Below are 57671 nucleotides of genomic sequence, written 5' to 3'. Positions count from 1 at the left end.
GCTTAACACCGTTGGAGCCAATTGCCAAATTGGCAACGCCCATATCCAACCCAACCGATTGGTGAGTCTTCGGTAAGTCATGAACTTCAGTTTCGACCTGCAAAGAAAGATAGTAGCGACCCGTGGCATCATGACTGATCGTGTAACGCTTAATTTTAGCGTCTCTTAATTGGCTGGTCTTGCTGGTCCGAATACTCCCAATTTTCGGTAATCTTAAACGCCGCTTCGCCTCCACGACGCAAGTTGAGCGCCCAGTATAAGCCTGCTTAGCATTATGCCGGGACTTAAACCGCGGATGACCACCCCGTTGTTGGAATAAGTTCTTAAAAGCGAGCGCCAGGTTATGATTAACCACCAATAAGCTGGTAGCATCACTCGCTTTTAGGAATGGGTACTCTTGCTTAAGCGGTTTAAGCAGGTAATTCATATCGTATTCGTTAGCAAACTGACTTTTCGGGTTATTCTCATAGCGTTTCTGAGCCATCGCTAACATTTGATTCCAAACAAACCGATCGTTGCCAAATAGTTGCCACAACTGACCGGTTTGTTTTTGGTTTGGGTATAACCGCAGCTTAACCCCTTTAACCACCGTGGTCATCCGAGACCTCCTCTTGTTATTTTTCGTGCTGGCGTTGATCGTCAATATATTTAGCCACTGCCGGTTCATTGACAGCCCCGATGCTTTCAACATAGTAACCAGGTGACCACAAGTGACGATTCTTTTGTTGCCCATCACTGGTCTGTAACTCTGGGCACTGACGGAATAGCTGAAAAGCAGTAGTGCCCTTTAACCAGCGGACAATGTTTGTGACTGATAATTTAGGTGGTGCGCTAACTAGTAGGTCGACCTGATCATCTTGACCGATTTCCAGATGGGTGATTTCAAAACCGTATTCAGCGGCAATTTCGGCAACCAAGCGTTTGAAAACCTCCTCAACGTGTCCAGCTAAAACCTGATTGCGGTACTTAGTTCCCCATATGAGATGGTAATTCAGATTGTACACCGACGTTCGACCATACGTTAATCTGTTTGTATTTTTCATACCAACCATTGTATCATATCCAAAGTGTCACCATGCGCACAAATTTAGAAAGGGGGTGTTTTTTGACAATTAATCAGGATAAGCATCTGTTGGACGCCAAGAAGGGGGGCAAGGAAACACGTCCTTAAAAGAACGTGTTTCCTTGCCCCCATATCAAAAAAGCCATTAATAAAACTTACCCATAATCGGTTTTATTAATGGCTAAACTGTCATCACTAAACGATAAACAGCTTTAATCAGCTATCTAATTTTTGTAGGTTATTCAAATTGGGCTTCATATAATTGCTTATAGTAGCCATCTTGTGCCATCAAACTGGTATGAGTTCCCTGTTCAACGATCTTACCATCATCAACTACCAGAATTTGATTAGCATTATGAATGGTCGACAGTCGGTGAGCAATTACCAACGATGTCCGTTGTTCCATTAAGTTTTCCAGTGCATGCTGAATGGTCTTTTCAGATTCGTTGTCTAATGATGCCGTCGCCTCATCTAGAACAACGATTTGGGCATCTTTTAGGAGGGCTCTGGCGATTGCAATCCGCTGCTTTTGACCACCTGAAAGCTTGATCCCACGTTCACCAACCTGGGTTTTCATTTGATCGGGTAATCCTTTAATAAATATATCGATATCAGCTAACTTGGCAACTTCCCACAGCTGGTCCTGAGTTGCGCCGGGAGTCCCGTATTTAATATTATCACCAATCGTCCCATCAATAATGAAAATGTCTTGGGAAACAATCGCAATATTTTGTCGAAGTGATCTTAACTTAATATCTTTAATTGAAACGCCGTCAAATGTAATTTTACCACTGTCAATATCATATAATCGGTCCAGCAATTCCGTCAGTGTTGACTTACCAGCTCCCGAATGGCCAACTAACGCAGTTTGTTCTCCAAACGGAATCCGGAAACTCACATCGCGAATTGCTGGCTTTTGAGATGCTTCTGGGCTGTCAACGTCGTAAGTAAACGTAACGTGATCAAACTGAACCCCATCTTTAATTTTAGGGAAATTCACTGCGGAAGGCGTATCAACAATTTGTGGTTTTAACGCCATAATGTCCATAATTCGTCCATAAGAAACCAGTGATTGTTGGAACTGGTTTAACAATCTCGAAAACGAACTTATTGGGCTCTGAAGAATCCCAACATAGCTTAAGTAAGCAACTAATTCTCCTAAGGTTAACTGCTTTTTAAAAACAAATAGGGTTCCTAAAAGCAACACAATCGCAGTTCCCAAATACTCAATGAAATTAATTAACGGTGAAAAGATCGCTTGATTTCGAGTTGCTTCGATAATATTATCTTTGTTCATGTTCGCTAACTTACTAAAACGGTTGGTTTCCAAATCTTCAGTCGTGTAGCTCTTAATCAATTGAATCTCCGTGAGTGTATTTTGCAGCTGATTGGTCATCAGTGCCTGAGATTGACGCGCTTTTCGGTAGGAATTCCGAATTCGGGTTCTAAAAATGCGAACTACCAGGAAAATAAATGGAAACGTCAAACTAACAGCCAATGCCATTTCCCAGTTTACAAAATAAACAAAGAACAGGACACCAACAAAAGTAAATAAGCTGCCAATTAGTGACAACATATTGGGCGAAATCAGGTTTTGCAGGTTATTAATATCAGAAGTTAATCGAACCATTAGATCGCCTGTTTTACTTGATTCAAAGAAGTGGGTATCTAATCGAATGAGATAGCGATACAATTGATTTCGCAAATTTGTAATCGCCCCTTGACTCATAATCCCCATCCAATAAGTCGATAAATAGGTAAAAACGCCAGAAATCGTAACCGTCAGAAGCAATAAACCAACAACCACCACCAACTGGGAAACACTTTTATTTGGGATCACATGATCAATGATGTATTGATTAAATTGCGGTAGTAAAAAGTCCATTAACGACAAAACTGTCAGAACAACGACATTTAAGACTAGCACCCAAGGTCGTTTCAGCACGGTTCCGAACACGAACTTGAACATCCCCGTCATCGTCACTTTGCTTTGGGTTTCATCAGCGTTGGTTGTTTTCGATTTACGATCCTCCTGTGTTTGTTGCATCGCAGTCCCCTCCCTTTGCGAATATGCCTGTTTTTAGAATTCAATAACTAATTATTTAGGTACCTAACGATAGTCAGTATATACGTCTCTTTAACATCCTTCAACTATCTTGACTTCGCTTTGCAGTCGTAGCGTTGCATTGATCATTAAGTATTAAATTTTTTAAACTCGAAGTCAAAGAAAAAGGCTTACGGAAGTCACCATAAACCTTTTTCTTTCTACTGTTAATTTGGATCCTCTTAACTAGCAATCAGATATGAAGAAAGCAATTACGCCATCATGCTTCGACATGATCCAATCGCCAAAGGCTACTTATTAATGATTGTTTTCTCGAGCAATAAATCAGCTAATGTTTCCGGTGAAATATCACCCAAATTATTTTTAATATCGATTCCGCTCAGCGTTTGAACTAATGAATTTCGGTTGAGCTCTGCACCTCTTAAAGCTTTTTCAATAACCGTGATGTCACCGCCAGTAATGAAATCGCCATAAATTTTAATGTCGGAGATTTTATTATCGATTAGTGAAAAATTAAAACTAACGGTTCCAATATCGTAATGTTTAGAGACATAATAATCAAAGCCCGGATTTTTGCCATAATTCCACTCATCCGTATCGTACTTGCCTTTAAGTCGATCATCAATAATCGACCAATCATGGTCGTTTAAGTGATACGTTTCAATATCATCAAGCGAATCAGCTTTAAATAACCGTAACAACAGTTGTTTCTTAAAGCCCTCAATGTCCAGCTTTTGAAATTCAGGTTTGAGATATGGTTTAACGTTTGTTACTCGGCTTTCAACTGATTTAACACCTTTGGATGCCAGCTTGTCCTTTTCTGGTGTCAACACCTTGGTTGCAACATCCATATCCAAATCAAACATTAGTGTCCCACCAGCGGCGTATGACTTGCCAACTTTGAACATTGTCATGCCAGAAAATTTACTCTTGCCAATGACCATATCATTTCGACCACGCACTTGTGCATCCGTGGCACCCATGTCATGTAAGGCGTCAATGATTGGCTGCGCAAAATAATGAAAGTCGCCAAAATGAGTGTCATCATTAATCACAATATTCTCAAAAATAATGTTGCCATAATCATGATAAACGGCACCACCACCGGATGTTCGCCGCACTAGCTTAATCCCTTTTTTCTTTAAATAGGGCATATTAACTTCAGCATATGCATTTTGGTTTACCCCGACAATCACTGCCGGCTGATTGACATACACGATCAAGCCGTGACCAGGCAACTTTAAATCATTAACTAAATAATTGTCTAATGACTGATTCACAATTGGATCATAAACCGGTTTTCCATTACGTGATGTATCAATAAAGAACATAACAAGGCCTCCTTGAAGCACTTACTGTATCTGTAACCGCTAACACCATGATAAATCTCTTTAATACTCACAACAAGTTGATTTTCATGAAACAAACCCGGCATCATTAGCTGAATGAGCCTTCGCCGTCATTTTCTTCACGTTAATTTTAATAACACCGACATACTGAAGCGCCTTATCAGTAATCTTGACTGTCTCCCACTGATCACCTATCTCGTGCTTTAGAATCTGAACCAGCGCGTGTTTCTTAGCATCAAGATCGTCAATTAATTCGGCATCCCCATACCCCATCACGCTTTGATAGGCCATACTGGGCGTATTCTTGGAAGGATCTTTGGGCATCATTAATTTTCCTGCGTCATGAATTGCAAACCCCATTCGTGAATCTGCCGCAATTAGTTTCCGCTTATAGCCAACGGGTGCACCATGAATATATAACACTAACTGTTCATCATTAAACTCATACCCATAATTTGTGGGGACAACATAGGGATAGTCACCAGTTCGAAAACCACTATTGATAATATGGCACTCTCGCAAAATTGACTTAATTTCATCGATATCAGTTACTTCCCGATCTGTTCTTCGCATTCAAACCACTTCCTATTTTATCTTTTAGTAAAGTATACGCAGACTCAACCCATTAAGCTACATGTTTCGTAATCGGAATGAAAAAGTCAGCCAAATTCTTTGCGTGGACTACCGTGAGAAGAGTAGTCTTAAGGCAGTAAACGTCTCAGACACATTCTAATGGAGGGATAAACTTTATGGCAAACACAGAATACGATTATGATGTCTTATACATTGGTAGTGGCCATGGTACCTTTGATGGCGCAATTCCATTGGCTGCACGCGGCGTCAAAGTTGGCGTTATTGAATCTGGACTGATCGGCGGTACGTGTCCCAATCGAGGCTGCAACGCCAAAATCACGCTAGATGCACCGGTTGCACTTACCCGGCTCGCCGAAAACTTAAACGGCGTTGTAAATGGAAATTTGTCAATTGACTGGAAAGCCAATGAGCAGCATAAACACGCTGTGATCGATGGGTTACCCAACATGATTGGCGGTCTAATGAAATCAGTTAACATTGATCTCATATCAGGTCATGGTGTTCTTAAAGATCGTCACACCGTAACGGTTGGTAATGATTCAAAGACCGCCGAAAAGATTGTTATCTCAACTGGTCAACACCCACACCGATTAGATATTCCGGGAACTGACTTAGCTCATGACAGTGAAGACTTCATGAACCTAACCACATTACCTAAAAATATCACGATTATCGGTGCCGGCTATATTAGCTTGGAGTTTGCGACAATCGCAAATGCGGCTGGATCCAACGTTACCGTATTGACGCATGGCGATCATGTTTTGCGAAAATTCTATCAACCATTTGTCAAACAAGTTGTCGCTGATTTGGAAAAACGCGGCGTTGTATTCATTAACAATGCTAAAGTTACCAAATTTGGTCAAACTGATCGTCATTACAATATTGAATACAATGACAATCAAACAATCACAACGGATTGGATTTTAGATGCAACCGGTAGGATTCCAAATACTCAAGGAATTGGTTTGGATGAAATTGGCATTAACTACAATGCCCGTGGGATTGAGGTAAATGATCATCTCCAAACCAGTATTGATAATATTTATGCTTCAGGTGACGTGCTTGATAAAGACCAGCCCAAGTTAACCCCAACGGCTATTTTTGAATCAACCTACTTAATGCATCAATTTGCAGGCGATAGTGCCGATCCAATTAACTACCCTGTCATCCCATCCGTGGTTTTCACATCACCTCGAATCGCAAAAGCAGGTGTTTCAATTGAAGACGCACAGCAAAACGGACAATATGAAGTTAAAACCAACCATTTACCAGACGACTGGTATCGACAGGTCACCAAAGAAGGCCTGGGTGATAACGCACTGGTTTATGATAAAAACCATCATTTAGTTGGCGCGACCGAAATGAGTGATCAGGCCGAAGATGCCATTAACACCTTACTTCCCGCCATTGAGTTCAAATTTGGTCCAGCCGAATTAGAACGACTTGTCCCGCTGTTCCCAACCATTGGTGCTGATACATTAGGCCAACTGTAATTTTGATATTAATTGATTCTAACCAATAAATTGATCATCCAAACTTTAAATAGAGTGAGACAAAAGGCAGTTAACTTCCAGAGTTATAACTGGATTATCCGAATATGCTCCGGGTAGAATAATGGGATAATTCGGTTGTACTCTGGAAGTTGCCTTTTATCTCACATTTCCACTTGGTAATAATCGTGATTACACAAATAGGGACTGGGACAAAATTACTTTTGTCCCAGCCTCTTTGTATACATGGCTTTGTTTTTAATCGGGGTATTTAATCAAATCGAAATGTGCTGAACTGTATCTTAAGGAGGGAACTCACAAGGACTCAACTATTTTCTATAAAAATAGCCATTATCCAGTTTTGGTGTACTATATTCCTTATCAATATGATATTTATATAGTGCTGCCTTACCATTATGTTTAACGGGCTTGAAATACAAATTATCTCTGGAGTTTAGAAGTCTTAGCTTCCAGTAACCACGCTTATTTGTCTGCTTGGAGACTGTAAATAGCGAATACTTGCTATGACTAACAGTGGATTGAGCTGTTTTTACATAGAATGTCATTGGTTTGGATTTCCAGTGACCATTAACCGTTAAACCTGATTGCACTTTGTACTTGGTTAACTTGTACATAAATGGCCGATGCTGATATGTTCCGACCCAAGAACCTTGGAGAACCCGGGGGATTGGGTTAACTTTGGTTGCAGCATGGGTATTACTTGATGTCAAACAAACAACACCAACCCCCATCGTTGCGACTGCCAACAAAACAGATTTAGTCACTTTCATTAGAATTTACCTTCTTTTGCATTTGAATTACTTTCAAACTAGCGCAAATTCAAGCTCACAACAAGAAACGATCATTTTACGTAGGGTTACATTCGCTAAATTAATCAATAATTGATGATAATTGAGGGTTTGTGGTTTTCGATTTTATAAAATGAGGCAATCAGGACTACATTTATTTGTCCCAATCGCCTCATATTTACGATTCTTTAATTTTCTGTTTAAGCATTGCTACTAACTTGATGTGGGCTTTTCTTACCATGAAGAATCGCATCAACATCATTCAAAGTAATCTCAACCATATTTTGAACAGCGACTTCTGTGTAAAAACCAATATGTGGACTCACATTAACATTCGGCATTGCCAAAAGTTTCTCGAGATTTTCGTTATGCAGTGGTTTACCTGTTAAATCATGGTTAACGATTGACGTTTCACCTTCAAATGTGTCAATTGCCGCAGCCGCAATTTCTTTATCTTCCAGAGCTTTCACAAGATCACTGGTATTCACAACAGGTCCTCTGGAAGCATTGATAAAGATAGCCGATGACTTCATTTCTTTAAAGACCTGAGCGTTAATCATATGATGTGTTTCTTCAGTTAACGGGGTATGCATGGTGACAATATCTGCTGTTTTATAAACCGTTTCATGATTCACGTAAGTTAACGTATCATTCAAATCTGGTCGATGAATTGGATCCGCTGCAATGACGGTTGCACCCAAGGCTCTAAAAATCCGCGCAACCGCACTCCCAATTTTACCTGCGCCAATAATTCCAACAGTTAATGTGTGAATTTCCTTAGCTTCTGTATTGGTCCACGTAAAATCACCATGTTGTTCACGTTCGCGAACCTCGCCAAGATGCCGGAGTAACCACATAACATGAGCAAGCACCAATTCACTTACTGATCGAGGAGAATAGCCCGGTACGTTGGTAACGGCTAATCCATTTTGGGCTGCTTCCTTTAAGTCGATAATCTCATAGCCGGTACTTCTAAGGGAAATTTGTTTGATGCCAAACTCTTTGAGTGTTTTATAAACAATCGGCTCATCAACTGATGCATGTTGTAAAATCGCAATTCCGTCATACCCCTTGGCAAGATCAACAGTTTTCGCGTTCAATGGCAAGGAATTCGTATCGATTTGATATTCAGTATGTTGCTTATTCCAATCACTGATTGGTCCCTGTTCATCTGGTCGTACCGTGTACATTAAAATTTTCATGAGAATTAATTGCCTCGATTTTTAAATGTTTTTATTCAAGATTTATTGTGTTGGTTTGTTAGCCGTAGCCACTCTACCAAGCGCAAACTGGTTTCCAAATTAAACGCTTGCCTTTTCACCAACAAACTTTTGAATCCTTTCAACAGCTTTTTTAAGATCTGCTTCACTGGCCGCATAACTAATCCGAACGTATCCTTCACCACCAGGACCAAATGAAGCACCGGGAATAACAGCAACTTTAGCTTTTTCAGCTAATTCGTAACAAAATTCAACACTGTTTTGATTCAATTCTGCCGGAATCTTGGCGAAAATGTAGAAGGCACCATTGGGATTGGGACAAGTAAAGCCTGCTTTTTTCAGACCGGCAGTCAATAAATCGCGCCGCTTCAAGTATTCAGCTCTCATTGGGGCAGCATCATTTAATCCATTAGTGAAAGCTTCTTGTGCAGCAGCTTGCGCATTCGCCGTGCATGACGTAATTGTGAATTCACTTACCTTACCAATTTCAGTGATAACATCAGCTGGTCCGCAGATCATGCCAATCCGCCAGCCAGTCATCGCATGAGATTTGGAAACACCGTTCATCACTAATGTCTGCTCTGGCAGGATGGATCCCATCGATACATGCGTACCATCATAGGTCAATTCACTGTATATTTCATCACTGATGCAGAAAATATCATACTGCGAAATAACATCAGCTAATTTTTGCAAATCGTCCTTATGATATGTTACACCGGTTGGATTAGTTGGGAAGTTTAAAATAACTGCCTTGACGGTATCCTTATTTTCTTCAATCGCTGCCTGCAATTTTTCGGGAGATAGGATGAATCCGTTATCCGAAGTATCAACAAAGATTGGTTTGGCACCACCCAGCATCGCAATCGGGATGTATAGTGGAAAAATCGGAGTTGGAATAATGACGGTATCACCAGGATTAAGCATCGCTGTTAGTGCTGAATAAATAGCTCCAGTTGCTCCAGCAGTAATCAAAATTTGGGTTTCCGGATCATAATTCAATCCATATTTTTGCTTTAAAAAACCAGTCGCCGCTTTTCGGAGACCAATTGTTCCCCGTGAATTGGTATAATGACTTTCATTATTTTCAATGCTCGTAATTGCCGCCTGCTTAACATGTTCAGGCGTGTTAAAATCCGGTTCCCCCAACGTTAACTTCACAATGTCTGGAATTGTTGAGATCTTTTGATTAAACGTCAAAATTGATGACGGTGACAATGCTGCGACCCGCTTATTCATTCTTTCTGATAATTTACTCATACTTGGTAAATCTCCTCTCAAAAATAGGGTCCTCCCAGTCATTGATTGACTGAAAGGACCCACCATTGGTTTAATCCCGCACAGTCAATTGCTGATCTGCGCGGCCTTTTAATTTCCATTACGAAAACCTCTTGGCTTATCACAGATCAGATCTGGAAAAACCAAAAGTAATAACGACAACTATTCAACTGAGTTCGACAATTATTTTCCATAATTAAAAACTCCTAAGAATAAGTTACGTATATGATAACCGTTTTAATCTTGTGAAGCAAGACAAAATCTGAATAATCGCCATTCTCCTATGGTCTTAGCCGTTTTCCCAAATGCAGAGCAGCAGCACCAAACGTAAACGTCTGATAGGAAACATTTATTAATCCAGCTTTTTGGAACATCTTAACTAATTCTTTTGCCGAAACAAATTCATCGGTTGTTCGCTGTAAATAATCATATTCATGATATTTATTAACGACAATTTTTGCCATTAACGGTACCAGGCTAAAATAAGCCCGCCAACCCAGCTTAATGACTGGATTGGTCGGTTGTGATGTTTCAAGGCAGGCAACGGTTCCTCCAGGGATAACCACCCGCGCCATTTCATGAAGAACCTGATTGGCATCTGGAACGTTCCGTAATCCAAACCCGATTGTCGCAACGTTAAATATCCCATCATGATAAGGTAGCTGCATGGCATCCCCCTTCACCAAAGTGATTCGATCCTGCAAGCCTTGTTGATAAACTTTCTTTTGAGCAATTTTTAACATTTCGTCACTAAAGTCCAAGCCAACAACCTGTCCAGCCGGACCAACAGCTTTCGCCAATGCAATCGTCCAATCTCCGGTTCCACAACACACATCAATTGCGAAACTTCCCCGCTGAATGTTTAATTCTTTCATCGTAATTTTGCGCCAGTGACGATGTCCACCAAGACTAATCAACGAATTCATGGCATCATAGTTAGGCGCAATTTTATCAAACATGGATGCGACTTTTTGTTCCGGGGTACGATTTGTCAGGCCCATAAGCCAACTCCTTTGGTATAATTTATTTAGCAACAAACTGTGAGCTGAACTGCCAATTTTTAGAATCATTCAGCTTCACATATATATGATAATTATGGAGGCTTTACATGAGTTTATCAACTTTCTTAGAATTAGTTGAATTTAAGGCCAAATCTGCCAGCGTCTTTCCGTTTATTGTTGGGCTTTTTTTCAGCTGGTATTTCCTAAATTCAACCAATCCGATTTATGCCATTTTATTCTTTATAGCGATGTTCCTGTTCAATATGTTCGTTGATATTTGGGATAATTATAACGACTATCAACACTCTGATCAGGAAGATTTTAAAAAAGGGACAAACGTTATCGGCCGCAAGCATATCTCGTTAAACCTGCTTCGAACAATCATGTCATTAATGTTTATCCCCTCAGCACTAATTGGCATTTACCTTACCTACGAAGTTGGCTTGCCACTATTATGGATGGGACTTTTTTGCTTTCTAATTGGTTTATTATACGCCGCCGGTCCATTGCCGATATCCAACACGCCTTTCGGTGAACTGGCTTCCGGCTTCACAATGGGTGTCATGATTGTCGTTATTTCGGTTTATATCAACTCGTATCAAATCTTCACTTGGACCCCACATTTATTATGGCATATTTTTTTAGCCGCTTCGCCTGAGTTCGTTTGGATTGGTAATATTATGTTTGCTAATAACATCTGTGATGCTCAAGAAGATGAGAAAAATCATCGGCACACCATTGTTCACTATCTTGGTGTAAAGCATTCCGTTCTCTTATGGAACATCGCCAATATTCTAGCAATTTTATTAGTCTTCTTGGCAATTTACATCAACGTTTATCCAATCACGCTAATTTCAATTCTGTTGCCTTTACCGTTTATCATTAAACAGATGAAATTATTTACTCACGAACAAATTAAAGTTAAAACATTTGTTTGCTCTGTTAAAATCCTAATTAGTGGTTCATTAGGACTATGCCTTGGGTTTCTGATTTACTGGATCTATTCATTTTTTGCCTAACTTTGAATCATTTTTTCCTGATGTTTAACCTATCTACCACCCACTAAATAAACAGAGCGGACCAGCAAGTGATTAGGCCCCAGAATAGAAGCCCCCCTAACTTGATATTCCCAATTTTGGAATGTTAAGTTAGGGGGCTTCTATGACCGGGGTCCGTTTGCCGGTCCACGTTTTTTAACTAAGTAACAAGTTCAGTGAGATATCCTAAATTTGAATATTTGGATAATTCGGTTACACGGCCGGAAGTTGCCTCTTGTCCCGCGTTTTTGCTTAGTAACAATCGTGTTGACACTAACAGAGACTGTGAAAAAAGACTATTGCCCCATCCTGCCGTTTTGTGTAATCACGATTATTACCGAGTGGAAATGTGCGCCCAAAGACAACTTTTGGTGCACTCTGATTTGTTGCATTTTGAGAAAATAAATCGCCATTTATTTATTTGAATAATAAAAACAAACTACCTTAATAAATAACCGCCATCCACAGGCAACATCACACCAGTCACATAGTCTGAGGCCGAACTTGCCAGGAACACCATGGGTCCCATCAATTCTTCGGGAACGCCCCATTCACCTGATGGAATGTGCGCCTTAATTTCTGGCCCTCTAACCGGATCGGTTTGAAGTGCTTTGGTCATATCAGTCGTAATGTATCCGGGAGCTAACCCGTTAACTTGAATATGATAAGGCGCTAAAGCATCAGCATATGCTCTCGTCAAGCCCAAAATACCGTGCTTACTTGCTGCATATGGAAAAATGCGTTTGCCAGCCCGATATGATTGCATGGAGCCAATATTGATAATCTTACCAGACTTTTGTTCAGCCATTACCTTTGCGGCAGCATGTGCCAAAAAATAACTGGCGTTTAAATTTAAATCAATTACTTTCAGCCAATCGTCATCTTTGAAATCCAAGACATCATTTCGGAGCTGCATCCCGGCGTTATTTACCAAGATATCCAACTTACCAAATCGCTCAATAACCGCTTGAATAACTTTTTCTGCTGCTCCTGATACAGTAATATCTTGGCTCAGAAAGTCAATTTGTTGACCATTCTTCTCAACGATTTGTTTCAACTCAGCCCAACCATCCTGTTTTCGGCTGACAACGAACACATTCGCACCATACATCGACAACGCAATTGAATAATATTTTCCTAATCCACGAGCGCCGCCGGTAACTAATGCCACTTTGCCTTTTAGCGAAAAACTATTACGATCAAATTTTGCCATTATAAATCCCTCCGTTACATTTCAATGAGTACTTTAGCGGATTGCTTTGCGTCCTTGGCAACCTCAAAGGCTTTCCGATAGTTGCCAGCCTTAAATATTTGTGTGATAACGGTGCTGATTACCGGATTTTTACTAAGAATCTGCAATGCCTGATCAATTTCATTTTTGAACCTGAAACTTCCTCGATAGGTTAATTCTTTGCCATTAATTGATGAAATATTTAAAGGGATACTCTGATCAATCATCATTCCCACTTGCATAATTGTCGCACCTAAAGCCGCCGCCTTAAATGATGCACTGATAGCCGGTGCCGCACCAGAACATTCAAGAATCAAATCAAACTCATTAGTTGGTAATGATTCCTTGGCAACATTAATTCTTCTTTGAACGCCTAATTTTTTAGCCCGGGCTAAAGGTTCATCCAAAACATCCGAAACGGTGACACTATTTGCTCCAAGCGTAACAGCACCACCCGCGGCGAGTAGTCCAATCGGCCCCGCACCTGAAACCAAAACTTTTTTACCTTTTACGCCACCTGCTAGTTGAATTGCATGTAAACCCACTGATAACGGTTCAGCTAATGCAGCAGACTCCAATGAAACGTTATCAGGAACAACTCGAACTTGATCTGGTCGTACAGCCATTTGTTCAACCATTCCGCCTTGAGTATGTGGTAAGTATTGCGCGGATCCTAAATAACGACCGTTTGGCCAAATTTCTGGATACGCAGCAATCCTATCCTGCTTATCACCAAATGTTGCTGGATGAACCGTAATTTTAGTTCCCTGGGGAATTGTCTTACCATCAATGACAACCGATTCATCCAATGTCCCACTGACTTCATGCCCCGGAATTAAGGGCTCTCGAATCACCGATTGGCCAACCGACCCATCTGCTAGATAGTGAAGATCAGAACCGCAAATACCAACAAATTTCGGACTAAAAATTACTTGGTTGGCTTGCTTAACAAGATCAGTAACATTCGTTAAATCAATCTTTCCTTTACCAGAAATAACAATCGCTTTCATAGCTCATTCTCCTTAGATGAAATCGCTTACTAAAAATGGTGTATCGATACACCAAAAATATACCCCCTCTCTTTAACCTTGTCAACATATTCAATCTGAGACACCTTCATTGAGGTTTATCAGCTAATTGTATTAGGTCACGTTTTGCCCTAAAATTAGCTTATCTAATAATAAGAGGTTTCCAAATGAAAAATATAACCATATCAGACGTCGCAAAAGCTGCGGGTGTGTCCGTTACAACCGTTTCACGATTTATTAATCAGAATTACGGCAAGATGAGTGATGTCACAAAGGAAAAAATTGAAACTGTTATTAAGCAGCTTAATTATCGACCGTCTGCTTCTGCTCGGCGAATGCGAACGCATGAATCAAAAATGATTGGTGTTATCGTTGGGGATATTTCTAATGTCTTTTCCTCGTTGTTATTTAGCGGCATTTATGAAATTCTCCAACCACTTAATTACAGCGTGCTCCTATTAAACGCAAACAACTCCTCAGACGAAGAACACAAAGGAATTAACCGCCTGCTGGAACAACAAATTGATGGTTTGATTATTCAACCAAGCCAGAATTATTTTCAAAATTACCAGTTTGTTCTTGACGCTAACGTCCCGTTTGTAACCGTGGATCGTTATATTAAAGATCAACCAAAATTTATTGGCAAAGTAACCACTAATAATGGTCAAGCAAGTGAGGCCATGGCAACAGAACTAATTAAGTTGGGTTATCAAAAAATGATTCTGATTAGCAGCTCAACGGTAGAAACCTCTGCTCAAATTCCAAGAATCGACGGATTTACAAAAGTTGCCCATCACAACGCAATTCCTATCATTAACGTTAATGTGACCAATCACACAAACGAATGGATCGCAAACCAAATCCGCAAACATGTTACTAAAAAGCCTCAAAAGACCGCCTTAGTCTCATTAATGGGGCCGTTACTATTCAAAACATTGTCGGCCATCAATATGCTACATTTAAGTTTTCCTGACGATATTGGATTAACCAGCTTTGATGACTGGAATTGGGCCCAATTTGTTGGCAATGGAATTGATTTAATCCAGCAAGATCCACTTAAAATGGGGCAAAATGCCGCTAGTTTGTTATTAGAAGCGATAAAAGCCAATCAGCCGCGCATTCAGTTGCCACCGATTATTATTCCAGCAAAAAGAATTAGTGGCCATTCTCTATAGCCAATGAAATCAAAATAAAGAGTGAGGTAAAAAACGCTTAGTTTCCTCACATTTCCACTCGGTAATAATCATGATGACACAAATGGGCTGGGACAAAAGTCATTTATCCCAGCCTCTATTCATGTAAACACGATTGTTATCGAGCGAAAACGCGGGACAAAAGGCAACTTCCAGAGTGTAACCGAATTATCCAAATATTCAAGTTCAGAATATTCGGATAATCCAATTACACTCTGGAAGTTAACCGCCTTTTGTCCCGCTCTGGCTTCCTTTGATTTCACTATTCAGATATTTAAATGAGCTGACTTCCTATCAACTAACCTTTTTAACGATCTTGTTGATGTTACTTAACGGTTGCGTATTTGTAATTCCACTGCGTACCAGCAGTATTATGAATGACACCCTTCAAGCCTGGTTTCTGCAAATACGAAGTAACTTGTTGGTACAGTGGTGTCATTCCCTGATCCTTACTAAATAATCGACTTGCTTGAACCAAATCATCCCAGCGTTTCTCTGGATTATTGGCATCTTGATTTTGAGCACGCTTTACCAACGAATCAAATTTCGCATTACTATATTTTCCGCTATTATACGATGTTCCCGTCAACGGAATCTGTAGGAATGAAATTGGATCATTAAAGTCAGCGCCCCATCCCGACAAACTAATATCAAAATCGCCCTTTAATTCTTGTTCATTAGAGGCCTTAGAGGGAATATTTCTAATATTTAACGTAAATCCTGGCAACACCTTGGCAAATTGAGCTTTTAAATATTGTGAAATTGGGCTGGTTGTTGGATCATCATTGGCACCCAAAATTGTTAGATTTACTTTCTTAATCCCAAGTTGTTTTAATCCCCTTTTCCAATATTGCCGTGCTAACTTCTCATTGTGATCGACCGCATTAGGAACCGCCTGTTCTTTTGAAAAGTCTTCACCGGTTTTAGGATTCTTAGCAAGATCAGAAGCAACAAATCCAGTTGGGGTTGCTGACCCATCACCGAGAACTTTCTGAGTTAACTGTTTCCGATTAATCGATAACGACATTGCGAGTCGGATGTTACGGTTATTTAATATCTTCCGCTTCGTTGGATTGGCATCCTTAAAATTATATTTCAAGTAACCGACAACTGAATATGGATATTGCTTAAATTGCGAATTGTTTTTATAATTTTTAATTTGGGTATTTGAAAGTGGTGTTAAATCAAGTTTGCCCTGCTGATAGAGTTCTAAGCCGGTGGTTGGGCTTTCAACCACGGTATAATTAATTTTCTTCAGCTTAACAACAGACTTATCCCAATACTGGTTGTTCTTAACAAACTGCCATTTATTACCAGTCCCATTCCAGTTCTGGATTTTGAATGGGCCGGAGTAAACCATATATTTTGAACGAGTCCCATACTTTTTACCGTATTTATCAACCACTTTTTGATTCTGGGGTCCAAATAGTGGGTAAGCCATTAAAACCTTAAAGTAAGCGATTGGTTTATCCAGTTGAATTTGAACAGTCTTGTTATTCAAGGCTTTAATTCCAATCTTGCTTGGTGAAACCTTCCCAGCTGCAATTTGATCGGCGTTTTTAATCCCACTGAATAAATATGCATAAGTTGATTTAGTCTTTGGTGTTACTGTTCGTCGCCATGAATAAACAAAATCTTGAGCAGTAATTTTATCGCCGTTGCTCCACTTAGCGTTACGCAACGTGAATGTCCACGTTTTACCATCTTTGGAAACCTGACTGCTTTTTGCTAAACCGGCCGTTGGTTTGCCATTCTTACCTAATCGATAAAAGCTCTCAAACACATTTCCGGTTTGACCATAACCAGTCGCCTTAGAAATATCAATTGTATCAAGTGGTGCGGTGGTGCTAAGATTCAAAACAGCTTTGTCACTTGAAGTCGACTTTTTAGCCGGTGATTTTTGGCAAGCCGCAAGTCCAATTACAACTAACCCAAGAACGGCCACTAATAGAATCGATCTAAACTTTCGCATTTTAAATTCCTCCAGAATAATTGCTTAATTTTTTCACTTCACTTTGCATCGGACAACAAGAATCCAAATCCACCGCCACCTTATTCAAAAATTTAAACAAAGAAAAAGTGCCGCAGCTTCAGTGTTAACACTGAAACTGCGACACTTTTGGGTCATCATTAGTTTGCTAAACTCACCCGAGTCCATTTAAATGCCCAACTAAATGATGGTTTTACCAAAGAAGCCACGATCAGTGCTAACCTGAACTTGACACATTGAGCAACACATAAGTTGAGCAGCTGATAATTGCATTGGTGGCTTCCTCCTTCGTTATTTACTGAGTCAAACTATAACGGATGGTGAATTATTTGTCAAATTAAAATTCCGAATTAACCATTCGATTGAAATATCTTAAGTAGTAGGTTCCCGAATTAATATCCTTTGTAATTTTAGTAACGCTGGTATTATCAGGCTCTTCTACAGCCATCTTTTTATCTGGATCTCCCAATGCAGTTAATACTGCCGCTTTGACTGTAAAACCATGAGTCACAACAATAATCCTGTCTTGGGGATATTGCTGAGCAGTATCAACCATAAACTGACCTGCTCGCGAGATAACATCCTCAAATGTTTCACCATTAGCTAATGGTGCGTATGTCGGTAAAACATCATGTAAAACATGATCAAATACATCTGGATAAACAGCTTCCAAGTCTTTATTTTTCTGACCATCCCATTTTCCGTAGGAGATTTCCAACAATCGTTTATCATAAGTTACCGGTAAGTTTGCGGTTTGATTAAGAATCTTCGTCGTCTCTTTAGTCCGCTGCAGTGGGCTTGAAATGATTCGATCGGCAAATGAAATATCAAAGTGTTCGTGTAGCGTTTGCGCTTGCTTCCTGCCGGTTTCCGAAAGATAAGTTTCAGTGGTATTAATAGTTCCCTGCTTGATTCCGTCTGCATTTGCTGGCGTCTTGCCATGTCGAATAAAGTAAAAATCGGTCATTAACGTTCCTCCATTGTTCATCTTAAAATGAATGTGTTAGGAATTATTATGCACTCTTTGACCTAATTTGGCTACATATTTCACCTGACAAAAAATAATATTCAATAATTCTGGTTGCTTTTCTCTGAGAGTTCTGTTAGATTTTAGTTATAAGAAATGGAGGTCAGAATGATGAACGTTAATTTAATCAAGCTAACAACTACATCTTCCTCCTGGTCTACGGTGACATCTGTGTAGGCCATCTTTTGGTGTGAATTATTAAACAAAAGGCCTGACATGGATGAACTTTTCATCACTGTGAGACCGCTAATAACGTAGCGAACAAGCTCTCATGGTGATTATTAAATCCGTGAGAGCTTTTAATTTTTGATAAGGGAGTTTTTATTTATGACAGTTTATAATTTTGCAGCTGGTCCGGCAACCCTTCCTGATCCGGTCATCAAACAGATCCAAGAAGAACTACCATCGCTTGATGGCACGGGAATGGGCATTCTGGAGATCTCACATCGGTCTTCACTTTTCGATAATATCATCAACACTGCTGAACAAGATCTGAGAGACCTTATGCATATTCCTGATAATTACCATATTCTCTTCTTCCAAGGTGGCGGTACCGGTCAGTTTGCAGCTGCTCCTCTAAATCTTGCCACCAATCACAAACGGATTGCACTCCTAGACAGTGGTCATTGGGCAACCCGGGCTGGCGACGAAGCAGCCAACTTAGGCGTTCAAGTTGATGTTTTGGCTTCAACTAAAGATGACCATTATCAAGAATTGCCGCAGATGCCTAATCCCATTTCCAACAAGGATTACGATTACCTGCACATTACAACGAATAATACCATTGAAGGAACAGCTTACCATCAACTTCCAGAACATGGGAATGTCACGTTGGTCGGTGATCTATCCTCAAACTTTTTAGCTGAGGAATACAAGGTTACTGATTTTGGCCTTATTTTTGCGGGTGTTCAAAAAAATGTCGGCCCAGCCGGTGTCACAATTGCCATTATCCGGGATGATCTGGTTAAACCAGTTGAACACATCCCCAGCATTCTTAATTACAACTTATTTGTTAAAAAGAACTCGATGTTCAATACGCCACCTGTCTTCGCAATTTACGCATCAGGATTAGTCCTCAAGTGGTTAAAACAGCAAGGCGGTATCGCCGAAATTGAAAGAATCAATCGTCAAAAATCAGCATTACTATATGATTTCTTAGACGACTCCAAATTGTTTAGCAATCACATTAAGAAAACTGACCGTTCGCTTACAAACATCCCGTTCACAACTGGTGATGCCGATCTGGATAAACAAGTCATCCAAGCAACAACCGATGCCGGCTTAATGAACTTAAAGGGACATCGTAGTGTTGGTGGTCTGCGAGCCAGTTTATATAATGCAATGCCATTAGCAGGTGTTCAAGCACTGGTCGATTTCTTGCACAATTTTGAAAGACAACATTAGAGGGGGAAATAAGATGTATCAAGTAAAAACATATAACGCAATCGCTCAAGCCGGATTAGATCAATTTACTGATCAGTATCAAATTAACCAAACAGATGATGCTGATGCCTATCTGATTCGTTCCGTAAATTTACACAAGGAAACCTTACCGAAAACTTTGAAAGTCATTGCACGGGCTGGCGCTGGCTTCAACAATATTCCATTAGACCGGGCAACTGAAAATGGAACAGCCGTTTTCAACACCCCTGGGAGTAATGCCAACGCTGTTAAAGAATTAATCGTTTCACTCTTGGTTGCGTCGTCACGAAATCTATTTGCGGCGGCTGCTTATGCTGCTCAAAATAGCGGGGCAGATATTTCGTTACGAACAGAACATGATAAGACCAAATTTAAGGGCACCGAGCTAACGGGCCGAACCTTAGCAGTCATTGGCGTTGGTCACGTTGGTTCGCTTGTCGCCAATGCAGCTAGTGCACTTGGCATGAATGTTATTGGTTACGATCCCTATCTATCAGCTGATGCTGCCTGGCATATCTCAACAACAATTACCAGAGCGCGAACTTTGGCTGAAGCTATCAGCAACGCCGATTACGTTACTGTTCATGTCCCTAAGAACGAGGAAACAACCGGTCTAATTGGCAAAGAACAACTTGCGATTATGAAGGATGGCGTTCGGCTATTTAATTACTCGCGTGGCGGCATTGTTGACAACCAAGCCGTCATCAAAGCTTTAGACGCCCATCGTGTGCAAACCTATATGACTGACTTTGGCGATAACATCCTCCTCAATCGTGATGACGTTATTGTCACACCACACATTGGGGGTTCTACTCAAGAAGCTGAGGTCAATGGTGCGACTCAGGGTGCTCGGACAATTATGACCTATTTAGAAACTGGGAATATTACGAACTCAGTCAATTTACCCAATCTTCAAGTACCGTTTCAAACACCCTATCGTGTAACTTTAATTCATAAAAACATCCCTAATATGGTGGGTCAAATTGCGACTGCCCTTGCAAATGCCGGAATCAACATTGAGGGAATGAGTAACGCTGCTCGTGAAAACGTGGCTTATACCATTATTGACTTAGAGAATTTGAAAAATGAGGAAGACAATGCGTTGATCGCCCGATTAAGCAAAATCGATGCAGTATTCCGTGTGCGAGTTTTGAAAAAATAATTTTTATTTTATCCAACATTTGATAAAAAGGTGACTGAAGCAAAGAATAATTGCTAGAGGTCATCTTTTTTGTGCCAACCATCACCTATGAAAGGAAATTATTTTAACCACTTATCACAAATAACGACCACTTATCTCTTAGACATATCCTTTATTAATAAAAACCCATAAAATGAAAGTGAAGAGAGGAGGCCCGACCACATGAAGATTGAAGTTAAAATTATTCACACACTAGATGACAACACCCTTCTACTTGGAATAAACAAACGAACAACGCTGATTAACAAAATTATTGATTTCATTCGGGGACAAGACGAAGAAACCATTATTGCAAACCATAACCGGCGACACTACATGATCTCACTTGGAACCTGCATTACATTTTACACAGCTAAAAAGAAGGTTTACACGCTGACACAAGATCAAAAAGAACTATTAGTTAGTAAACGACTATACGAGTTGGAAGAAACATTGCCAGAAGCTTTTATCAGGATTTCCAACACTGAAATCATTAATCTCAACTTTGTTAAAGAATTTCAAATTAACAAGACCGGCATTATCATAATATATTTTAAGAATGGTTATCAAACCAGCTCTTCTAGAAGGTATCTCAAAAAAGTAAAGGAGCGATTGCAATGAAACGAATTAGCATTCAAGCACTAATTGGCATCATTCTTGGCACATTTATTGGATTAATTCTATCATTAGTATTTTCATACTTAAACGGTGCAAAGAATTACTACCCTTCTTCACCGGCATGGACAGCACAATTTAGCGGAACATTAAGTGCAACCTGTATTTCTGTGTTCATTTGGTCACTAATTGGGATTGTTTTCTCTGTAGGTGCCTTAGTCTTCACACGAACTGATTGGAGTATTGCCAAAATGACAATTGTTCATTTAACAATCTCATACTTTGGGTTTCTTCCCTTGGCAATCCTAAGCGGCTGGTTTCCACTAAATATCGGTCAAATTATCGGATTTACAGGAACATTTTTAGTCGTTTACGCTATTGTATTTTCAATTAACATGCTAATTGCCAAAAACGAAGTTAAATCAATTAATCGAAAATTAAAAAATCAATCTTAATGGTGCTTATGGACAGTCAAGCCTACCCCAATCAGTTCACACTAATTTGTTTTCTCTCCCAAATGTGCTATGATAAATTGAAATTAATACAACTGCCACCGGGTAGAAACTTTGAGTACTTTTGACAATTCCGTTAGGTCTTAGAAGGGATTGTTGGGGGTACTCTTTTTGCGTACTAGGAGGATTTTTTTATGAATTGGATATATTTAATTATTGCAGGATTATTTGAGGTTGTTTGGGCCATCGCCATGAAATTCAGTCATGGATTCACACAACCCAGCGCTACCATTGTCACAATTGTGGGCATGATCATTAGTTTCCTGTTGCTGGCCCATGCAACGAAAACTTTGCCAATTGGGATCGCGTACCCGGTTTGGACTGGCATTGGGGCTGTGGGAACAGTGATTGCCGGGATTATATTATTTGGTGATAAATTATCACTAGTAACTTGGCTATTCGTGATATTGCTTCTGGTAAGCATCGTCGGCATTAAAATGACAAGTTAACCATATACGAGACGGGAATTAAAGAGTTGTCCCAGTCTCGTTTTTTATTACAAACACTTGTAATCCACGCGTCTAATTATTAGACCCAATTTATTTACCTATGTTTCCGATTGCGGTTTCTGAAAATGTGGACTGGCATTTCAACCAGTATTGCAACTCCCGTAACAAAATCAACCATTCCGGCAATAAACGCAATAATATAGAAATAGGCATTGTTAAAAACATAGCCGATCGCTCCAGAAATGATGGCAACGGTAAGTAATGTCCAACTATTATTGATTTTCATGAACCGTTGAAACCACTTTGGATATTGGGTGATATCTTGATTGTTATTTGATTTCATTTGCTTTTAAGCTTCCTTTCAGGTCTGGTAGAATAGTTTGCGCCTCAAAAAAATAGTGGCTTTTGCCTAACCAGGAGAATCATCAACGAGCTTCAATTGAAAATAGTTTTTTCATGGTTATCGATCAGATCGCCAGCTTTTTACAATTAACCAGCCAAATACAACACTTGTAGTGAAAACCACAAATATTTGTAGTTTGCGGTACATCAATTCTTCTCGATCAATCCACAATAAATAACCGATAAGTAAGACTTCCCAGATGGTCAACAAGACAATCATTAACCAAAAGAACATCCTCGGCCTTTTCTTCAGCTTCTTCATTAGTTTCACCCACCACTCCAACAAAATATTAGCCGTTATAGAAATAAGCTGCTAATGCCACACAGCAACGAACCAATAACCAGCCACCAAATACAGGATGTTTTAAAATATTCGCCTTCGAAAAAGCCAACTGCCGTCATGCCAATTAGAAACTGATAACTCATTACCAACTGTCCCTGATACACACTAATGCCACCAATTATTAGAAACGCAATTAATAATGTAGCCAGTGCAGTCACAACACCAAATTTAATTGTCGCCAACTGCCCTTTGATCTCTAAACCATGGCTAACTTGTGTATCTCGCTTTTTCATCATGATTGCCCTCCCACATTTATCGATTTCAAAGCCATAGGGTTAATGTACCAATAAATTCGTTGGCAAAAAAGCAACGATTGTTTTACATTGGGTTACATTCTAAAAAAATTGCTAATTGGTTAATTTGTAACATCTCTGTAAATGATGACATTTTTTTGAAATTAAAAAATAATGAGAATAGTCAAAATTAGACATTTGATTTCTAGTGTTTTCGATAAAACTCAGTGATATCAGTATTTATTGTTGTAATAGTTGCAACTTTTCTGTCGCAACCATAGCATGTTATCTTCAAACACCTTGCGATGAGCCAATTAATATGAGAATTTAGTTGTGATACATCTATCAACCAACTCACTAATAAAGGCGTGTGATTAGTAATGGCATTAGGAGAAAAATTAAGGGACGCTCGAATTGAAAACAGCTTTTCACAAGAATATGTTGCCCGAAAGTTGAAAATTTCACGTCAAGCAATCAGTCGTTGGGAAAATAATAGAGGGTATCCAGATATTGATAACTTAGTTCTGCTTTGTGTTACTTATAAACGATCGATGGAGGATTTCTTGATGGATGATCCAGAACTAAAGAATCAGCTGGTCAAAGATCATATCACTCGAAAGCAACGGGTGGTAGAGTTCACCCAGCACCGGATTCAAGGTCAATCAGAAGATATTAATTTGCTGGTAATCCTAGTTCTCGTTGCTTACGTTAGTGCCGTCATACCACTAATTGGCTGTTTACTACCACTAATTATCTTGTTCAAATGCAACAAGTCGCACTGCGCCTATAAGTTAGTTGTGTTAACTTGTTTGGCTATTATTGCGATGAGCGGTTTTCAAAGTTATAAGATACTAAAGAAGTTTAGAAACCATCAATTTACCACATCGACAATCATTAAGGTTTCCGACTATGAAAAAGCACTTAGCAAACTTTCAGATAAACAGTCACCATTAAACATGAACCAAAAATCGCAAACTGAAAACAAGCGCTAACAAACAATCTCTTGTTTACACTATCCTTAACCTAATCCTTTAATTATTCAAAAAACAAAAGAGTGGCACGAAAGGCGGCTACGCTCTGAAAGTTGCCCTTTATCTCACGTTTTCGCTTGGTAACAATCTTGATTACACAAAAAACAGGACTGGGACAAAATTGCTTTTGTCCCAGCCCAGTCACTCGTTTTTCAAATAATTATTACTGATATAAGATCCACCACAGTAAGCACTATTTCATCAGGCTAAGCGTTACTAATCGATAATTGATTGGCGCATTGGTTGCTTTCTTAACCGGCTTTTTCCCCTTCTGTTCAACGGTTGTTACCGTGTGGACCGTTAAATGGACTTTTTGAATTTTGGTTACGATCAATTTTGTACCATGATGTAACAAATATTCCCTCTCGCCGACATTAGTTGAAATTGGATCAATATAAGCACCATAGCGGCCCTTAGGCAAATTAATCTTTAGGACGACATGTTGTTTTGATCTTGAGAATCCCAGTGCAATCATCTGACTCAACGTCGTTGATGAATAAGCGGGGTCATGATACTGACCGCCGACTTTTACAGACTGACTACCAAGTGATTTGGTTAACCCGAGCGGAGTTGTCCCTCGAAAAACAGTTAATGGTTGTTTAAGTTGATATTGGTCGATCGCCCGATTAATTTGTTTAATACTTGTTTTTACTTTACTAGTAGCCCTTTTATGAGGATTACGAAGTGTGTCATTAATCTTTCCATAACCATTGTTTGTATAGTAACGAATTGCCTTAATTTCCCGATTAGTTAGCTTTTTAGCCCACCTATCAGCGGATAATCGAAGTGCTTTCATTTCCTTAGAATTAAGTTTGGCTGTCTTAGTCGAATAAATTAATTTTGCCGGGTGACTAATCACCAGTTTTGCCTTCGAATGTGGCATCGAAACCAAATAGCCTTTATCTTCCGCCAACTTTTTTTGCACAATTAATGGTGTATTTTTAGGTACTGCTACAATTTTTTGTGGATCAGGTTCCTCGTTTGTAATAGCATGAAGTTTAACGGGTATCCGGGTTAAAAAGACCCGTTTGCCAACATTGGATGTATGAATGATATTACTGGTAACAATTGTTGTAGTTGTGTTGCCCTGAACTTCTTTTTTTATTGATTTGGCTTGAACTGGACTTGTTAGTGAAACAGCAACCAACAAAATTACGACGAAAACAAAATGTTTCACTTTAATTCTCAACGACAATCTATCCCTTCTAAAACTATTAATGGTATTTTACACTGATCAGCAACTTTTTCAAAGAAGGTTTAGTTATATAGACCCAAGCTTAAAACTACTTCGTCAGGATATGTACCAGTCCTCGGCCATATAAATCACCCTGGCTCATATTCCACAAAACTGAGAATGCAAATTTTCTTTTCTACCATGTAAAACGTGGCGCAACAAGCAGCCTTCCGCCATATAAATAACTTCAGCCGATATCCCTAAAAACAGGATAGGCGTTCCTTTCTACCATGCTAAAACGTGGCACAACAAGCAGCCTCCTGCCATATAAATAACTTCAGCCGATATCCCTAAAAACCAGGGATATCGGCTGAAGTTACTTATATTCTGGAGGCTAACCGCTTGTTGTGCCACTCTATTTTCTTTGATACACAATCTTTCCACTCACAAGTGTCATAACCGTATCCCCATAGACTGTTTCGCCAGTGAATGGAGAGTTCTTTCCCTTAGACAAATAATCACTTTCTTGGATCATATTTTGCTCATCAATATCAAAAATTGCGATGTCAGCGGGTTGCCCCGTCTCAAGAGAACCAGCATTCGACATATTAAAGACAGCAGCAGGTTTGCGAACCATCCAATTGATTAACTGATCCAAAGTAAAACGCCCAGTTTTGACGAACTTGGTATAGAGCATACTAAAGGCCGTTTCACTACCAGTAATCCCAAACGGTGCCGTCCGAATTGATTGATTTTTTTCTTCCTTTGTATGCGGTGCATGATCAGTTGCAATCATATCAATCGTCCCATCAAGCAATCCTTCGATTAAAGCCTGTTGGTCATCTTTCCCACGTAAAGGTGGGTTCATTTTATAGTAAGAATTGTCTTCCTTGATATCTTCATCTGACAATAATAAATGATGAGGCGTTACCTCAGCAGTCACGTGAATGCCGGCTTTTTTAGCAGCTCGGATCACATTAACCGTATGCTTGGATGAAACGTGGCAAACGTGATAGTGAACACCCGTTGCTTCTGCTAAGATAACATCCCGAGCAGCTTGAGCAGTTTCACTAACCCATGGCATTGCCTTCATGTTAAGTCGCTTAGCAGCCCCGTCATTAAGCACGCCATGATATGTAAGGTCATCATCTTGAACGTGTTCAACAATCGCCATGTCCAAGTCAGCAGCCTGATTCATTGCTTCATACATCGTACTACTTTTTTGGATACCGTTACCGTCATTACTAAATGCAAAGGCACCGGCGCTCTTTAAAGCAGGAAAATCAACTAATTGATCACCACCACGATTCGTTGTAATCGTGGCATATTGTTTAATATGAACAACTCCATTTTCTCGGTTTAATTTAATTAAACTTTCCATATTATGGGGGCTATCCGGTGCCGGGGTGACATTGGGCATTGCACAAACAGTTGTAAAGCCACCATGAGCCGCTGCCAAACTGCCCGTCTTGATTGTTTCTTTTTCTTCTTGCCCTGGTTGTCGATAATGAACGTGAACGTCAATCAATCCCGGACTAACAAAATTCCCCTTTGCGTCAACCACATCATCAGCATCTTCAGTGTTAACTTTAGGCTCAATCGCAATTACTGTGCCATCATCAATTAAGATATCTCGACTCACTAATTTTCCATTTTCCAACAGGCGGCCATTCACAATTACACGTTTCATCGGGTAAATTTTCCTCGTCTGGTATTAATATTCTGCTTTCACAAGATCACGGTTACGCAGCATACTGGTCATAATTGCCATGCGGACAAAAACACCATTTTCCATTTGACGGAAGATCCGTGATTTGTCACATTCAACCAATTCATCCGCAATCTCAACTCCGCGGTTAACCGGAGCCGGATGCATAATAATTGATTGATCAGGCATCATTGCTTCACGTTTAAGCGTCAAACCATACTTTTCGTGATAATCTGCTGCTGAGAAGGCCCCATTTTCATTTGCATCGATCCGTTCATGTTGAACCCGAAGCAGCATCATAACATCCATTTGCGATACTAATTCATCCATTGGTAACCATTCGCCGTAGTTGGCAAACTCATCGGTATACCACTTTTTTGGCCCACCAAAGTAAACGTGGGCACCCAGCATGGTCAGAGCTTCCATGTTTGAATGAGCGACCCGGGAATGAGTTAAATCACCAACGATCGCAATTTTTAATCCTTCAAAATGACCAAACTCTTCGTAAATTGTCATCAAATCAAGTAATGATTGTGATGGATGTTGACCTGATCCATCACCAGCATTGGCAATTCCAACATGAATATTAGGATCTGAGACCAAATCTTTATAATACTCGTTCTTCTTATGACGAATGGCCATCACATCAACCCCGATTGCTTGAAGGGTTTTGATTGTATCCCCCATTGTTTCACCTTTATTAACCGAGCTGCAGGCTGGGTCAAAGTTAACAACTTGTAATCCTAATTTACGTTCAGCCATTTCAAAACTAGTATGGGTTCGGGTGCTATTCTCAAAGAAAAGGTTTGCGGCATAGACTGGTCGCTTTAATTCAATTTGTTTGCCAGCTTTAAACTCGGTGGCGTCATGGACAAATGATAAAACATCCTCAACTGAAAGGTCTTCCATACTTACTACGTTTTCAAAGCTTGCTGGTTTAGTGATCTGCATCATTGTCAATTCCTCCTAAATATAAATAAAAGCGCTTTGCCATGTTCGCAAAGCGCTCCTTGATTAAGTGGTCTTTTGCCACAGTGTTTAGGGGACGTTTTGCTCTCACGGGAACAATTAAATCGTCAATCAAATCAATATCTGCATGAAAAAACCTCTTTACCGCCGTTGGGTAAAGAGGTTGTAGTTATTCCTGAGAATATCCCAGGTTCAACGATTCCTTCTTAACCTCACGGGGTTAATCTTAAAGGTTCTTTTTTTGTTATTTGAATCATATGCCTTTTTCCTCAAAAAAACAAGCCTCTTTTAAAAAATAATTTTGGAAATGATTATTTATCCAAATTTTTGCAGTGTCAGAATTAGATGCCTTAACTATGTATACAAGACGTACTTGGAAGGACATTTCTTGTTTTAATAAATATTCATTTTTGAAATTTATTGTACATAAAAATCCATATATCGTCTTTTTTTGTATAAAACGACTTGACATTTGCTGAAAATACTTCTATCTTAATTTATCAAAAGCGTTAACTGCTAATATCATGTCGATGTTAGGAAATTATTAGGAGGTTCGGAAATGAAAAAGTATTTAACTTTGGAGAATGGAGACGTCTTCGTTGGTGAAGCCTGTGGGGACTTAGCTGCCGAAATTGATGGTGAATTAGTTTTCACTACCAGTATGACCGGCTATCAGGAAACCTTGACTGATCCATCCTACGAAAACCAGATTATCACGTTTACGTATCCGTTAATTGGTAATTACGGGATTTCACTCGGAACCAACCAGTCGGATTCAGTTAAAGCAGCAGCGGTTGTTGTTCGCGAGATGACCGATCAAGTTTTTCATTATCAAAGCGTCATGTCACTTGATGCGTTTTTAAAACAAGCCAAAGTACCAGGCATCAGTGGTATCGATACACGACAGTTAACGAAGATTATTCGTCAGTACGGAACGATGAAGGCAAGCTTAACTAATCAACCAATTAATCAAACTTCGGTTGAGGCGCAAAGCAAACCTTCATTTGTTAAGTCAGCAACTCTTTCTGTTACAGACGACAAAGATGTTGAACACGTTGTGGTTGTTGATTTTGGTGTTAAAGATAACATCGTAAAATCACTACAACGCCCAGGGGTAGATGTTACAGTTGTTACACCTGATTCAACGTTTGAAGATATCGAAAACCTACATCCAACTGGTATTCTTTTATCCAACGGACCCGGTGATCCGCAAGACTACTCAGCATTTCTACCTACCATTCAAAAATTGCAAGACAACTATCCATTGATGGGCATTTGCTTAGGACATCAGCTACTTGCACTTGCAAACGGTGCTAAGACTTACAAAATGACATTTGGTCACCGTGGTATTAATCATCCTGTTAAAAATTTAATGACCCAAGACGTTTTCATTACATCTCAAAACCACGGTTATGCGGTTGACATTGATTCTGTAAAACCAACTCCATTGGAAGTGACTGCGGTTGAAGTTAACGACAAAACCTGTGAGGGGCTGCGTTATCCTGGCCGCCCAATCTTCTCGGTTCAATACCATCCCGAGGCTGCGCCAGGGCCACATGATGCCACAAAATTATTCGACGACTTTATTGATTTAATGCACGTTAACGGAGGGGTTCACTAATGCCAAAACGAAAAGATATTAAGAAGATTTTGATTATCGGTTCTGGACCAATTGTCATTGGTCAGGCCGCAGAGTTCGACTATTCCGGTAGTCAGGCTTGTCTTAGTTTACGTGAAGAAGGTTATGAAGTCATCCTTGTCAATTCTAATCCAGCCACAATCATGACTGACGATGAAATTGCGGATCGCGTTTATATGGATCCATTAACTGTTCCTAGTTTAAAGAAAATCCTTGAAAAGGAACATCCAGACGCAATTCTACCTACTTTGGGTGGCCAAACAGGGTTAAACCTGGCTGTTGAATTAAGTAAAGATGGCATCCTCGACAAACTGCATATTGAACTATTAGGGACAAACCTAAAAACGATCAATCAAGCCGAAGATCGCGAACAATTTAAAGATTTAATGGAAGAGCTTCATCAACCAATTCCGGAATCAAAAACGGTTTACGACTTGGAAACCGGCCTCCAATTTGCCCATCAAATTGACTATCCGGTTATCATTCGGCCAGCTTATACCCTTGGGGGGACTGGTGGCGGTATCGCGCATGATGACGATGAAATGAAAGCTGTCCTTAGTCGGGGACTAACAATGTCTCCTTCAACCGAATGTTTGGTTGAAAAGAGTATCGCCGGCTTTAAAGAAATTGAATTTGAAGTCATGCGTGATCACCATGGCAATTCAATTATTGTTGCTGGTATGGAAAACTTTGATCCAGTTGGTGTCCACACCGGTGATTCAATTGTGTTCACCCCGACTCAGACCTTAACGGACAAAGAATACCAACGGTTACGGGACGCATCACTTACAATCGTAGATGCCCTTAAAATCGAGGGTGGCTGTAATGTTCAGCTTGCTCAAGATCCCAACAGCGAAAAGTACGACGTGATCGAAGTTAATCCACGGGTTAGTCGGTCATCAGCATTGGCTTCTAAAGCGACTGGTTATCCAATTGCAAAAATTGCTGCAAAAATCGCAGTCGGTTTAAACCTGGATGAAATTATCAACCCAATTACTCAAACTACCTTCGCGATGTTTGAACCTGCTCTGGATTATGTGGTTGCCAAAATCCCACGTTTCGCGTTTGATAAGTTCACGAACGCAGATCGCAAACTGGGAACTCAAATGAAAGCCACCGGTGAAGTGATGGCAATTGGCGGCACAATTGAGGAAGCCTTATTAAAAGCGGTTCAATCACTTGAACTTGATAAACAGGCTCAAAACAACTTAATTCCAGCCTATACAAAAAACATGTCAATGGGCGATTTACTGGAGAAGATTAAGACACCAACTGATTACCGAATTTTTGAACTCTTTGCTGCACTCGGTAAAGGAGCAACCATTCAACAAATTCATCAATCAACTAAAATTGATCTTTACTTCTTATCCAAATTGGAAAACATCATGCATATGCAACAGAAACTGATGAGTGGCATTGTTAATGCAGATCTCATTTTGAAGGCTCGTAAAATGGGCTTCAACAACACCATGATCAAAACTGTTCATCCAATTTCCGACCATGATCTAGAGAAATTCGATAACATGGAAGATCAGCATTTAGTATATAAAATGGTTGATACTTGTGCCGCTGAATTCGAAAGTACAACGCCTTACTTCTATAGCACGATTGGTAACGAGAATGAAAGCAAACCACTCGGAAATAGTATTGTTGTTATCGGTGCCGGTCCAATCAGAATCGGCCAAGGGGTTGAATTTGATTACGCTACTGTTCACTGTGTTAAAGCGATTCAAGCAGCTGGCTACAACGCCATCATCATCAATAATAATCCTGAAACGGTTTCAACCGACTTCTCGATTTCCGATAAACTTTATTTCGAACCACTGGATATCGATAGCGTCATGAACGTTATCAACTTGGAAAATCCAATTGGTGTCATTGTTGAATTTGGTGGTCAAACAGCCATCAACCTGACTGAAAAATTAACTGAACGCGGTGTCGCAATTCTTGGGACGTCCATGCACGGCATCGAGCAAACTGAAAACCGTCATGATTTCGAAGATCTCTTAATTGATCAAGAAATTGATCATCCTAAGGGTGACACTGCAATGAACGCGCAAGAAGCCCATAAGATTGCTAACAAACTTGGCTTCCCAGTTCTTGTTCGGCCAAGTTTTGTCCTCGGTGGTAAAGGAATGGCAATCGTCCATAACGATAACGAATTAGATGAATATCTGATTCCAGCATTAAAAGCAAGTGCTGGCCAACCAATCTTAATCGACCAATATATCCCAGGAACTGAATGTGAAGTTGATATTCTTAGTGACGGCCAAGAAGTTTTTGTTCCGGGCATTATGGAACATCTCGAAGGTGCCGGTATTCATTCAGGGGATTCAATCGCAATGTATCCGCCACAGACATTAACTGACAGTCAAAAAGATCGGATTGTGGCAATTGCCACCAAAATTGGTAAAAAGGTCCATGCTGTTGGGATGATGAATATTCAATTCATTGTTGCTAATAATACTGTGTACGTCATCGAAGTTAATCCCCGGGCTTCCCGAACAGTTCCATTCATGAGCAAGATTACCAAGATGCACCTGGCTCAACTTGCGACTCAACTTATCCTTGGTAAATCATTGACTGAAATTGGCTTAAAACCCGGCCTATATCCCGAACCAACCAAAGTTTACGTAAAAGCACCAGTCTTCTCATTCGCCAAATTACCAGGTGCCCCAACTGCATTAAGCCCTGAAATGAAATCAACCGGCGAAGATATTGGCGATGGCGATACGCTTCATGAGGCTTTGCATAACGCCCTATTTGACAGTTACCACATCAATACCGATACAATCAGTGGAACCGTCTTAATTTCGCAATTTGATGCCAATGACGATGATTTGAAGGATAAGCTCCAGAGCAGTGGCTTTAACGTTGTTCCTTATAAGAAGGATATGCCATGGCCTGACAAGTTGGCATTCGCCCTTTCATCATCAGACGAAACCGACGACGAAAAGCAGCTCGTGGCGAAAGCCTTAAGTCACCAAGTCCCAGTCTTCACCGCCCAAGATACCGTATTAGGAATCTTTCAACCACAATTAATCAAATAATTGTCATAATGGTTCACATATCCGAATCAACTTAATAAATTTCCTAAATAAAAACGTCTTCGAGAAAAAAATTCTCGAAGACGTTTTTATTATTAACATTTCATCATTAAATTAAACGTATTTAATACCACCATCAACCATAATTGCTTGGCCGGTAATATAACTTGATTTGTCACTTGCCAAAAATGACACCAGATTAGCAACATCTTGAGGTTCTTCACCGCGTCCCAGCGCAATGCCCGATAGATATTGCTTCAATGATTCGCCTTTAGCAACATGGTTTACTTGACCCATTTCTTCATCGATTTGATCCCACATCGGTGTTAACACAATTCCTGGGCAATAAGCATTAACGGTAATTTGATCGCGAGCAAGTTCTTTAGCAGCTGCCTGGGTTAATCCGCGAATCGCAAACTTGGTTGCTGAATACGCGCCAAGTAATTCAAATCCTTCATGTCCGGCAATCGATGAAGCATTGATAATCTTGCCAGGCGTCTTTTGCTTCTTGAATTGTTGCGCAGCAGCTTGAATACCGAAGAAAGTTCCTTTTACGTTAATATCTAGTAAACGGTCAAGATCTTCTTCCTTTGTATTGCAAATCTGAGCAACGTGGGCAACTCCAGCGTTATTAACAAACACATCCAAATGGCCGAAATGATCTGCCGTTTGCTTAACAGAATCAAAAACCTGGTCTCGATATTGAACATCCGACTTAATTGCGAAGGCATCACCGCCATCTTTATTAATATCATCTGCTACTCGTTGAACCTTATCCAAATGACGACCGGATAATGCAACAGCAAAGCCATCCTTTGCGAGTTGACGAGCAATTCCTTCACCAATTCCTTGACCGGCACCGGTCACTAACGCAACTTTGTTTGACATACTGATAATCCTCCATTAACTCTCTTGTGAATTTGATAACATCTTATGGCAATGATTATATGACGCCGCGTTGTGAAACACAACGCAAAGTTTTGGCACTCCTTTTTCCAAAAGAATCGCCTGATTTGTCATCGTTTTTGCCATCAATAAGTCGATTGATACTTAAATAGCTAACAAATCATCATAAAAATAAGCAAATCAAACTCAAATTAATGCTCAACAATGAAAAGAAAGTCATTATAATTGTGATTCATTACCAAATGGAGTTGAATGTAAGTGTAAATAGTCCAATTTTAACGGGGAACTAATGAAGTTGGCCTACACTAAAAATTATCGGGAGGAATTATTATGTTAGATATCGTTAAAGCATTAGATCGCTTAACCTGGAATACACAACATCATTTTGCTCATATTGAAGCTCAACACGATTTCATTCGAGCTTGGGCCATCCAATTTGAAATGGGCTACACTGATTTTCGCGTTGTTCAAATGGCCTTACAACTCGATGGTAACCACCATGACCTCCTCGCTAAGTTCACAGCTGCTTACGATGACGTTTATAACTATGAATATGCATTTGTGGCAGGCGGACTAGAGGGGGTTAATGAAAAGTACGGTGATAAAATTGAAGATTACCGAGCAGCCTCTGACAAACTATTAGGTCTAATTGACCAAGTTCGTGAACTCGAGTAACCAGCAAGTCATCTGATTCCCCTGTCCTAATCTTAGTTATTCAGAGTAGAACTGCTTTCACTAATCAGTATAAAGAAGAACGGGCTGCACCAAGTTTTATACTTGTCACAGCCCGTTCTTTATTGTTATTGTTTTTTAGTTTATTTGTTTGATTCGTTAAACGATTTCAAGATGTAGTTGTTGATCCTTAACCCAGTGAAGACCGAGCAAAACTCGATAGATAACAACTGAAATAATACCAGGAATAACGATTCCCATTACTAAGTATGCAATCAGCATATTGGTGCTGGTCGATGCTAAAGTGATTGGAGCGATTAATGAGTTGAGACCTAAACCACCTAATGTATATGGCACTTTAAAACCAAAGAACAATGTTGCAATCGGTGCGGCAACAACCGCAGCGGTCATAGATGGTAAAGCCAGCCGAGGATTGGCTAACAGATTGGGGAATTGAACCTTAGGCGTAATAATTCCCTGAGCAATATTAGCTCCTAATTCATTTTGTTTCCATGAAATGATCGTGAAACCAACAAATTGAGCTGTGGTTCCAATTAGTGCTGCTCCAGAAGCCAGTGGATCCAGCATAACGGCCACTGCTAATGCAGCTGATGAGGCAGGGGTCATCAAAAAGATTGACCAAGCAAGCGACACACACATCGATCCGAGCAATGGGTTAATTTGCATTGATTGTGCGATGAAGGCACTCAGCCAGTTAAGGGCCGGTGTCGTGACACTTGCAAGTCCCAACCCGGCAATTGAACCAACTAAAGTGGCAGCAAGTGGTACTAACATCATATCAAGCGGTGTTTTACCGGTTAAGTATTTCCCAACCAGTGCGGCAACTAACCCAGCTGCAACGGCACTAATTGGTTGGCCAGTGGTAAAGACACCCGACTGAGCAGCTTGAGCCATCTGGTTACCAGTCGCAGTGGCAGCGTGAACGCCTGATGAAATGAAATAGACCGCATTGGCACCGACGGTTGCAGAAATCATGGAACTGAATAATACCAAAGTATTTGTCTTTAATTGTGATGCAACAGCAGCTCCAAACGCTGGTGCCAACAACCATTGAGCAATTGAACCAACTTGATGAAGTTGCGGCCAGTTAATAAAGTTTGCAATGGCTTGTGTTAATAATCCAATCCCCAACATAACTAAGACGGCATTAGAAACACCGGCAGAAACTAAGTATACATAATCTTTAACAGTCAACTTTTCAGTTGGCTTATCAACAGCCGTATCCATTGGCAAAACCTCAATTCTTTATTTTATAATAATATGAGAAAATAATGATAAAAATGAAATTGATATAATCTAACCACCTTAACATTGACATGTCAATATCGTTTTTAAAGAATTTTAGTAAAAACTTCACTTTTAACATATACCAATATTATAACATCATGTTAAAACCCTAATAAAATATAGATAAGGTCACTAGTACCATATTTCAAAAAATATTTTTTTCTTTTTAAATAAATACCATCAATAGTGACAATCATGTCAACTAATAATTTTGCAAGAAGAATGATATTAATGCCACTTAATTAGATATGCACTCTTTATTTCTCATTTTATAGCATCATATTTTACCTGATACCGGTTGAGAAACTAATATATATAAAAGTGTTTCACGTAGTTGAGCAATCTATCATAAATGATCCACTGGCAATAGATTATCAATCACCACTTATCCTCGTTTATTTCACGTTGATACATTGTTTAACACCCTGTTAACCTGAGCCCATTCTTTACTTTTGTTATGAAATAAAAATTCATTAATTATCCATCCTCAGGGTTACCAATTTTTAATTTGGCTTTTTTTCAACACTTCTTTAGTGAAATACGTAACACACAGCGTATTAGCAAGAACATCGTTAAGCATACGCATCTATATTCCACTTGTTTATCTTTCAACTAATATAAATAGTTTAGAAAAATCCAATTTAGCACCTGTTTATTTAGGTATTAGCTAATGGCTACGGTATAATGGTCTTGATATATCAATCGTTGGTATTTATTTGAAGGGAGAACATCTTATGCTTAGTTATTTTGCGTTGATCACGCTGGTTAAGCTATCAGGTCTACTCATCCCGTATATCTGGTTCTTAATTATCGCTGATCGCAGAGGACGACTACTTGCGACAGGGGCAATTGTCGTTCTATTTATCATCAGTTACATCAATACTTACTTCAATCTGCCGGATTTAGCTTATCCATCACTAATTGATGGTTGGTTAATGTGGTTTATTGGCGGATTAATTTTAGTTGCCGTTTTAAAACGGTTCGTTTACTCAACAAGCGCAACCCCGGCACGGTCATCACAAACCGAAGCCGGTGATGGCATTATCAGCCAAGGTATTCAACGATTAACGGGTGCCTTTGGCTGGTTAGGAAAACTTGCCTTGGTTTTCATTTTAGCCATTGTCGTTTTCGTTATTCTAGGAAGCGTTTCTAGTTTAGTAACCAAGATGAACCCACGGCCGGCCGTTGAGTCCATTAAGACGGACATGAACGATGACACTAAAAATGCACCAATGCCCGTTATCAAGAACAGTGCTGAAACGCCCGTTGTCAACGCCCCACAAACTGTTTCAACGGATATGAACAACTCGCTGAACAGCTTTAAAAACTCAAACGTCTACGATCTAAATCATATGCGGGTTCAAATGTATCGCAAAAAGATGGTTTATGTTGCACCCGTTGAATTTTCCGGTGGTTTCTGGCGTTACATCCATTATCAAAAGGTTCCTGGATACTTCAGAACCAACGCGACAGATAAGAACGCGGATCCAAAATTCGTCAGCAAACCAATGCGTTATACACCAAGTGCCTACTTTAATCGTGATGCTGATCGACGAATCAGTGCCCATAGTCTAGGTTATTCAATGGTTGGTTCAACTTCACAATTGGAAATTGACGACAACGGAACCCCTTATTATGTCAGAACATTAGCCAAGCCGATCTCCTACATCAACCGTAATTATAATTATCGTGATTACAAAGTTGCCGTCTTAAATACAATTACAGGAAAAGTCAACGTTTACTCACCAAATAATGTTCCTAAGTTTGTGGACATTGCAGTTGCACCCGAATTTGTATCTCAAGAAGTTAACTTGTTTGGCCGTTACCGAAAGGGTTTCTGGAACGCAACCAGCTTTGGTGGTCACAGTGGCGTTATGAAGCCAACAACTGCCGGAACCGAGGGCGGTGATCATTTAACACCTTATGCCTACAAAGGACGCGTTTACTACTTTACTGGTATGACCAGTGTGAACGAGCATCAGAGCTCAATCTTAGGATATACTTTCGTTGACGCGCGAACCAACACCCTTCACTATTACCGTGAACATGGCAATGTTATGACACCTGAACGGGCAATTTCATATGCACAACAAGATATCAACCCTCAAAACTACAAAGGAACGTTACCGCTACTTTACCGGATTAACGGTGAACCAAGCTGGGTTGTTTCGATGTTGGATCGAGACAACAATTCATTTATGAAATTTGTCTATCTGTTAGCCGATGGAAATAACCAAAGTGGTACGTATGCAATCGGTGACGATGCGCAGAGTACGCTCGCTATCTTCGAACAACGATTAGAAGCTAAAACCGGCGTTGCGCCTACTCAGCCAACCGGTAAAACAATTTCCGGCACAATTTATCGAATTGTTCGAACCAGCGATAACAAACTACTGTTTATCATGAAGAACAACAATCAAGTTTATAAGCTTGACACCAGTGCCAAGAACTTTAAGCCAATCTATCAATTCATTTCTGAAGGTGATAAAGTCAGCTTTAAAGCAGAGGCAGCCAGTCAAACCGGATTGGCAACCGCAAACGTCTCATTATCAACGTTTAAGGATCAATCACTTCAGCAAAGCAAATAAGACGATTAGGCCTATAGATTAAAATCGCCAGCCGATAAGAAAAATTATCAAATCTATTTTGCCTGATCATTGCCACTTTATCTCAATAAAAAAGATTCCAGTCCATGACCTCTCAAAACTGAGCGAGTTCATGGACTGGAATCTTTTTTATGACTGTTTTCACATCGATTTATTCAAGAATCACTAATCTGTTAATTGGTCCCCTTAATTTCGGAAGCATGCTGGGACCTTAACATTTTTTGCTTTTCCAACTGCTGAGCCCAGATGTTTATTCCCAAGGCAACTAACATTAAAATTAACGCTAAAATCATAATATTATGCAACCCATTATGTAGAATGATCCGCATTTGGGGAATTAATCGCTTAGGTAACGACCCGATATTTGACGCATCGCTCAGCTTATTCATCATTTGCATGGTAATTCGGCCACCAGACTGAATTACGCCATTCTTGAGTGCATGATTCATGATAATCCCAAATATTGATGCCGTGAAGGTTTGACTCAGCATGCGGATCAAAAAACTAAAGGACGTGGCAATTGGTACATCTTTCATTTCTGCATCCTGTTGGACTTTTACTTGTAACTCGTTGAAACAGGCACCATTGCCAAACCCTTCGAATGCTGCGGCAAGCAACAAGACCCAATAAGGAGTTTTCACCCCCATCACAACCAACAATACAAAGGAAATCGTTAACGTAATAATTCCCAATGCGACAACTTTTTGAGGTGTAAAGTATTTCCGTAAGGGTGCCACTGAACCAGAACCAATAAAATCAGTAATTGAGCTTGGAATCTGGGTTGCACCACCAATTAAAGCAGAAGTTCCCAGCAATCCCTGGGCCCACATCGGACTATAAATTAGAAACCCGATAAAAGCACCCCAAATTAATGTAAATAGCGCAAAATCTATCATCAATGGTCGATTTCTAAATAACCGGCTTGGAATGATGGGATCCTCAACCCGTTCTTCGTGACGAAACATCAGCCCTAATAGAATCGCTGAAACCACAAACCCAGCAGCTATAAATATTAATTTGGTATTTCCAATCATTTCAATTGCGGAAAGTAGACTGATCAAGCCAAGGGTCATTAACGTGGCTCCAAGATAATCAACAGCGCTGGTTTTGCGAGTTTCTTTTTCCACCCGATAATAAATCTGAACTAAAATTGCTGAAACCAAACCAATTGGAACATTCAAATAAAATACCCAATGCCAACTAAAGGTATCAACGATGTACCCACCCACAATTGGCCCAATGATGGTTGCCATACTATAACTAGCTGATACAAATCCCAACACCTGCATCCGTTTTCGTGGATTCGCATACATCCTTGCATAAATGATGTACGGCAGAGAAACCACGCCACCATTTCCGATTCCGGCGATGGTTCTTGAAATAATCAAGAAAACAATATTTGATGACATCCCTTCCAACAACGAACCAATGACAAAGAACATTGCTGCGAGTTGGTAACTTCGTTTATTACCAATATGTTCCCCAAGTTTACTCCATAATGGTGTGCTAACCGCTGTTCCCAAAAGAAAGACGGCAACAATCCACCCCATAAATTCAATCCCATGTAAATCTGAAATAATTGCTGGTAATGCAGTATTAATGATCGTATTGTCGATCCCACTCATTGCGTTGGATAACAGCAAGGCAAAAGTAACGATCACGATATCGCGTTTTGACAAAGTATTCTCTTCTTTCCTCAAATTAGGGTACCTTTCTATATTACAACTATTGGTGTAATTAACAAAGAGTGTGGCAGCCAGCAGCCCCCAGAATATAAGCACCACCATCAGATACTCCTGATTTTGGAGTATCTGATGATGGTGCTTATATGACCGGGGGCTGCTGGCTGCCACACGTTACGAACAAGTAACAGTCATAAACTACAAAAACAGAGCTAAGACAAATTTATGTTTGTCTCAGCTCTGTTTCTTTAGTCAAGAATCATGACGACTTAAGATACCCGATTATGGAAATAGATAACTTATTTTACTCACGATTAATCTAACAAAAAATTTCGTTATTCAACAGCATCGATCAAAAACAATCGCGAACTGAAGTCGGCTGATGAATCAACCCCCATTGTTCGGCCAAGTAACCGGTTAATGAATAATCCCGCATTCATCAATTCGTCTCCATAAAATACTTCCGAACCACCATTGATCGTATACTTTCGATCAGGATCCAGCCCTTTAAAGTACAAACGTAAGTATGACGGATTAGGCTGATTTAAAATCTGATAACGACAACCAATTGCGTGCGATTTATCCTCGCTCACGACTTCCCAACTAATAACATTACCATCATTTTCAAACGGACTTTCAATCCGATAAAATTTTCCGAATTGGAAAAGACGCCGATGTTGTTTATAAAATGTCGTTTGTTGTTGAACCTGCGCCTGCTCTTCTGCAGACATTTTGGTGACATCTAATTCATAGCCAAGGTCGCCGAAATAAGCGACATCTGCCCGGGTTTGTAACGGTGTAATCCGACCAGTTTGATCATTAGGAACTGCTGACACATGAGCCCCCATCATTGATTGGGGATAACCATAGGACGTGCCAAACTGAATCTTCATTCTTTCCACAGCATCCGTATCGTCACTGGTCCAAGCCTGAGGCGCATAATACATCATGCCAAGGTCAAACCGACCACCACCGGACGCACAAGATTCAAATAAAACATCTGGATAGGCTTTGGTCAATCTGGCATATAACTGATAGACACCTAGAATGTAACGGTGAGCAAACTCCAATTGCTGATCTGGCGCCAATTGATTCCCAAACATCTCGGTGATGTTGCGGTTCATATCCCATTTAATGTAGTCAAGTCGACTCTCTTTAATAATTCGACTCATCACGTCAACAAGATAATCAATGACGTCGGATCGTGTCATGTCAAGAACGAACTGATTTCTACCAGGCGTGACCTGTCGACCAGGTGCTTTAATTAACCAGTCTGGATGATTCTGATATAACTCACTATCCATCGAGATCATTTCCGGTTCAAACCACAAACCAAATTTAAGTCCAAGTTTGTGAATTTTTTCGACGAGGTTTCCTAAGCCACTCGGCAATTTCTTTTTGTCAATGAACCAATCTCCCAATGAGGTTGTGTCATCATCCCGATGGCCAAACCAACCATCGTCAAGAACAAACATTTCAATTCCAAGGGTCTTAGCTTTTTTCGCAATTTTAAATATTTTATCTTCATCAAAATCAAAGTAAGTGGCTTCCCAATTATTAATCAGAATTGGTCGTTCTTGCGTCGCAAAACGGGGACTGACTAGATGCTTCATATAGCAGGCACTCATCTGCTGGCTCAATTGATTCATACCTTCGTCTGTATAACTAATAATTGCTTCTGGTGTCTGGAAGGTATCACCAGGTGCCAATTTCCAGGCAAATTCACTTGGGTTAATTCCAACCAAAATGCGGCTGGTATTAAATTGATCAACTTCAACCTGATCTAAAAAGTTCCCGGAATAGACCAGATTAAATCCAAACACCCCACCATGCTCATCGGTCGTTTGTGGCCGGGCAATCATAAAGAAGGGATTTTGTTGCGCACTGGAAGCGGCACGCAAGCTGCTGATACTCTGAACACCTGAGCGTAGTGGTGTGCGAATCAAATGACGTTCCCTTGCCCAAGTCCCTGAGAATTGGATTAAATCGTAATCTGGATCTGGAAGATCCAATTCCGCACTTAATGCTCGATTAAGAACCGTTTCTTCTGATCCTGAATTAATAAAGGTCGCACTTCTAACGATGACATCTTGATGTGGAAAAATGGTGTAATTTAGCTCTAATTTTAAATCAAGCAGCCGGTCTCTTAATTGAATCGTTAGCGTCTGAGAATCATCATTATTGTCATCAAAAGTTGATGGTAAATCATCCAATCGCTTCTTACCGTCGGTTAGTTGATAACCCTCATAAACAAATTCAGTGACCCGACTCCCATTTTCCTGTTCAACTTGAAAAGCCGGGTAACGGAAATCACCTTTACCAAAGCTGGCATATTCCTGCTTTAGTAACTCTGGTTGAAAATCAGGCTTATCAAGTTTCCAAGCAGGTGTGGCATCATGTTGTTCACGGGTTGCTAAATTTGAATATGCCGAGCGGACATGCATTCGCTTGCCATAATATAATTGACCCAGTTCGCCATTTTCCATCACTTGAAAAACATAACTCGTATGATCCGTTTGTAAGTGAAATAACTGATCCTGTTCGTTAATATGAATCGCCATTTTATCCATCCTTTTCTAGTTTCTAAATGCCTTATTTTTTAGAATCACTTTCGTTTCCTAATGGCCGTTTTGTTGGCTTAGATAGATCCAAGATTTGATCCCCATGCGTTACGTCACCAGAGTCTTTCAAATAATTGAAATCTTGGATGTCTTTGTAATTAGGAACAACCACCATTACAGTATCATCTAAGTTAGCTTTTTTAATGGCAGGCTGCCAGAATTCAATTAATTCTTCACCTTGTTTAACGTGTTGTCCTTGCTCAACATACTGAACAAACCCGGTCCCATCCATTTTAACGGTACCAATTCCAATATGAATGAGTGTTAAGATACCTTCATCAGACTTGATTCCAATTGCATGGCGAGTTGGGAAGGTTGCTTCAATGGTCCCATCAAACGGTGCAAAGACTTTGCCGTCTGTTGGCTTAATCGCAAACCCTTTCCCCATTTTTCCAGAAGCAAAGTTTTCATCAGAAACATCTGCCAAATTCTCCATTGTTCCGGTAATTGGTGATTGGAAAGTTGTTGTTGCTTGAGCAACTTCTTTCTCAATGTCCTGCATAGATTCTTTACCTTCTGTATCAAGACGCTTATGCCATGTTTTTTCCAACTCATTAACAATCCGTGCGTGTTCTTTTTCATCCAATGTCACTTTCTTATAGAACACAAATGTCCCCAATAAGATAAGGATGGCTGGAACACCGAACATCATGCCCTTAAAGATAAACTGACCACTTGTTGAAATATCACTGGCAGTTTTTCCAGACGTCATCCCAGCCCAGGCAGCCGTGACAATAACGACACCATTTGAAAGTGCACCACCAAATTTATCAAGTAGCGGTCGAACCGAAAGTGTTAGCGATTCATCACGATGACCAAACTTCAACTGTCCATATTCAACCGAGTCACTTAAAATCATCAAAACAACCAAGAAAACAAGTGGTTGCGGAATATAGAACAAAGCCGCTGCCAAAAGAACAAGTGGCAATGATTGCCCAGCAATTAGGAAGACGAATAGCGCAACGATCATAATTGCAATTGCAGCGAAGAAGACTTTTCGACGACTGAACTTTTGTGCCATTGGTGGGAAAAGCAGCACAGTAATAACACCAATGACTGTATTAATTCCAGCTAAAATACTAAATTCGCCTGGCTTACCAAGAATATACGTGAAGTAATAAAGCTCCAACGCATTAGTTAATTGCATGCCGGCAGTATAAAGCGCATACATTAACGAAAGCCACATTAACTGATCATTCCGAGCCAAAACTTTTAAAACATCTTTAAAGGTCGTTTTTTCAACATTTTTCCGTAAATCAGAATCAACTTCTTTAGTTCCCATACCAACAATAATTGCCGATACCCAAGAGATTAAAGCAATAACTGCTGCAAATCCTAACCATCCACGGTTATCACCTTGGCCGTTATTTGTATTAACGGAGAAGAAAACAACCAGTGGCATAACGATAACCCCAACAATGTTGGCACCAATGTTAGAACCAACCCGGGCATAGGCAGCGGTTTTTTCACGTTCTTTTGATGAAAACGAAATTGCAGGAATCATTGACCAGAAACCAACGTCCTTAAATGAATAGAAAATATCCATTGTGATATATAGCAGCATGAAAATAACCAAGTATAACCATGGACTGGAAACATTTAAACCACCCATATCGGTGAATAGAATGGTCAACGTAATTGACCCAACAGTTCCACCTGCAATAATCCAAGGTTTAAAATGCCCCCATTTTGTGTTGGTGTTATCGATTGTATTTCCGATAAAGGGATCAATCGCTAACTCAACAAACCGAAGCACCATAATCATGACACCAATATAAGCAATCATCTTCGCACTTTGACCACCACTATCTTTACTAAACAGATGTGAGGTAACAAACATAATAAAGTACGTTGATAACGTAGCGTAAAACATATCATGGCCAAAGGCACCGAATGAGTACGATAGCCTTGAAACCAACTTATGCGACTTTTCTGCCATATATAACCCTCCTAACGGTTATAAAAAAATAGATAAAATAATTGCTACCATGAATGTAAACGTTTACAGCGAAAATGTCAATAATTTTATTAAAAACACTAAAATTTTCACTAAACATTCAATTTAATTTTAGAAGACTTTTAATGACTTTGCACTTAAACAGTCCTGAGATTGTGAATTAATTTGTCGCTTCCCTTCAAAATATGCTAGTCTAAAGGTTATTGAGAATGCAAAAGCATGATTTAAACACATAAACACCTTTTTATTAAATATTCAACTCAGATATCTATTTAACAACCGATCATCTAATTTTATTGGAGGAAACGCCACCTTGGCAACGATCAAAGAAATTTCAAAATTAGCCAACGTATCACCTGGAACAGTCTCAAGAGCATTAAATCCGGATAAACGTGAATTTGTCGCCAACGAAACTCGAAATAGAGTTAAACAAATTGCTGATCAGCTCGGCTATCACTACTCTGATCGAGCAAAGCAGTCAAAAGACACGCTAAATTTTGCCGTAATTACGACTCTTACCCTGGAAGAAGAAACCAGGGACGAATATTGGCGATTTGTCAGACATGGTATTTATGAAGCAGCTCGGACTGAGGAAATTAATATTTCAAAGATTATTCGAATGCAGGCTGGATTGCACCCTCAGGATTTAGCAAATTACGATGCCATTATTATCACCGGCACTGTCAGTGAATCAGCTGTCAAATCATTAAAAAAGTATAATCAACACATTATTTTAGTAGATGCCGGCACCCACTATCATAACCTTGTTGATGCAGTCGATAGTAATCTCGCTGAGCTAACAACAACTGCATTAAACCAGTTAAGTACAGTAGCCAACGATGACGAACTAATTGCTTTCATTGGTGGCAATCGAAAAGAAATGAGTTTAGATGGTAGTTTGAGCAAAGGAATTGCCGATGTCCGGACAATGGCCTACGAAAACTGGGTCCAAACCCATCACCGTCAAACTGCGTTCAAAGAAATCGATTGGACCACCAAAGATGCCATGCAAGCCACGACGGAATTAATTACTGAATACGGCAACAAACTCCGTGCCATTTTGGTTGCTTCAGACCCACTAGCAATCGGTGCAATGAAAGCAATGAGTCAAAACCATCTGATTGCCGGCAAAGACATTGCTTTAATCAGTTTCGATGATTTGGAATTTACTTCTTACCTCACGCCTTCGCTAACAAGTATCTGGTTACCAAAAAGTGAGCTTGGTTATACGGCACTGTTACAGGCCGAGATGTTTGCAAAAACAAAGCGAAATTGGTCAGTCCGAACGATTATTCCCGGTAGCTTTAAATACCGTGAGACATTTTTACCACAATAAGATCAGAAACCGAAACGAAAACCACGTCAATTGGAGACGGGCAATAATTATTTTTCCCAGTCTCTTTTTGCGTAATCACGATTATTCTCGACCGGAAACATGAGACGAAAGGCAACTTCGTGCCGCGTATTCGAATTATCCCACTATGCCAACCCGATTACATTGAAAGTTAACTCCTCTGCCACACTGTTAATTGATACCAAGATAATTATTGGTCTATCAGAGTTCCTGTGGGGCACTTGGTTCAGTTAAACCATCCTAACTACTTTTTCATTCCCAGCTTCTTTTGCTGTGGGACAATCACTCGGTTCCAAATACTCTTCAAAATGAGATAACCAACAATGACACCAACCAGCGCACTCAGGAAGAAACTTGGGATGAACAGAAAAACGGCGCCGGTAGTGCCCATTAACCAGGCTGCCAATGGATAAGCTACAATTGCGCCAATTACACCGGTCCCAATTAATTCACCCATGGCTGCCACAATGAGACTTTGCGTTTTTTGAAACAGCCAGCCCACGCAAAACGCCCCAATCATACTACCTGGAAACGCCAAAACCGTTCCGGTTCCCAGAACATTGCGAATTAACGATGTAATAAATGCTTGAGTGACTGCCCACCAAGGGCCAACCAGAACCCCCGAAATCAAATTAATCAAATGTTGCATCGGGGCGACTCGTGCACCCAGTACTGGAAATTCAAATAAACTACCGCCGACAACACCAATCGCAGCTAAAATTGCTGTTAAAATCATCTTATATGTAACCGATTTTTTCATACTCAAAAGCCCTCCACTTGTTTTGATAACAAAGGGAGGGCACTTTTAGCTGATACATTTTTCCTACGCTGGCGTTAACCAGATCAGGTTCAAGGGTCCGTGAAATTCACGTCTCAGCCACATGGCTCCCCTAATGTTATCAAATCATATTCAGTTCTCATTTACTATACCACATTTACTTAATCCAAGACTTGAATCCATGATAATCCGACCATGTCTGCCAATCTTAAATGATTAAGTTCATGCTTACGGTTCGGAACTGCTCATTATACAACAGATTTCACAACGTCCTGACGACGCATGACTTCTTGTCTAACAGCCGCAATAACTTCTTTAACCGGCATTTGCTTACCCGTCCACTCTAAGAACGACCCGGCCGCTTGATGAACCAACATGCCAACGCCGTTAAAAGTCTGGCAGCCCTGTTTCTTTGCCGCCTCAAGAAAGGGCGTTGTCAATGGAAAATAGATGACATCAACCACGATCTGCTGAGAATTCAATAAATCAATCATCGTTTGTAAAATTGGTAATGCATGATCATGACTCATCCCCACATTCGTCGTATTAACAATAATTTGACTAGCCTCAATTGATGCTGCCATCTTTTCCAAATTCTCATAAGGGATAACGGAAACTACATCTGACCAAGATTCAGGCTGCTGTTTGCGTTTTTCAAAAGTCTCATTTTGCCGCTTAAACACGTTAATTTGTCTTGCTCCCGCGTCAATTAGTGCCGCTATAATCGATCTGCCGGCACCACCAGCACCAAGTACTGTTAGTTGTTTCCCCGCAACACTGATCCCCTGCTGGGCTAATGCATCCACAAACCCTTGCCCATCCGTTGTGTCACCAATCAGCTTACCGTTTTGATTGACAATCGTATTAACAGCTTGCAATCGCTTAGCACGTGGCGTCATTTCATCTAATAATGGGATAACCTCTGTTTTTAACGGCATCGATAAGTTTACCCCACCAATATGCATGGACCGTAACGCCGTGATGGTATTCTCAAGGCCGTCTGAAGTGACATCAAACGCCAAATAGGTCCCGTTAATGCCGGTAACCTTAAAACTAGTGTTATGAATCAATGGCGATAAGCTGTGAGCAGCAGGGTGTGCCAAGAAGCCAAATAATTTGGTATGTCCATCAATCATTTTCTCATCTCCTTAGATCACATTCTGCTGGTTCACAAATAGTTTTTTTGGTAATTTCATCAACGACTTCAAGTGGTGTTAACCGATCAGTGGCAATCCGAAAATCGCTCACAGCCTCATACTTATCATCCCGTTGTCCCTTTAAATCAACCAAACCAGTTAATCCAAGTTCGCGAGCTAGCGGTCGTTGTGTATCATCTTTTAGTCGATCCATAATGGTTTGTGGCAGCACATCCAACAGGACCACCGGGATCTGACTTTGACGTAAAATTTCAAAGTTCGTTAACTGAATTGGGGTGCCACCACCCGTCCCTAAAATACCATTGTCTGCCATTGAATCTACTAAAGCTTCATGCTCTAACTGTCGAAAGGCAGCTTCACCGTTATCATCAAAGATTTGCTGAATCGACTTACCCGCTCGTTGAATAATAATATCATCCAGATCATGATATGGCATTCCCAACCGCTGCGCTAACAAATTGCCAACCGTCGTTTTTCCGCTTCCCATAAATCCTACAAGTATAGCTTTCATAAGCATTCTCCTTACTTATCAAGCGACTCTCGAATCGCCTGTGCCTGCTGAAACGTCCTTAGAATTGTCTGTTCGTCTTGATTATGAATTGCTGTCTGCAGTTTCGTTAACTGAGTTTTAAAAGCCTCAATCCCCTCATCGATTGCATCAGCGTTGTTTAACATGATTGCCGTCCACATAGTTGGATCGGCAGCGGCAATCCGAGTAGTATCTTTAAACCCACCAGCCGCCGCAGAAAGGCCAGTTGGGTTATCCTGCAATTGTGCCGCAGCTGCGTTCACTAATGTTGTTGCTACAACATGGGGAACATGACTTAGTTCGCTAACTAATTGATCGTGATCTTTAGCGCCGATTAATGTCCAATTAATTTTCGCTGGCTTCATTAAGGCTTTAAACTGATCAAGTTGTCGCTGGGTTTGCGAACCATTCACTAAAAAATAAGTTGACTGGGTTAATAATCTCAGGCTTCCCGACCGGCTACCCGTTAAATGTGACCCCGCCATGGGATGGCCACCTAGAAAGCCAACTCCCTTTTTAATCAATGACTGTGCCGCTTTCATTACACTGGCCTTAGTACTACCAGTATCAGTGATCAACACATTAGGCTTTAATTTGATATTAGCCAACTCTTCAATTTGACTAATAATAACGGAAACCGGTCCAGCCAGAATAATCACATCAGCTTTCTGGGCCGCATGATTAAATGTATCAATTCGATTAATAATGTGCTGTTGCAACATAAACTGGGATGAATCATCATCGGGATCAACACCAATCATTTCATTAGCAGGATTTTGCCGATGAATCACTCTGGCAATCGAACTTCCAATTAATCCCAAACCACTGATTAAAACGGTTGTCATACTAATCCACCTCTTTTGCTTGTGGCACCATCCTATTTAAATCATCAAAGAATTCTGGGTAGGAAATATTAATACTGTCAGCACCATCGAGTGTCAAAGGCTGTGAAATCAACAACGCAGCAATCGCCATCACCATGCCAATGCGATGATCCCCATGGCTACTTAGATGAGGATCCTTAACTTGCCAAGGCTTGGTGCCATCAATAATGAAACCATCAGGCAACTCAGTAATTGCAATGCCCAGCTTGCTAAATTCCGTCACAATTGCGGCAATCCGATCAGTCTCCTTAACGCGTAACTCACCGGCTCCAGTAATCTTGCTGATTCCATTCGCTTTAGCTGCTAAAAGTGCCACCAATGGTAATTCATCAATGACATCTGGAATTTCATCGGCGCCAACTTCAACAGCTTTTAACTCAGCCGAAGTAACGGTTAAATCGGCCGTTGGTTCACAATCAATATGCTGATTAGACAATTTAACATTGCCACCCATCCGTTTCAAAATTGACAATAAGCCTGTTCGGGTTTCGTTCATCCCAACATTTAACAACTTTACTTGAGAATCCGGAACTAAACTTGCTGCCGCTAGAAAAAATGCTGCCGATGACATATCTCCGGGAACTGTCATTTCAATTCCATGTAATTCCGGTCTGGGATGAATCGTAATTGTCACATCATCTATTGCGGTCTCAATATCAGCCCCAAACGCATTTAACATAATTTCGGTGTGGTTTCTAGTTGGTAACTTTTCAACCAAGATCGAAGACTTGTCTGCCTGAATGGCTGCCAAAATCAGAGCACTCTTTACTTGAGCACTCGCAACCTTTAAATGATAGTCAGTTGCATGCAAGTGTTGACCAATAATTGTCGCAGGTAAATGACCATCAGTTACCTGAACTTTGGCGCCCATCGATGCTAAAGGATCACTTACACGTCTCATCGGTCGTTTAGATAACGATGCATCTCCCGTCAACTGGGTTGTAAATTGTTGACCGGCCAATAAACCCATTATTAATCGGGTTGTTGTTCCGGAGTTCCCCATATTCAAGGCTTCTGTCGGCTTTTCTAAACCATTAAGTCCCACGCCTTGAATGGTCACCGTTTCACCGTTTCGCTCAATGGGAACGCCAAGGCTTCGAAAAGCTTGTAACGTTGATAAACAATCTTCCGCCGTTAAAAAGTGGTGGAGAACCGTTGTTCCTTGACTGATTGCCCCAAACATGATGCCTCGATGAGAAATACTCTTGTCGCCTGGAATTGATAATGTCCCATGCAAACCAGTTTCCGGTTTAATTTGTAATTTTTTCATTGGCCGACCTCCTAAAAATTTTTTAATTCCTCTCGATAATCCGCCAGTTGCTCCTGAAGTCGCTGAAGATTATCACCATCAAATTTATCAGTGATTGCTTTTGCCAACTCAATTGCCACAACACTTTCAATCACAATCGAAGCCGGAACAATGGCAGTTGTGTCTGAGCGTTCAACGCTGGCTTTTTTAACCTCTTTAGTTTGAATATCAACACTTTGAAGTGGCTTATATAACGTGGGAATTGGTTTCATTGCAGCTTTAATGATAATTGGCATGCCATTAGTCATTCCGCCTTCAAAACCACCTAGATGGTCAGTGTTTCGCGTAAAGCCGGCTTGTTTGTCCCAGTCAATTTCATCCATAACCTGGCTGCCCAGACTAGTAGCGGCTTTAAATCCATCACCAATTTCAACACCTTTCATAGCATTAACCCCCATGACAGCAGCTGCTAATTTACCGTCCAGCTTCGTATCCCAACTAATGTAACTACCCAGCCCAGCTGGCACATTGGTTGCAACCACCCGAATGATGCCACCGAGCGTATCGCCATCCCGTTTAACTTGATCAATTAGGTTATGGATCTCCGTAACCTTCGATTGATCAACAACCCGCAAATCATTTTGTTCAATTTCAGATTCAATCCTGTCAACATCCAGTTCAGGTTGATCTTCAGTAGCAATTTGACCAATTTGAGAAACATAACCAACAATTTCGATACCCAATTGCGCTAACAATTGCTTGCAAACTGCACCGACCGCTACTCGAATTGCAGTTTCTCTTGCCGATGATCTTTCTAAAACGTTTCGTAAATCCTCGTGACGGTATTTCATACCACCAACTAAATCCGCATGACCCGGTCTGGGTCTTTCAACCTTGCGTAACGTATTTTCAGGAGTCTCCGGGCTAACCGGGTTCATAATCTCATTCCAGTGGGCATGATCCCGATTATTTACCACAAGGGCAATCGGTGAGCCTAGCGTGATTCCGTGACGAACACCACCAACCACCGTTACCTGATCATGTTCAATCTTTTGTCGATTGCCTCGCCCGTAACCACCTTGACGCTTTTTTAACTGTTCATTAATGTGATCAATATCCAAATGGAGGCCAGAAGGAATGCCTTCAATAATTCCTGTTAGTTGTGGCCCATGGGATTCACCTGCTGTTAAGTAATTCATCGTTATTCTCCTTTAATCTGCTCAGTCTATTATTTTTTACTTTGATGATGATTCATTAGTTGATGTTGATACTTCCGAGAATTTTCCATCACTGCCCGATAAACATCTTGAATATACGCCCTCGTGTCCGGATCAGGATCTGACGAGGCAACTCGCTTAAGAACCTGTGCTTCCCGGTCACTATCCAGCACCGGTAAATTTCTCATTCGCTTAATTCGACTAATTCGCGCAGACGTTTCAAAACGTTTAACCAGTAGTTCAACAATTGACTGATCGAGTTGGTTAATTTGCTCACGAGCTGATTGAATTTCTTCATTATGGTCACAAACTGAACTCCGCTGATTATTATTCATAAATCGATTCCTCCTAGTATTGACCATTTAGTTAAGGATTCTTATCATTTAAACGGCTTAACTAATTTGGTATAAAAAAAGCCAGCTAGATGTTTAATCCAGCTGGTTTACTAAACTCGTAAAGAATTGGTAATTGACCCAGCCAGACTATTGCGTCTAGCGGGCAACAACAAAGCTTTGACTTTGCTCCACTTGGACGCGAACGCGTAATGTGCGTCCGCATCGCTGCGGACACTACCTAAAGTAGGCATAGCCAAAATAATAAGTATTTGTAAGTTGAGTAAGCTTCGTCATATTTATCAATCCCTCTCATAATGTTGTTATTATTAAAACACATTAGGAATTATCCGTCAACCCTAATCTGTTACTCATTTCATTTTAATAAACCAATCAGCTAATTGAATGGCGTATAACGTGATCCGAGTATAGATTAATGTCATCCTCTACTATAAATAAGAACAAGCAGATTACCCCACGGAACTGACCTTTTGTGGGTTGCTCGATTCTTGATTAACTATTTGGGCATGAACCCGAATCCCGTTTTGGAAAACATCCTTATCGTGTTGAATCACTGAAATATCATCGATTGGATTCTCAGTCATCGCGATGAAATCAGCATAGTTTCCTGCCACAATTTGGCCATATTCATCGTCAATATGCATGGCACGAGCACAATTGATCGTTGCTGAATCAATTGCCTGAGCCGGAGTCATTCCAGCTTTTTCCACGTATAATTGCATCTCATATGCACTCTCATTTCGGAAACCATTATAAGGCGTCCCGGCATCTGTTCCCATTGCAATTGGAATGCCTGACTGAACGGCTTTTGTAATACTTGCAAAATGTTTTTCAATATTAATAATAACTTTTTCACGCGCCCAATCCGGAACCGTATTTTTTCCATACTTATAAATCGCGTACATCGCATTCATCGTGGGAACGATCACAGTATGGTGTGCTCTCATCATAGTAATTGTTTGATCATCAATATCAAAAGCATGTTCAATTGTGTCAAAGCCTGCCTCAACGGCTTCTTTAACGCCAGCGTTTCCTTGTGCATGGGCAGCAATTGTCTTTCCTTTATGATGAGCTTCCGTGACAGCTGCTCTAACTTCCTCAGAGGTGAACTGAATATCATCCGGTGTCTCACCGTTTTTAAGAACGCCGCCTGTTACCATCATTTTAATATTATCGACACCATTTTTCATTGCTTGGCGAACGCCTTTACGAACCTCATCGACACCATCAACTTCGTAACCGCCAGCAGATCCATGACCACCAGTAATCGAAAATGCCTTACCAGAGGTCATTACTTTAGGACCCTTAATCCAGCCATGTTGCTGCATCTTTTTAATTTCAATATCAATATCAAACGCTGCCCCCACATTACGAATATACGTAATACCGTGATTGATTGCATCAGCCATATTTTGAATCGCAAACATTGTATTAAATTCACGTGAATCTGAATGGCGCTGTTCCTTGCCATCATTCCACCAGTATGTTGGAATACTTGTAATATGAGTATGGGCATTCATGATTCCCGGCATGACATACTCATTTTTCATATCGACAACCTGATCGCAAACTTTGCCCGTTGAGTTTCCGCTCCCAACTTCAACAATTTTACCAGAATCAGTATCTACCACTATGTGTTGGTTATTGATAAAGCTTTGTTCCTCATGGTTGTAAATTGCGACATTCGTATAATTGATTTTTGTCATAATATATCTTCCTTTCAATATAAACCCTTTGCCTACTGACTAACTGTGACGGAGCATCATCTGTACCCGCTAACTGATATGCCACCGCAACCACCTCCTTAAAGATATTTGCAAATCATTTTAAAATTTGTTAAGTCGCTTTGCCGCCAATGAGTATTAACTCGATTGAATTTCCCGAAGATTATTTCCAGTAAGCGTACTGCAGCTTACCAGATTGTCCTGACATTGCATCCCATTTCAAACCGCCTAGTTTACTATTAATTAAATGAGCCTGTGAGGCTTGATACGTTGGGGCAACTGCAGCAATTTTCATAAGCCGTTTATCTGCTTGTTTTTCAAAATTCCACCGTTGCTTGGCATCATACTTGGTAGTGTTATCGACTTTATTCATCAAGCGATCATATTTCCGATCACTAAAGTGTGAAAAATTGATCGCATTACGATGGCGCAGGCCATCCAAGAAGTTTTGAGCATCTGGATAATCCGGTCCCCATCCGACTGTGCAAATATCAAATTCAGTTTGAAAATCACGAGTAACGTGAGTCGCGTGCGGTACCGAAACAATATTAATTGATAAGCCCTTTAAATTTTTTGAGACAGCCCCTTGGACATATTCAGCAAGTTTCTTTTCTGTATCTGTGTCGTCAACAAGAAAATCAAGTGACACTTTTTTTGATCCAATTTCCTTTTGGGCTTTTTTCCAATAGCTTTTTGCTTTTGTAGAATTCGTCGGCGCCTGGTTACCAACTTCAGAAGTAAAGTCTTTTCCGTTGCTAGGATCTTTGGCATAGTTCTTAGGAACAATGTTGGTTGCTCCTATTGACCCATCCTGCAAAACGTTTTTAGCCAGCGACTGACGATCAATAACCAAACTAATCGCATGTCGTAAGTTTTCATTTGCTGTTGCTTTCTTTTTATTATTAAAGTAAATATAATTATTTCGTCCGGTTTCAGTTACAACCAAATTTTTATTGTTCTGATTAGCCTTCACATATTGACCAGTTAAAGTCGTTAGATCAATCTGACCTGAAGTAAACATGTTTTGAGCAGTGTTATCGTCTTTAATAACAGCAACATCAATTTGAGGGATTTTAACATTTTTGGCATCCCAGTAATGTTGATTTTTTTCGTAATGCCAAGAATCATTGGTGCCGTTCCATCCTTTCAAAACATAGGCGCCATTGGCAACCGTTTTATCACCGGTTGAACCATATTGACCACCATATTTTTTTACAGCTTCTGTATTAAGTGGATAAAAATTAGTGAACTCATAGTTCATAAACGGTACTGGTTTGGTTAGCTTAATATAAAATGTTCGCTTATTAATCGCGTGGATTCCCAGTTTATTTGGTGACACTTTACCACTATTTACAGCTTGAAAATTCTTTAGGTATGAAATTGAAGTGGTTTGTTGTGACTTGGTTTTCGGATTTGCTTGTCGTTCAATGGCATTCACGAAGTCCCGGGAAGTAATTGGCTGACCAGTCTGCCACTTTGCATTTTGACGAATCGTAAATGTATATTTAGTCCCGTTATCAGTTGGTCTAACCAGTCGCTCTACAACACCGGCAGCAATTTTATTATTTGCATTTCGCCGATAAATTCCCTCACTAATTTGATCAATAACCGCACCGCCATTAGTTTCAATGGACTTAGTTGGATCGACCGTCATTGGCTCACCCGGAATTGTTATCTTTAAGGTCTTACTAATACCGGCGCCACCATTAACAGCAGTTGATGTAAAACCACTTAATAATAAGACAGCCATAACCCCAGTAACAAACGTAATAATAACTGCCAATCGGTTCTCCTTAAACATCGCAATTCCTCCCTTTTATTTTTGAATTGATTTGGGCTTTTCTGGCCAGGAAATACAAAAAGCGCCCAATCAGAAGATAAACTTCCAAAAGGACGCTTTTGCGCGGTACCACCTTAGTTATGAAATCTAAAATTCCATCTCTCACGTACGACCGGTCGACTCGGTATAACGTTGGCGCTATAATGGGCGCACCCTAGTAACTCTTTACGAATTACTGTACTCAAAATCGACTTTCGACATTAAGACGTTGTGTCTTCGCAGATAGCAACACTCTCTTGAAACCTCTTAATGTTGACTCTTCGATTTCTCTCAGTACAATCTCATCAATATCTAATGTTAAGTACATTAAATCGAATATAGCCATTTGTCAACACCAACTTTATTATAATTTATTCAAACAGCCTCTCAAATTAAAAATTAGGATCTTAGAAGCCGTGATTTAACGAGCTCTCATGATTTACTTAAGTTCAGCAGAATAATTTGATCAATTGTCATTTCATTGACACGTTTATGTGAGAATGTGAAAATGTAAATGACATCTTAACCATAAACTTTTGTATTGGGGGCATCAAAATGAATCGAAAGAAATCTTTCATCATCGCAGGAATAGCGATTTTATCATTCTTAGCTTTTTCCACTCGCACTAATTATCAAGTCTCAGCAGCTGATTCATCAACACCTACTGTCACTAAAGCAACCAAGAAAGCGGCTAAACGGCTAACCTATGGGGATATCACAAATCATAATTTGCACCGCCTTGGGACAATCCGTCAATTAACCCGCAGTCAACTCGCCGAATCTAACAAGCTTACGGGTAAACAAGTTCAACAGTTAATCAATTTACCCTTACCTAAACGATTAACAGCCAAAAACTTCACTTTAAGTCAAGCGTATTTAACCATTCATCTGACAAAAAACGCATATAACGTTAAAGATGTAGCCATTCCACTAAGCAAGTTAACCGGCATTATCTTAAACCGTTATATGCCTAAAAAATATGACTATGTTAAACCGAAAACAACTAATCGAAAAGTTGTTTCACTTACTTTCGACGACGGACCTGACCCAACATTAACGCCAAAATTGCTTAAGATTCTTAAGCGCTACAATGTTCATGCGACATTTTTTGAAGTTGGCAGCAGTGTTATCAAATATCCAAGCATTAGTCGTGATGTTCTTAAATATGGAAACCAAATCGGTAACCATTCATGGAATCACCCACAACTAACAACCTTAACAACTGCGAAAGCACAACGCCAAATTGCGTTAACGGATGCAGCAGTTTATAAGGCAACAGGCACTATCCCCGCTTATATTCGGCCACCATATGGCGCAATTAATTCGAGAGTTGCCAACTTATTCGATCGTCCGATTATCCAGTGGTCTGTTGATTCACGTGATTGGTCATATTTGAATGCCAAGAAAACCGAAAGCCATGTATTATCCACAACTCGGAATGGTTCTATTATTTTGATGCATGATATCCACCCAACCTCCATTGCCGCTGTTCCAACAATTATTCGAACGTTGAAAAAACGTGGTTACACATTTGTCTCCCTGCCAACATTAAACCAGAAACCACTACTTTCCGGTTTCCAATATTTTGGCAGAAATGATTTTAGAGGCTTTTAGATGCTAACTAAAATCACCTGGTAAACAATTAAGCACGAACTTCCAGATTAAAACAGAGCGGGACAAAAGGCGTTTAACTTCCAGAGTGTAATTGAATTATCCGAATATTCTGAACTTGAATATTTAGATAATTCGGTTACAT

48 protein-coding genes and 1 riboswitch (1 of these 49 only partly in view) are annotated in these 57671 nt (G+C 40.2%); of the genes, 15 read left to right on the top strand and 33 right to left on the bottom strand.

From position 1 onward, the window contains the following. The 5 genes from FC85_RS08750 to FC85_RS08730 all read right to left on the bottom strand — a co-directional run. A protein-coding gene (locus tag FC85_RS08750) for an RNA-guided endonuclease TnpB family protein (RefSeq protein WP_057865150.1) crosses the window boundary here: on the bottom strand, positions 1 to 598 show its 5' portion. It extends 563 nt beyond the left edge of the window; the window shows 598 of its 1161 coding nt (coding positions 1-598); the start codon lies at positions 596 to 598; the stop codon falls past the left edge of the window. Positions 599 to 614: 16 nt separating this feature from the next. After that, entirely contained in the window at positions 615 to 1043 is a 429-nt protein-coding gene (gene tnpA, locus FC85_RS08745) for an IS200/IS605 family transposase (RefSeq protein ID WP_057865269.1), read from the bottom strand. A 258-nt stretch (positions 1044 to 1301) separates the two neighbouring features. After that, a complete protein-coding gene (locus FC85_RS08740) occupies positions 1302 to 3110 on the bottom strand; it encodes an ABC transporter ATP-binding protein (RefSeq protein ID WP_057865149.1) in 1809 nt (602 codons plus the stop codon). Positions 3111 to 3418: 308 nt separating this feature from the next. Then, positions 3419 to 4459 (bottom strand): lipoate--protein ligase, encoded by a 1041-nt coding sequence (locus FC85_RS08735; protein ID WP_057865148.1) that lies wholly within the window; start codon positions 4457 to 4459, stop codon positions 3419 to 3421. 84 nt (positions 4460 to 4543) lie between these two features. Continuing rightward, positions 4544 to 5050 (bottom strand): pyridoxamine 5'-phosphate oxidase family protein, encoded by a 507-nt coding sequence (locus tag FC85_RS08730; RefSeq protein ID WP_057865147.1) that lies wholly within the window; start codon positions 5048 to 5050, stop codon positions 4544 to 4546. A gap of 176 nt (positions 5051 to 5226) precedes the next feature. Between FC85_RS08730 and FC85_RS08725 the strand changes: the two genes are divergently transcribed. Continuing rightward, positions 5227 to 6564 carry a dihydrolipoyl dehydrogenase family protein gene (locus tag FC85_RS08725; protein ID WP_057865146.1) on the top strand — a complete coding sequence of 446 codons (1338 nt, stop codon included), beginning with the start codon at positions 5227 to 5229 and terminating at the stop codon, positions 6562 to 6564. Between the two features lie 326 nt (positions 6565 to 6890). Here the strand turns inward: FC85_RS08725 and FC85_RS08720 are convergent, their stop codons facing one another. The 4 genes from FC85_RS08720 to FC85_RS08705 all read right to left on the bottom strand — a co-directional run bounded on the left by FC85_RS08720 (position 6891) and on the right by FC85_RS08705 (position 10869). Beyond that, positions 6891 to 7352: a hypothetical protein gene (locus tag FC85_RS08720; protein ID WP_057865145.1), complete on the bottom strand. Its 462-nt coding sequence runs from the start codon at positions 7350 to 7352 to the stop codon at positions 6891 to 6893. A gap of 218 nt (positions 7353 to 7570) precedes the next feature. After that, positions 7571 to 8572, bottom strand: coding sequence for a D-2-hydroxyacid dehydrogenase (locus tag FC85_RS08715; protein WP_057865144.1), 1002 nt, complete (start codon positions 8570 to 8572; stop codon positions 7571 to 7573). 99 nt (positions 8573 to 8671) lie between these two features. Then, positions 8672 to 9850 (bottom strand): aminotransferase class I/II-fold pyridoxal phosphate-dependent enzyme, encoded by a 1179-nt coding sequence (locus FC85_RS08710; protein WP_057865143.1) that lies wholly within the window; start codon positions 9848 to 9850, stop codon positions 8672 to 8674. Positions 9851 to 10149: 299 nt separating this feature from the next. Next, positions 10150 to 10869, bottom strand: a complete 720-nt coding sequence (locus tag FC85_RS08705; RefSeq protein ID WP_057865142.1) for a demethylmenaquinone methyltransferase — start codon at positions 10867 to 10869, stop codon at positions 10150 to 10152. Between the two features lie 107 nt (positions 10870 to 10976). Here FC85_RS08705 and FC85_RS08700 point away from each other — a divergent pair, with 107 nt between their 5' ends. After that, complete coding sequence (locus FC85_RS08700) at positions 10977 to 11888, top strand: prenyltransferase (protein WP_057865141.1); 912 nt, start codon at positions 10977 to 10979, stop codon at positions 11886 to 11888. Between the two features lie 457 nt (positions 11889 to 12345). Here FC85_RS08700 and FC85_RS08695 read toward each other — a convergent pair whose 3' ends face one another. Further along, entirely contained in the window at positions 12346 to 13119 is a 774-nt protein-coding gene (locus FC85_RS08695) for an SDR family NAD(P)-dependent oxidoreductase (RefSeq protein WP_057865140.1), read from the bottom strand. A 14-nt stretch (positions 13120 to 13133) separates the two neighbouring features. After that, positions 13134 to 14147, bottom strand: a complete 1014-nt coding sequence (locus FC85_RS08690; RefSeq protein ID WP_057865139.1) for a zinc-binding dehydrogenase — start codon at positions 14145 to 14147, stop codon at positions 13134 to 13136. A gap of 185 nt (positions 14148 to 14332) precedes the next feature. Between FC85_RS08690 and FC85_RS08685 the strand changes: the two genes are divergently transcribed. Then, entirely contained in the window at positions 14333 to 15340 is a 1008-nt protein-coding gene (locus tag FC85_RS08685) for a LacI family DNA-binding transcriptional regulator (RefSeq protein WP_057865138.1), read from the top strand. Between the two features lie 343 nt (positions 15341 to 15683). Here FC85_RS08685 and FC85_RS08680 read toward each other — a convergent pair whose 3' ends face one another. Next, the gene (locus tag FC85_RS08680) at positions 15684 to 17330 is read right to left on the bottom strand and encodes a peptide ABC transporter substrate-binding protein (RefSeq protein ID WP_057865137.1); all 1647 of its coding nucleotides are present in this window, start codon (positions 17328 to 17330) and stop codon (positions 15684 to 15686) included. Between the two features lie 355 nt (positions 17331 to 17685). Further along, positions 17686 to 18315 carry a histidine phosphatase family protein gene (locus FC85_RS08675; RefSeq protein WP_057865136.1) on the bottom strand — a complete coding sequence of 210 codons (630 nt, stop codon included), beginning with the start codon at positions 18313 to 18315 and terminating at the stop codon, positions 17686 to 17688. 387 nt (positions 18316 to 18702) lie between these two features. Between FC85_RS08675 and serC the strand changes: the two genes are divergently transcribed. The 5 genes from serC to FC85_RS08650 all read left to right on the top strand — a co-directional run bounded on the left by serC (position 18703) and on the right by FC85_RS08650 (position 22553). After that, the gene (serC, locus tag FC85_RS08670; protein ID WP_057865135.1) at positions 18703 to 19779 is read left to right on the top strand and encodes a 3-phosphoserine/phosphohydroxythreonine transaminase; all 1077 of its coding nucleotides are present in this window, start codon (positions 18703 to 18705) and stop codon (positions 19777 to 19779) included. A gap of 13 nt (positions 19780 to 19792) precedes the next feature. Beyond that, positions 19793 to 20959 carry a phosphoglycerate dehydrogenase gene (locus tag FC85_RS08665; RefSeq protein WP_057865134.1) on the top strand — a complete coding sequence of 389 codons (1167 nt, stop codon included), beginning with the start codon at positions 19793 to 19795 and terminating at the stop codon, positions 20957 to 20959. A 201-nt stretch (positions 20960 to 21160) separates the two neighbouring features. After that, complete coding sequence (locus FC85_RS08660; protein WP_057865133.1) at positions 21161 to 21598, top strand: LytTR family DNA-binding domain-containing protein; 438 nt, start codon at positions 21161 to 21163, stop codon at positions 21596 to 21598. Next, complete coding sequence (locus tag FC85_RS08655) at positions 21595 to 22047, top strand: DUF3021 domain-containing protein (protein ID WP_057865132.1); 453 nt, start codon at positions 21595 to 21597, stop codon at positions 22045 to 22047. The genes FC85_RS08660 and FC85_RS08655 overlap by 4 nt, the downstream gene beginning before the upstream one ends. Positions 22048 to 22238: 191 nt before the next feature. After that, positions 22239 to 22553, top strand: coding sequence for a DMT family transporter (locus FC85_RS08650; protein ID WP_057865131.1), 315 nt, complete (start codon positions 22239 to 22241; stop codon positions 22551 to 22553). A 94-nt stretch (positions 22554 to 22647) separates the two neighbouring features. Here the strand turns inward: FC85_RS08650 and FC85_RS08645 are convergent, their stop codons facing one another. The 3 genes from FC85_RS08645 to FC85_RS08640 form a co-directional block, all read right to left on the bottom strand. Then, positions 22648 to 22896: a hypothetical protein gene (locus tag FC85_RS08645; RefSeq protein ID WP_057865130.1), complete on the bottom strand. Its 249-nt coding sequence runs from the start codon at positions 22894 to 22896 to the stop codon at positions 22648 to 22650. Positions 22897 to 23013: 117 nt separating this feature from the next. Further along, entirely contained in the window at positions 23014 to 23217 is a 204-nt protein-coding gene (locus FC85_RS15720) for a hypothetical protein (RefSeq protein WP_147008546.1), read from the bottom strand. 35 nt (positions 23218 to 23252) lie between these two features. Then, positions 23253 to 23534, bottom strand: coding sequence for a hypothetical protein (locus FC85_RS08640; protein ID WP_147008544.1), 282 nt, complete (start codon positions 23532 to 23534; stop codon positions 23253 to 23255). 377 nt (positions 23535 to 23911) lie between these two features. Between FC85_RS08640 and FC85_RS08635 the strand changes: the two genes are divergently transcribed. Further along, a complete protein-coding gene (locus tag FC85_RS08635) occupies positions 23912 to 24523 on the top strand; it encodes a helix-turn-helix domain-containing protein (protein ID WP_057865128.1) in 612 nt (203 codons plus the stop codon). 232 nt (positions 24524 to 24755) lie between these two features. Here the strand turns inward: FC85_RS08635 and FC85_RS08630 are convergent, their stop codons facing one another. From FC85_RS08630 to FC85_RS08620, 3 genes are all read right to left on the bottom strand, one after another. Beyond that, on the bottom strand, positions 24756 to 25751 hold the full coding sequence (locus FC85_RS08630; protein WP_225427585.1) for an ADP-ribosyltransferase: 996 nt from the start codon (positions 25749 to 25751) through the stop codon (positions 24756 to 24758). A gap of 400 nt (positions 25752 to 26151) precedes the next feature. Then, complete coding sequence (locus FC85_RS08625) at positions 26152 to 27426, bottom strand: dihydroorotase (protein ID WP_057865127.1); 1275 nt, start codon at positions 27424 to 27426, stop codon at positions 26152 to 26154. A gap of 24 nt (positions 27427 to 27450) precedes the next feature. Beyond that, entirely contained in the window at positions 27451 to 28398 is a 948-nt protein-coding gene (locus FC85_RS08620; protein WP_057865126.1) for an aspartate carbamoyltransferase catalytic subunit, read from the bottom strand. 574 nt (positions 28399 to 28972) lie between these two features. On the opposite strand from FC85_RS08620, the gene FC85_RS08610 reads away from it, so the two are divergent. Together FC85_RS08610 and carB are read left to right on the top strand one after the other, a co-directional pair. Next, positions 28973 to 30034: a carbamoyl phosphate synthase small subunit gene (locus FC85_RS08610; RefSeq protein ID WP_057865124.1), complete on the top strand. Its 1062-nt coding sequence runs from the start codon at positions 28973 to 28975 to the stop codon at positions 30032 to 30034. Further along, the gene (gene carB / locus FC85_RS08605) at positions 30034 to 33102 is read left to right on the top strand and encodes a carbamoyl-phosphate synthase large subunit (RefSeq protein WP_057865123.1); all 3069 of its coding nucleotides are present in this window, start codon (positions 30034 to 30036) and stop codon (positions 33100 to 33102) included. Before FC85_RS08610 ends, carB begins: the two co-directional genes overlap by 1 nt. Before the next feature lie 111 nt (positions 33103 to 33213). Here carB and FC85_RS08600 read toward each other — a convergent pair whose 3' ends face one another. Further along, the gene (locus FC85_RS08600; protein ID WP_057865122.1) at positions 33214 to 33987 is read right to left on the bottom strand and encodes an acetoin reductase; all 774 of its coding nucleotides are present in this window, start codon (positions 33985 to 33987) and stop codon (positions 33214 to 33216) included. Between the two features lie 348 nt (positions 33988 to 34335). Between FC85_RS08600 and FC85_RS08595 the strand changes: the two genes are divergently transcribed. Then, on the top strand, positions 34336 to 34680 hold the full coding sequence (locus FC85_RS08595) for a hypothetical protein (RefSeq protein WP_057865121.1): 345 nt from the start codon (positions 34336 to 34338) through the stop codon (positions 34678 to 34680). Positions 34681 to 34836: 156 nt separating this feature from the next. On the opposite strand, the gene FC85_RS08590 is transcribed toward FC85_RS08595, so the two are convergent. Beyond that, entirely contained in the window at positions 34837 to 35925 is a 1089-nt protein-coding gene (locus FC85_RS08590) for a PTS sugar transporter subunit IIC (protein ID WP_057865120.1), read from the bottom strand. Between the two features lie 794 nt (positions 35926 to 36719). On the opposite strand from FC85_RS08590, the gene FC85_RS08585 reads away from it, so the two are divergent. Continuing rightward, a complete protein-coding gene (locus tag FC85_RS08585; RefSeq protein ID WP_057865119.1) occupies positions 36720 to 38573 on the top strand; it encodes a hypothetical protein in 1854 nt (617 codons plus the stop codon). 191 nt (positions 38574 to 38764) lie between these two features. Here the strand turns inward: FC85_RS08585 and FC85_RS08580 are convergent, their stop codons facing one another. The 3 genes from FC85_RS08580 to FC85_RS08570 all read right to left on the bottom strand — a co-directional run bounded on the left by FC85_RS08580 (position 38765) and on the right by FC85_RS08570 (position 44833). Then, positions 38765 to 40270 carry an MFS transporter gene (locus FC85_RS08580; protein ID WP_186825083.1) on the bottom strand — a complete coding sequence of 502 codons (1506 nt, stop codon included), beginning with the start codon at positions 40268 to 40270 and terminating at the stop codon, positions 38765 to 38767. 338 nt (positions 40271 to 40608) lie between these two features. Continuing rightward, complete coding sequence (locus FC85_RS08575; RefSeq protein WP_057865118.1) at positions 40609 to 42834, bottom strand: alpha-galactosidase; 2226 nt, start codon at positions 42832 to 42834, stop codon at positions 40609 to 40611. A 31-nt stretch (positions 42835 to 42865) separates the two neighbouring features. After that, on the bottom strand, positions 42866 to 44833 hold the full coding sequence (locus FC85_RS08570; RefSeq protein WP_057865117.1) for a sugar MFS transporter: 1968 nt from the start codon (positions 44831 to 44833) through the stop codon (positions 42866 to 42868). Between the two features lie 331 nt (positions 44834 to 45164). Here FC85_RS08570 and FC85_RS08565 point away from each other — a divergent pair, with 331 nt between their 5' ends. Beyond that, positions 45165 to 46187, top strand: a complete 1023-nt coding sequence (locus FC85_RS08565) for a LacI family DNA-binding transcriptional regulator (RefSeq protein ID WP_057865116.1) — start codon at positions 45165 to 45167, stop codon at positions 46185 to 46187. A 262-nt stretch (positions 46188 to 46449) separates the two neighbouring features. Here the strand turns inward: FC85_RS08565 and thiW are convergent, their stop codons facing one another. The 9 genes from thiW to FC85_RS08520 form a co-directional block, all read right to left on the bottom strand. Continuing rightward, the gene (gene thiW / locus FC85_RS08560) at positions 46450 to 46965 is read right to left on the bottom strand and encodes an energy coupling factor transporter S component ThiW (RefSeq protein ID WP_057865115.1); all 516 of its coding nucleotides are present in this window, start codon (positions 46963 to 46965) and stop codon (positions 46450 to 46452) included. A gap of 42 nt (positions 46966 to 47007) precedes the next feature. Then, positions 47008 to 47107: riboswitch (TPP riboswitch) on the bottom strand. A 124-nt stretch (positions 47108 to 47231) separates the two neighbouring features. Continuing rightward, positions 47232 to 48119, bottom strand: coding sequence for a shikimate dehydrogenase (gene aroE, locus FC85_RS08555; RefSeq protein WP_057865114.1), 888 nt, complete (start codon positions 48117 to 48119; stop codon positions 47232 to 47234). A gap of 4 nt (positions 48120 to 48123) precedes the next feature. After that, a complete protein-coding gene (locus tag FC85_RS08550; protein ID WP_057865113.1) occupies positions 48124 to 48651 on the bottom strand; it encodes a shikimate kinase in 528 nt (175 codons plus the stop codon). 11 nt (positions 48652 to 48662) lie between these two features. Then, on the bottom strand, positions 48663 to 49514 hold the full coding sequence (locus FC85_RS08545; RefSeq protein WP_057865112.1) for a prephenate dehydrogenase: 852 nt from the start codon (positions 49512 to 49514) through the stop codon (positions 48663 to 48665). A gap of 1 nt (position 49515) precedes the next feature. Continuing rightward, positions 49516 to 50823, bottom strand: a complete 1308-nt coding sequence (gene aroA / locus FC85_RS08540; RefSeq protein ID WP_057865111.1) for a 3-phosphoshikimate 1-carboxyvinyltransferase — start codon at positions 50821 to 50823, stop codon at positions 49516 to 49518. An 11-nt stretch (positions 50824 to 50834) separates the two neighbouring features. Continuing rightward, positions 50835 to 52001: a chorismate synthase gene (gene aroC, locus FC85_RS08535; RefSeq protein WP_057865110.1), complete on the bottom strand. Its 1167-nt coding sequence runs from the start codon at positions 51999 to 52001 to the stop codon at positions 50835 to 50837. Positions 52002 to 52030: 29 nt separating this feature from the next. Then, positions 52031 to 52354 (bottom strand): chorismate mutase, encoded by a 324-nt coding sequence (locus FC85_RS08530; protein WP_057865109.1) that lies wholly within the window; start codon positions 52352 to 52354, stop codon positions 52031 to 52033. A gap of 467 nt (positions 52355 to 52821) precedes the next feature. Beyond that, positions 52822 to 54078, bottom strand: a complete 1257-nt coding sequence (locus tag FC85_RS08525; protein ID WP_057865108.1) for a metal-dependent hydrolase family protein — start codon at positions 54076 to 54078, stop codon at positions 52822 to 52824. A gap of 181 nt (positions 54079 to 54259) precedes the next feature. Continuing rightward, complete coding sequence (locus FC85_RS08520; protein ID WP_057865107.1) at positions 54260 to 55897, bottom strand: peptide ABC transporter substrate-binding protein; 1638 nt, start codon at positions 55895 to 55897, stop codon at positions 54260 to 54262. A 573-nt stretch (positions 55898 to 56470) separates the two neighbouring features. On the opposite strand from FC85_RS08520, the gene FC85_RS08515 reads away from it, so the two are divergent. Continuing rightward, positions 56471 to 57529, top strand: a complete 1059-nt coding sequence (locus FC85_RS08515) for a polysaccharide deacetylase family protein (RefSeq protein ID WP_057865106.1) — start codon at positions 56471 to 56473, stop codon at positions 57527 to 57529. Positions 57530 to 57671 lie beyond the last annotated feature (142 nt).

The organism is Lentilactobacillus diolivorans DSM 14421, from assembly GCF_001434255.1.
In the GTDB taxonomy this organism is placed as follows: Bacteria; Bacillota; Bacilli; order Lactobacillales; family Lactobacillaceae; genus Lentilactobacillus; species Lentilactobacillus diolivorans.
This window is presented reverse-complemented; position numbering and strand designations above follow the sequence as displayed.

Excerpts from the sequence above, each read along its gene's own strand:
- FC85_RS08610 (WP_057865124.1), top strand. The coding sequence starts at position 28,973 with ATGAAAAAGTATTTAACTTTGGAGAATGGAGACGTCTTCGTTGGTGAA.
- FC85_RS08655 (WP_057865132.1), top strand. The coding sequence starts at position 21,595 with ATGAAACGAATTAGCATTCAAGCACTAATTGGCATCATTCTTGGCACA.
- carB (WP_057865123.1), top strand. The coding sequence starts at position 30,034 with ATGCCAAAACGAAAAGATATTAAGAAGATTTTGATTATCGGTTCTGGA.
- thiW (WP_057865115.1), bottom strand. The coding sequence starts at position 46,965 with ATGAAAAAATCGGTTACATATAAGATGATTTTAACAGCAATTTTAGCT.
- aroC (WP_057865110.1), bottom strand. The coding sequence starts at position 52,001 with ATGAATTACTTAACAGCAGGTGAATCCCATGGGCCACAACTAACAGGA.
- FC85_RS08700 (WP_057865141.1), top strand. The coding sequence starts at position 10,977 with ATGAGTTTATCAACTTTCTTAGAATTAGTTGAATTTAAGGCCAAATCT.
- FC85_RS08645 (WP_057865130.1), bottom strand. The coding sequence starts at position 22,896 with ATGAAATCAAATAACAATCAAGATATCACCCAATATCCAAAGTGGTTT.
- FC85_RS08730 (WP_057865147.1), bottom strand. The coding sequence starts at position 5,050 with ATGCGAAGAACAGATCGGGAAGTAACTGATATCGATGAAATTAAGTCA.
- aroA (WP_057865111.1), bottom strand. The coding sequence starts at position 50,823 with ATGAAAAAATTACAAATTAAACCGGAAACTGGTTTGCATGGGACATTA.
- FC85_RS08575 (WP_057865118.1), bottom strand. The coding sequence starts at position 42,834 with ATGGCGATTCATATTAACGAACAGGATCAGTTATTTCACTTACAAACG.
- FC85_RS08660 (WP_057865133.1), top strand. The coding sequence starts at position 21,161 with ATGAAGATTGAAGTTAAAATTATTCACACACTAGATGACAACACCCTT.
- FC85_RS08590 (WP_057865120.1), bottom strand. The coding sequence starts at position 35,925 with ATGGATACGGCTGTTGATAAGCCAACTGAAAAGTTGACTGTTAAAGAT.
- FC85_RS08635 (WP_057865128.1), top strand. The coding sequence starts at position 23,912 with ATGGCATTAGGAGAAAAATTAAGGGACGCTCGAATTGAAAACAGCTTT.
- FC85_RS08720 (WP_057865145.1), bottom strand. The coding sequence starts at position 7,352 with ATGAAAGTGACTAAATCTGTTTTGTTGGCAGTCGCAACGATGGGGGTT.
- FC85_RS08595 (WP_057865121.1), top strand. The coding sequence starts at position 34,336 with ATGTTAGATATCGTTAAAGCATTAGATCGCTTAACCTGGAATACACAA.
- FC85_RS08570 (WP_057865117.1), bottom strand. The coding sequence starts at position 44,833 with ATGGCAGAAAAGTCGCATAAGTTGGTTTCAAGGCTATCGTACTCATTC.
- FC85_RS08585 (WP_057865119.1), top strand. The coding sequence starts at position 36,720 with ATGCTTAGTTATTTTGCGTTGATCACGCTGGTTAAGCTATCAGGTCTA.
- FC85_RS15720 (WP_147008546.1), bottom strand. The coding sequence starts at position 23,217 with ATGAAGAAGCTGAAGAAAAGGCCGAGGATGTTCTTTTGGTTAATGATT.
- FC85_RS08710 (WP_057865143.1), bottom strand. The coding sequence starts at position 9,850 with ATGAGTAAATTATCAGAAAGAATGAATAAGCGGGTCGCAGCATTGTCA.
- FC85_RS08515 (WP_057865106.1), top strand. The coding sequence starts at position 56,471 with ATGAATCGAAAGAAATCTTTCATCATCGCAGGAATAGCGATTTTATCA.
- FC85_RS08680 (WP_057865137.1), bottom strand. The coding sequence starts at position 17,330 with ATGCGAAAGTTTAGATCGATTCTATTAGTGGCCGTTCTTGGGTTAGTT.
- FC85_RS08640 (WP_147008544.1), bottom strand. The coding sequence starts at position 23,534 with ATGATGAAAAAGCGAGATACACAAGTTAGCCATGGTTTAGAGATCAAA.
- FC85_RS08650 (WP_057865131.1), top strand. The coding sequence starts at position 22,239 with ATGAATTGGATATATTTAATTATTGCAGGATTATTTGAGGTTGTTTGG.
- FC85_RS08530 (WP_057865109.1), bottom strand. The coding sequence starts at position 52,354 with ATGAATAATAATCAGCGGAGTTCAGTTTGTGACCATAATGAAGAAATT.
- FC85_RS08520 (WP_057865107.1), bottom strand. The coding sequence starts at position 55,897 with ATGTTTAAGGAGAACCGATTGGCAGTTATTATTACGTTTGTTACTGGG.
- FC85_RS08675 (WP_057865136.1), bottom strand. The coding sequence starts at position 18,315 with ATGACCGATTTTTACTTTATTCGACATGGCAAGACGCCAGCAAATGCA.
- FC85_RS08740 (WP_057865149.1), bottom strand. The coding sequence starts at position 3,110 with ATGCAACAAACACAGGAGGATCGTAAATCGAAAACAACCAACGCTGAT.
- FC85_RS08525 (WP_057865108.1), bottom strand. The coding sequence starts at position 54,078 with ATGACAAAAATCAATTATACGAATGTCGCAATTTACAACCATGAGGAA.
- FC85_RS08695 (WP_057865140.1), bottom strand. The coding sequence starts at position 13,119 with ATGGCAAAATTTGATCGTAATAGTTTTTCGCTAAAAGGCAAAGTGGCA.
- FC85_RS08625 (WP_057865127.1), bottom strand. The coding sequence starts at position 27,426 with ATGAAACGTGTAATTGTGAATGGCCGCCTGTTGGAAAATGGAAAATTA.
- FC85_RS08715 (WP_057865144.1), bottom strand. The coding sequence starts at position 8,572 with ATGAAAATTTTAATGTACACGGTACGACCAGATGAACAGGGACCAATC.
- FC85_RS08620 (WP_057865126.1), bottom strand. The coding sequence starts at position 28,398 with ATGATGCAGATCACTAAACCAGCAAGCTTTGAAAACGTAGTAAGTATG.
- aroE (WP_057865114.1), bottom strand. The coding sequence starts at position 48,119 with ATGATTGATGGACATACCAAATTATTTGGCTTCTTGGCACACCCTGCT.
- FC85_RS08545 (WP_057865112.1), bottom strand. The coding sequence starts at position 49,514 with ATGACAACCGTTTTAATCAGTGGTTTGGGATTAATTGGAAGTTCGATT.
- serC (WP_057865135.1), top strand. The coding sequence starts at position 18,703 with ATGACAGTTTATAATTTTGCAGCTGGTCCGGCAACCCTTCCTGATCCG.
- tnpA (WP_057865269.1), bottom strand. The coding sequence starts at position 1,043 with ATGAAAAATACAAACAGATTAACGTATGGTCGAACGTCGGTGTACAAT.
- FC85_RS08600 (WP_057865122.1), bottom strand. The coding sequence starts at position 33,987 with ATGTCAAACAAAGTTGCGTTAGTGACCGGTGCCGGTCAAGGAATTGGT.
- FC85_RS08690 (WP_057865139.1), bottom strand. The coding sequence starts at position 14,147 with ATGAAAGCGATTGTTATTTCTGGTAAAGGAAAGATTGATTTAACGAAT.
- FC85_RS08735 (WP_057865148.1), bottom strand. The coding sequence starts at position 4,459 with ATGTTCTTTATTGATACATCACGTAATGGAAAACCGGTTTATGATCCA.
- FC85_RS08725 (WP_057865146.1), top strand. The coding sequence starts at position 5,227 with ATGGCAAACACAGAATACGATTATGATGTCTTATACATTGGTAGTGGC.
- FC85_RS08665 (WP_057865134.1), top strand. The coding sequence starts at position 19,793 with ATGTATCAAGTAAAAACATATAACGCAATCGCTCAAGCCGGATTAGAT.
- FC85_RS08705 (WP_057865142.1), bottom strand. The coding sequence starts at position 10,869 with ATGGGCCTGACAAATCGTACCCCGGAACAAAAAGTCGCATCCATGTTT.
- FC85_RS08685 (WP_057865138.1), top strand. The coding sequence starts at position 14,333 with ATGAAAAATATAACCATATCAGACGTCGCAAAAGCTGCGGGTGTGTCC.
- FC85_RS08550 (WP_057865113.1), bottom strand. The coding sequence starts at position 48,651 with ATGAAAGCTATACTTGTAGGATTTATGGGAAGCGGAAAAACGACGGTT.